49 protein-coding genes are annotated in these 49,202 nt (G+C 61.1%); 30 read left to right on the top strand and 19 right to left on the bottom strand.

What is annotated here, in order from left to right; translation table 11 throughout:
* Positions 1-100: 100 nt before the first annotated feature.
* Both P406_RS19935 and aptA read right to left on the bottom strand, forming a co-directional pair.
* Positions 101-1,582 (bottom strand): CoA-acylating methylmalonate-semialdehyde dehydrogenase, encoded by a 1,482-nt coding sequence (locus P406_RS19935; protein ID WP_046237132.1) that lies wholly within the window; start codon positions 1,580-1,582, stop codon positions 101-103.
* Positions 1,583-1,672: 90 nt separating this feature from the next.
* The gene (gene aptA, locus P406_RS19930; protein WP_003414655.1) at positions 1,673-3,019 is read right to left on the bottom strand and encodes an omega-aminotransferase AptA; all 1,347 of its coding nucleotides are present in this window, start codon (positions 3,017-3,019) and stop codon (positions 1,673-1,675) included.
* Between the two features lie 111 nt (positions 3,020-3,130).
* Between aptA and P406_RS19925 the strand changes: the two genes are divergently transcribed.
* The 7 genes from P406_RS19925 to P406_RS19895 all read left to right on the top strand — a co-directional run bounded on the left by P406_RS19925 (position 3,131) and on the right by P406_RS19895 (position 11,142).
* Complete coding sequence (locus tag P406_RS19925) at positions 3,131-4,051, top strand: LysR family transcriptional regulator (protein ID WP_003414652.1); 921 nt, start codon at positions 3,131-3,133, stop codon at positions 4,049-4,051.
* A gap of 186 nt (positions 4,052-4,237) precedes the next feature.
* Entirely contained in the window at positions 4,238-5,635 is a 1,398-nt protein-coding gene (locus P406_RS19920) for a uracil-xanthine permease family protein (protein WP_046237131.1), read from the top strand.
* A gap of 94 nt (positions 5,636-5,729) precedes the next feature.
* Positions 5,730-6,392 carry a TetR/AcrR family transcriptional regulator gene (locus P406_RS19915; RefSeq protein ID WP_003318629.1) on the top strand — a complete coding sequence of 221 codons (663 nt, stop codon included), beginning with the start codon at positions 5,730-5,732 and terminating at the stop codon, positions 6,390-6,392.
* 32 nt (positions 6,393-6,424) lie between these two features.
* The gene (locus P406_RS19910; RefSeq protein ID WP_003422231.1) at positions 6,425-7,018 is read left to right on the top strand and encodes an IMPACT family protein; all 594 of its coding nucleotides are present in this window, start codon (positions 6,425-6,427) and stop codon (positions 7,016-7,018) included.
* A 532-nt stretch (positions 7,019-7,550) separates the two neighbouring features.
* Positions 7,551-9,104 carry an ABC transporter ATP-binding protein gene (locus P406_RS19905; protein ID WP_046237130.1) on the top strand — a complete coding sequence of 518 codons (1,554 nt, stop codon included), beginning with the start codon at positions 7,551-7,553 and terminating at the stop codon, positions 9,102-9,104.
* An 11-nt stretch (positions 9,105-9,115) separates the two neighbouring features.
* Entirely contained in the window at positions 9,116-10,216 is a 1,101-nt protein-coding gene (locus P406_RS19900) for an ABC transporter permease (protein WP_004414954.1), read from the top strand.
* Positions 10,216-11,142 (top strand): ABC transporter permease, encoded by a 927-nt coding sequence (locus tag P406_RS19895; protein WP_003414641.1) that lies wholly within the window; start codon positions 10,216-10,218, stop codon positions 11,140-11,142. Before P406_RS19900 ends, P406_RS19895 begins: the two co-directional genes overlap by 1 nt.
* A 114-nt stretch (positions 11,143-11,256) precedes the next feature.
* Here P406_RS19895 and P406_RS19890 read toward each other — a convergent pair whose 3' ends face one another.
* The 4 genes from P406_RS19890 to P406_RS29050 are packed head-to-tail and all read right to left on the bottom strand — an operon-like array spanning position 11,257 to position 12,972.
* Positions 11,257-11,889: a BRCT domain-containing protein gene (locus P406_RS19890; RefSeq protein ID WP_046237129.1), complete on the bottom strand. Its 633-nt coding sequence runs from the start codon at positions 11,887-11,889 to the stop codon at positions 11,257-11,259.
* A complete protein-coding gene (locus tag P406_RS28130; protein ID WP_235810430.1) occupies positions 11,846-12,292 on the bottom strand; it encodes a hypothetical protein in 447 nt (148 codons plus the stop codon). Before P406_RS28130 ends, P406_RS19890 begins: the two co-directional genes overlap by 44 nt.
* Complete coding sequence (locus P406_RS29055; RefSeq protein ID WP_144431210.1) at positions 12,286-12,774, bottom strand: hypothetical protein; 489 nt, start codon at positions 12,772-12,774, stop codon at positions 12,286-12,288. Before P406_RS29055 ends, P406_RS28130 begins: the two co-directional genes overlap by 7 nt.
* Before the next feature lie 54 nt (positions 12,775-12,828).
* A complete protein-coding gene (locus P406_RS29050; protein WP_153222682.1) occupies positions 12,829-12,972 on the bottom strand; it encodes a hypothetical protein in 144 nt (47 codons plus the stop codon).
* A 170-nt stretch (positions 12,973-13,142) separates the two neighbouring features.
* Here P406_RS29050 and P406_RS19880 point away from each other — a divergent pair, with 170 nt between their 5' ends.
* Positions 13,143-13,832 carry an SDR family oxidoreductase gene (locus P406_RS19880; protein WP_046237127.1) on the top strand — a complete coding sequence of 230 codons (690 nt, stop codon included), beginning with the start codon at positions 13,143-13,145 and terminating at the stop codon, positions 13,830-13,832.
* Positions 13,833-13,955: 123 nt separating this feature from the next.
* Positions 13,956-15,311 carry an 8-oxoguanine deaminase gene (locus tag P406_RS19875; RefSeq protein ID WP_046237126.1) on the top strand — a complete coding sequence of 452 codons (1,356 nt, stop codon included), beginning with the start codon at positions 13,956-13,958 and terminating at the stop codon, positions 15,309-15,311.
* A gap of 104 nt (positions 15,312-15,415) precedes the next feature.
* Here the strand turns inward: P406_RS19875 and P406_RS19870 are convergent, their stop codons facing one another.
* On the bottom strand, positions 15,416-16,519 hold the full coding sequence (locus P406_RS19870; RefSeq protein ID WP_003414637.1) for a calcium:cation antiporter: 1,104 nt from the start codon (positions 16,517-16,519) through the stop codon (positions 15,416-15,418).
* Positions 16,520-16,783: 264 nt separating this feature from the next.
* Between P406_RS19870 and P406_RS19865 the strand changes: the two genes are divergently transcribed.
* The 7 genes from P406_RS19865 (at position 16,784) to P406_RS19835 (ending at position 23,905) form a co-directional block, all read left to right on the top strand.
* Complete coding sequence (locus P406_RS19865; RefSeq protein WP_046237125.1) at positions 16,784-17,704, top strand: Fe(3+) dicitrate ABC transporter substrate-binding protein FecB; 921 nt, start codon at positions 16,784-16,786, stop codon at positions 17,702-17,704.
* A complete protein-coding gene (gene fecC / locus P406_RS19860; protein ID WP_046237124.1) occupies positions 17,705-18,694 on the top strand; it encodes an iron-dicitrate ABC transporter permease FecC in 990 nt (329 codons plus the stop codon).
* Complete coding sequence (locus P406_RS19855; protein ID WP_046237123.1) at positions 18,691-19,659, top strand: iron chelate uptake ABC transporter family permease subunit; 969 nt, start codon at positions 18,691-18,693, stop codon at positions 19,657-19,659. The genes fecC and P406_RS19855 overlap by 4 nt, the downstream gene beginning before the upstream one ends.
* A 4-nt stretch (positions 19,660-19,663) precedes the next feature.
* The gene (gene fecE, locus P406_RS19850) at positions 19,664-20,455 is read left to right on the top strand and encodes a Fe(3+) dicitrate ABC transporter ATP-binding protein FecE (RefSeq protein WP_046237122.1); all 792 of its coding nucleotides are present in this window, start codon (positions 19,664-19,666) and stop codon (positions 20,453-20,455) included.
* A 273-nt stretch (positions 20,456-20,728) separates the two neighbouring features.
* Entirely contained in the window at positions 20,729-21,823 is a 1,095-nt protein-coding gene (locus P406_RS19845; protein ID WP_003347966.1) for a BMP family ABC transporter substrate-binding protein, read from the top strand.
* Positions 21,824-21,907: 84 nt separating this feature from the next.
* On the top strand, positions 21,908-22,873 hold the full coding sequence (locus tag P406_RS19840) for a 2-oxoglutarate and iron-dependent oxygenase domain-containing protein (RefSeq protein ID WP_046237121.1): 966 nt from the start codon (positions 21,908-21,910) through the stop codon (positions 22,871-22,873).
* A 78-nt stretch (positions 22,874-22,951) separates the two neighbouring features.
* Positions 22,952-23,905: an adenosine deaminase gene (locus tag P406_RS19835; RefSeq protein WP_046237120.1), complete on the top strand. Its 954-nt coding sequence runs from the start codon at positions 22,952-22,954 to the stop codon at positions 23,903-23,905.
* Positions 23,906-24,054: 149 nt separating this feature from the next.
* On the opposite strand, the gene P406_RS19830 is transcribed toward P406_RS19835, so the two are convergent.
* Together P406_RS19830 and vimR are read right to left on the bottom strand one after the other, a co-directional pair.
* The gene (locus P406_RS19830; RefSeq protein ID WP_003393423.1) at positions 24,055-24,747 is read right to left on the bottom strand and encodes an ArsR/SmtB family transcription factor; all 693 of its coding nucleotides are present in this window, start codon (positions 24,745-24,747) and stop codon (positions 24,055-24,057) included.
* 436 nt (positions 24,748-25,183) lie between these two features.
* On the bottom strand, positions 25,184-26,107 hold the full coding sequence (gene vimR, locus P406_RS19825) for a transcription regulator VimR (RefSeq protein WP_003414623.1): 924 nt from the start codon (positions 26,105-26,107) through the stop codon (positions 25,184-25,186).
* 116 nt (positions 26,108-26,223) lie between these two features.
* On the opposite strand from vimR, the gene P406_RS19820 reads away from it, so the two are divergent.
* Complete coding sequence (locus tag P406_RS19820) at positions 26,224-27,237, top strand: zinc-binding alcohol dehydrogenase family protein (RefSeq protein WP_046237119.1); 1,014 nt, start codon at positions 26,224-26,226, stop codon at positions 27,235-27,237.
* A 75-nt stretch (positions 27,238-27,312) separates the two neighbouring features.
* On the opposite strand, the gene P406_RS19815 is transcribed toward P406_RS19820, so the two are convergent.
* A complete protein-coding gene (locus P406_RS19815; protein ID WP_046237118.1) occupies positions 27,313-28,509 on the bottom strand; it encodes a multidrug effflux MFS transporter in 1,197 nt (398 codons plus the stop codon).
* A 137-nt stretch (positions 28,510-28,646) separates the two neighbouring features.
* On the bottom strand, positions 28,647-28,844 hold the full coding sequence (locus P406_RS19810; RefSeq protein WP_003414616.1) for a heavy-metal-associated domain-containing protein: 198 nt from the start codon (positions 28,842-28,844) through the stop codon (positions 28,647-28,649).
* A 170-nt stretch (positions 28,845-29,014) separates the two neighbouring features.
* On the opposite strand from P406_RS19810, the gene P406_RS19805 reads away from it, so the two are divergent.
* The 3 genes from P406_RS19805 (at position 29,015) to cueR (ending at position 32,058) form a co-directional block, all read left to right on the top strand.
* A complete protein-coding gene (locus P406_RS19805) occupies positions 29,015-29,395 on the top strand; it encodes a hypothetical protein (RefSeq protein WP_003318651.1) in 381 nt (126 codons plus the stop codon).
* Positions 29,396-29,464: 69 nt separating this feature from the next.
* Entirely contained in the window at positions 29,465-31,663 is a 2,199-nt protein-coding gene (locus P406_RS19800) for a heavy metal translocating P-type ATPase (protein ID WP_046237117.1), read from the top strand.
* A complete protein-coding gene (gene cueR / locus P406_RS19795; RefSeq protein ID WP_046237116.1) occupies positions 31,660-32,058 on the top strand; it encodes a Cu(I)-responsive transcriptional regulator in 399 nt (132 codons plus the stop codon). The genes P406_RS19800 and cueR overlap by 4 nt, the downstream gene beginning before the upstream one ends.
* 1,069 nt (positions 32,059-33,127) lie before the next feature.
* On the opposite strand, the gene P406_RS19790 is transcribed toward cueR, so the two are convergent.
* Both P406_RS19790 and P406_RS19785 read right to left on the bottom strand, forming a co-directional pair.
* Complete coding sequence (locus P406_RS19790; RefSeq protein ID WP_003414611.1) at positions 33,128-34,024, bottom strand: PA4780 family RIO1-like protein kinase; 897 nt, start codon at positions 34,022-34,024, stop codon at positions 33,128-33,130.
* A gap of 244 nt (positions 34,025-34,268) precedes the next feature.
* A complete protein-coding gene (locus P406_RS19785; protein ID WP_046237115.1) occupies positions 34,269-35,072 on the bottom strand; it encodes an AraC family transcriptional regulator in 804 nt (267 codons plus the stop codon).
* An 85-nt stretch (positions 35,073-35,157) separates the two neighbouring features.
* Here P406_RS19785 and P406_RS19780 point away from each other — a divergent pair, with 85 nt between their 5' ends.
* Positions 35,158-36,186 carry a bile acid:sodium symporter family protein gene (locus P406_RS19780; protein ID WP_046237114.1) on the top strand — a complete coding sequence of 343 codons (1,029 nt, stop codon included), beginning with the start codon at positions 35,158-35,160 and terminating at the stop codon, positions 36,184-36,186.
* 7 nt (positions 36,187-36,193) lie between these two features.
* On the opposite strand, the gene P406_RS19775 is transcribed toward P406_RS19780, so the two are convergent.
* From P406_RS19775 to P406_RS19765, 3 genes are all read right to left on the bottom strand, one after another.
* Entirely contained in the window at positions 36,194-37,591 is a 1,398-nt protein-coding gene (locus tag P406_RS19775; RefSeq protein ID WP_046237113.1) for a DUF726 domain-containing protein, read from the bottom strand.
* Positions 37,592-37,623: 32 nt separating this feature from the next.
* A complete protein-coding gene (locus P406_RS19770) occupies positions 37,624-37,902 on the bottom strand; it encodes a hypothetical protein (RefSeq protein WP_032702585.1) in 279 nt (92 codons plus the stop codon).
* A 185-nt stretch (positions 37,903-38,087) separates the two neighbouring features.
* Entirely contained in the window at positions 38,088-39,365 is a 1,278-nt protein-coding gene (locus tag P406_RS19765; RefSeq protein WP_046237112.1) for an acetyl-CoA C-acetyltransferase, read from the bottom strand.
* Positions 39,366-39,473: 108 nt separating this feature from the next.
* Between P406_RS19765 and P406_RS19760 the strand changes: the two genes are divergently transcribed.
* The 6 genes from P406_RS19760 (at position 39,474) to P406_RS19735 (ending at position 44,134) form a co-directional block, all read left to right on the top strand.
* Entirely contained in the window at positions 39,474-40,829 is a 1,356-nt protein-coding gene (locus P406_RS19760; RefSeq protein WP_046237111.1) for a 3-oxoacyl-ACP reductase, read from the top strand.
* Positions 40,830-40,859: 30 nt separating this feature from the next.
* Complete coding sequence (locus P406_RS19755; protein WP_046237110.1) at positions 40,860-41,717, top strand: MaoC family dehydratase; 858 nt, start codon at positions 40,860-40,862, stop codon at positions 41,715-41,717.
* A 122-nt stretch (positions 41,718-41,839) separates the two neighbouring features.
* Positions 41,840-42,145, top strand: coding sequence for a MazG-like family protein (locus tag P406_RS19750; RefSeq protein WP_046237109.1), 306 nt, complete (start codon positions 41,840-41,842; stop codon positions 42,143-42,145).
* A complete protein-coding gene (locus P406_RS19745; protein WP_003414598.1) occupies positions 42,142-42,891 on the top strand; it encodes a methyltransferase domain-containing protein in 750 nt (249 codons plus the stop codon). Before P406_RS19750 ends, P406_RS19745 begins: the two co-directional genes overlap by 4 nt.
* Positions 42,892-42,910: 19 nt before the next feature.
* Complete coding sequence (locus P406_RS19740; RefSeq protein ID WP_003393446.1) at positions 42,911-43,549, top strand: DUF4136 domain-containing protein; 639 nt, start codon at positions 42,911-42,913, stop codon at positions 43,547-43,549.
* A gap of 18 nt (positions 43,550-43,567) precedes the next feature.
* On the top strand, positions 43,568-44,134 hold the full coding sequence (locus P406_RS19735) for a DUF4136 domain-containing protein (RefSeq protein WP_004409557.1): 567 nt from the start codon (positions 43,568-43,570) through the stop codon (positions 44,132-44,134).
* A 41-nt stretch (positions 44,135-44,175) separates the two neighbouring features.
* On the opposite strand, the gene P406_RS19730 is transcribed toward P406_RS19735, so the two are convergent.
* From P406_RS19730 to P406_RS19720, 3 genes are read right to left on the bottom strand one after another with little or no spacing between them, the layout of a single operon-like run.
* Positions 44,176-44,766 carry an LON peptidase substrate-binding domain-containing protein gene (locus P406_RS19730; RefSeq protein ID WP_004409556.1) on the bottom strand — a complete coding sequence of 197 codons (591 nt, stop codon included), beginning with the start codon at positions 44,764-44,766 and terminating at the stop codon, positions 44,176-44,178.
* A 14-nt stretch (positions 44,767-44,780) separates the two neighbouring features.
* Positions 44,781-45,497 (bottom strand): LrgB family protein, encoded by a 717-nt coding sequence (locus P406_RS19725; protein WP_046237108.1) that lies wholly within the window; start codon positions 45,495-45,497, stop codon positions 44,781-44,783.
* Positions 45,494-45,856, bottom strand: a complete 363-nt coding sequence (locus P406_RS19720; RefSeq protein ID WP_046237107.1) for a CidA/LrgA family protein — start codon at positions 45,854-45,856, stop codon at positions 45,494-45,496. The genes P406_RS19725 and P406_RS19720 overlap by 4 nt, the downstream gene beginning before the upstream one ends.
* A gap of 190 nt (positions 45,857-46,046) precedes the next feature.
* Between P406_RS19720 and P406_RS19715 the strand changes: the two genes are divergently transcribed.
* The 3 genes from P406_RS19715 to P406_RS19705 all read left to right on the top strand — a co-directional run bounded on the left by P406_RS19715 (position 46,047) and on the right by P406_RS19705 (position 49,037).
* The gene (locus P406_RS19715; protein WP_046237106.1) at positions 46,047-46,502 is read left to right on the top strand and encodes a MaoC family dehydratase; all 456 of its coding nucleotides are present in this window, start codon (positions 46,047-46,049) and stop codon (positions 46,500-46,502) included.
* Positions 46,503-46,642: 140 nt separating this feature from the next.
* Complete coding sequence (locus tag P406_RS19710; RefSeq protein ID WP_046237105.1) at positions 46,643-48,370, top strand: C13 family peptidase; 1,728 nt, start codon at positions 46,643-46,645, stop codon at positions 48,368-48,370.
* Between the two features lie 25 nt (positions 48,371-48,395).
* Positions 48,396-49,037, top strand: coding sequence for a Rossmann-fold NAD(P)-binding domain-containing protein (locus P406_RS19705; protein ID WP_046237104.1), 642 nt, complete (start codon positions 48,396-48,398; stop codon positions 49,035-49,037).
* Positions 49,038-49,202: the final 165 nt, after the last annotated feature.

Below are 49,202 nucleotides of genomic sequence, written 5' to 3'. Positions count from 1 at the left end.
GAGGGCGTCAACCGTTAATTTCAAAAATCTTCGCCCTGCTTTGCGACGCCCCTGTAAACACGGGAGATCCTCTTTAAAGACGATCTCCCTCCCGCAGAATTTACAGGCTCGGAAAGGCAAATTGCGACGCTTCGTGGCTAGCACGTTGCGGCCAGCGCTGAGTAATGGCCTTGCGACGGGTATAGAAGCGCACACCATCGGGACCGTACGCATGCAGGTCGCCGAACAGGGAACGCTTCCAGCCACCAAAGCTGTGGTAAGCCACCGGTACTGGCAGCGGAACGTTGACCCCGACCATCCCCACTTCAATCTCGTCGCAGAACAGACGCGCCGCTTCGCCATCGCGGGTAAAGATGCAGGTGCCGTTGCCGTATTCGTGATCGTTGATCAGTTGCATGGCCTGCTCAAGACTGTCCACACGCACGATGCACAGCACCGGCCCGAAAATCTCTTCTTTATAGATACGCATCTCTGGCGTCACGCGATCGAACAGGCAGCCGCCCATGAAGAAGCCCTGTTCGTGCCCGGCAACCTGAAGATTGCGCCCGTCGACCACCAGGGTCGCGCCCGCTTGTACACCGTCCTCTATATAGCCGCCGACCTTGTCGCGATGCTGCCCGGTGACCAGTGGCCCCATGTCCAGGCCACAGGTCGTGCCCGCACCAATCTTCAGGCTCTGGATTTGCGGAACCAGTTTGGCCACCAATGCATCAGCGATCTGATCGCCGACGCACACCGCGACCGAAATCGCCATGCAACGCTCGCCGCAGGATCCGTAGGCAGCGCCCATCAAAGCACTCACGGCATTGTCCAGATCGGCATCCGGCATCAACACCGCATGATTCTTGGCGCCACCCAGCGCTTGAACGCGCTTGCCCCGCGCTGCGCCTTCCTTATAGATGTACTCGGCAATCGGCGTAGAACCGACGAAGCTCAGCGCCTTGACCTCCGGCGCTTCGACCGCGACCTTGTCACCGTGAACCACATTGAGCACACCCTTCGGCAGCCCCGCTTCATGCAGCAGCTCGGCAATCAACAATGTGGAGCTGGGATCGCGCTCCGACGGCTTGAGGATGAAGCAGTTACCGCACGCAATGGCCAGCGGGTACATCCACAGCGGCACCATCGCCGGGAAGTTGAACGGGGTGATACCGGCAACGATACCAAGCGGCTGAAAGTCAGACCAGGCATCGATGTTCGGCCCGACGTTACGGCTGTATTCCCCCTTGAGCACCTCAGGCGCAGCGCAGGCGTATTCGACGTTTTCAATGCCGCGTTTCAGCTCGCCCGCCGCATCTTCCAAGGTCTTGCCGTGTTCTTCACTGATCAATTGGGCAATGCGTGCCTCGTTCTGCTCAAGCAGCTGCTTGAAACGGAACATCACCTGAGCACGCTTGGCCGGTGGCGTATTGCGCCACGCCGGAAAGGCGGTTTTGGCCGAGTCGATTGCCCTCTGGACTGTTTCGCGATCGGCCAGCGCCACGGTGTGGATAACCTGCCCGGTCGACGGGTTGAACACATTGGCGCTACGACCTTCAGCAGAAACGAACTCGCCGTGGATCAGGTGTTGAATGCTGCTCATGGAAAACTCCGGATAAAGGCAGCGGGCGTGAGTCAGCTCACACCCGATGCGATAAAGGCACGTATATAAGAAGAGAGCCTGCCAGCGCGGTCAGTCGATCAGGTTCAGGGTTTCGCCGACGGCATCGAACAATCGATCCAGATCCTGCGCCTGGCTGTTGAAGGTCGGCCCGAATTGCAGGGTGTCACCGCCAAAGCGCACATAGAAACCTGCTTTCCACAGCTTCATACCCGCCTCGAAGGGCCGCACGATGGCATCGCCGTCACGCGGTGCGAGCTGGATGGCACCCGCCAGACCGTAATTGCGGATATCGACCACGTTTTTCGCGCCCTTGATACCGTGCAGCGCACGTTCAAAATGCGGTGCGACGGCTGCGGCCTGCTGCACCAGGTTCTCGCGTTGCAGCAGTTCAAGCGCCGCCAGCCCGGCCGCACACGCCACAGGGTGGGCGGAATAGGTATAGCCGTGAGGGAATTCGACGGCGTACTCCGGCGTCGGCTGGTTCATGAACGTTTGATAGATCTCGCTGCTGGCGATTACCGCGCCCATGGGGATAGCGCCATTGGTGATCTGCTTGGCGATGCACATCAGGTCAGGCGTGACACCGAAACTGTCGGCGCCAAACATCGAGCCCGTACGACCGAAGCCGGTGATGACTTCATCGAAGATCAGCAGGATATTGTGTTGATCACAAATCTCACGCAGGCGCTTGAGATAGCCTTGCGGCGGAACGATCACACCGGCCGAGCCCGACATGGGTTCGACGATCACTGCAGCGATGTTCGACGCATCATGCAACTCGATCAGCTTGAGCATCTCGTCAGCCAGCGCGATACCGCCCGCCTCGGGCATGCCCTTCGAGTACGCATTGCTGGCCAGCAGGGTGTGCGGCAAGTGGTCGACGTCCATCAACTGGCCGAACATCTTGCGGTTGCCATTCACTCCGCCCAGGCTGGTGCCCGCCACATTCACGCCGTGATAGCCGCGTGCCCGACCGATCATCTTGGTCTTGGTCGCCTGGCCTTTCAGCCGCCAGTAGGCGCGTACCATCTTCACCGCCGTATCCGCGCACTCGGAACCCGAGTTGGTATAGAAGACGTGGTTGAGATTGCCCGGCGTCAGGTCGGTAATCTGTTCTGCCAGCTGGAACGACAGGGGATGCCCGAACTGAAAGCCCGGTGAGTAATCCAGCACACCCAGTTGCCGGGACACGGCTTCCTGAATTTCCTTGCGAGTGTGCCCGGCGCCACATGTCCATAGACCTGAGAGTGCATCGTAGATCTTGCGTCCCTTGTCGTCTGTCAGATAGCTGCCATGCGCGGCCACGACCATGCGCGGGTCGCGCTGGAAATTCCGGTTCGCGGTGTAGGGCATCCAGTGAGCATCGAGCTTCAACTGACGGGTGACAGGCACATCGGACACTTCGAACATATTCATGGGAGCAAGCCTCGCAGGCGCTAAACGAACGGTCATTGCAGCCAAGGTGCCACGCGGCTAAAGTTCATAAAACCCGATTTTTACGATCTTTGGTTTGGTAAGCACTAAACAATGAATATCCGTCGTTCCGATCCCGTGTCGCAGGTCAGTGATTTTGATATCCGCTTGCTGCGCCTATTCAAAAGCGTTGTCGAGGCGGGTGGCTTTTCTGCGGCTGAAAGCGTGCTCGGCATTGGCCGATCAGCGATCAGCCAGCAGATGAGCGATCTGGAACAACGCCTCGGCCTGCGCCTGTGCCAGCGAGGCCGCGCCGGTTTTTCGCTGACCGACGAAGGGCGCGAGGTCTATCAGTCGTCGTTGCAACTGCTCAGCGCGCTGGAAAGTTTCAGGACAGAGGTCAACGGCCTGCACCAGAACCTGCGCGGCGAACTGAACATCGGCCTGACCGACAATCTGGTCACCCTGCCCCACATGCGCATCACCCATGCCCTGGCCCGGCTGAAAGAGCGCGGGCCGGGCGTGCACATCAACATCCGCATGATCGCCCCCGCCGAAGTCGAGCGCGGTGTACTCGACGGCGGCCTGCATGTCGGTGTCGTGCCGCAGGCCAGTGCCTTGCCGGGGCTTGAGTATCATCCGTTGTACAGCGAGCGTTCACTGCTCTATTGCGCGGTCGGGCATCCGCTGTTTTACGCCGACAATGCTACGCTGGATGACGCACGCCTCGCACAACAGGAAGCCATCGCTCCGACCTTTCGCCTGCCCAACGATGTTCAGGACCACTATCAGGCACTCACCTGCACGGCCAGCGCGTCCGACCGGGAGGGCATCGCCTTCCTGATTCTGACCGGCCGCTACATAGGCTACCTGCCCGATCATTACGCCAACGCCTGGGTGCAGGAAGGCAGGCTGCGCGCATTGAAACCGGATTCGAAGTTCTACGACCTCAACCTGGTGACCGTCACCCGCAAAGGCCGGCGCCCTCATTTGGTGCTGGAGAGCTTTCTGGAAACACTTGCCGCTACCCGATGACACATTTCTGCACGGTAACTGGCCGCTTCGACGACGCTGCAGCGCGGGTTGAAAGCGCTATCAAGCTGATATTTATTGAAATAACCGGACTCAAATAAAAATAACCTGAGCAACTGGACAGTTTTTTGCAGTGGTCCCGAACAATGACACGCCAGCACATGGCATTTCCCCGTCCGAGACCTCGCCATGCAGCCTGAAACACTCGACAACGATGATCTGATCTACGGCCTGAACGATCGCCCCAAACCCTGGACGGCCATTTTGGCAGCGTTCCAGCACGTTCTCGCCAGCTTCGTGGGGATCATCACTCCGCCCCTGATCATCGGCTCGACCCTCGGCCTGACCCAATACATGCCATACCTGATCAGCATGGCCTTGATGGTCTCGGGCACCGGTACGTTCATCCAGGCGCGCCGCCCGTTCGGTATCGGCGCGGGCATGATCTGTCTGCAAGGCACCAGCTTCGCGTTCCTGGGCGCCGTGTTGTCCGCAGGCTTTCTGGTCAAACAGCGCGGCGGCAGCCCGGAGGACATCATGGCGATGATCTTCGGCGTGTGCTTTTTCGGTGCGCTGGTGCAGATCGCGCTGAGTCGCTGCATTAGCCAGCTGCGAAGGGTCATCACGCCGCTGGTGACCGGTATTGTCATCACGTTGATTGGTGTGAGCCTGATCAAGGTGGGCGTGACAGACCTGGGCGGCGGCTTCAACGCGCCGGACTTCGGCGCCCCGGTGAATCTGGCGCTGGGCGCGTTCGTGCTGGCCGTGATCATTGTGCTCAATCGCTCGACTACGCCCTGGGTACGTTTGTCAGCCATCATTATCGGCCTGGCGGTGGGCAGTCTGGCCGCGTGGTTCAGCGGCAAACTGGTGCCGCAACCCCTTCACGACCTGCCATTGATCAGCGTTCCGATGCCCTTCCGCTTTGGCTTCAATTTCGACTGGAGCGCTTTCCTGCCTGTCGCGCTGATTTATCTGATCAGCAGCATCGAGACGGTCGGCGACCTGACCGCCAACTGCATGCTCGCGCGCCAGCCCATCAGCGGCCCGAGTTACCTGGCCCGCCTCAAGGGCGGCGTACTGGGTGATGGTGTGAGCTGCATGATAGCCGCGACCTTCAGCGCATTTCCCAATACCACCTTTGCGCAGAATAACGGCGTGATCCAGTTGACCGGCGTTGCCAGTCGCTACGTCGGGCTGTACATCGGTGCGGTGCTGTTCGTGCTCGGGCTGTTTCCGCACATTGGTGCCATCGTCCAGCAGATTCCAAAACCGGTGCTCGGCGGCGCAACGCTGGTCATGTTCGGCAGCGTCGCGGCGGCCGGTGTACGCATTCTGGCCCAGTCGCCGCTGGACCGACGCAGCATGCTGATCATTGCGACGTCATTGGGTGTCGGTCTGGGCATTGCGGCGCAGCCTGCGCTGCTGCATCAATTGCCGAAACTGGTGCAGAACCTGTTCGATTCGGCCATCACCAGCGGCGGTATCACGGCCATTGTCATGTGCCTGCTGATTCCGGAAAGCAAAGTCGCCGCCGTTCCGACCGCCGATGCGGCGGAACCCGAACCTGTGGAGCAACCACGATAACTTTGCATGCCGCGCCCGCACCGACGCTTGCGAGATGCTCGCCGGTGCGCTATCTGTTCATCCGTCGCGCCCTACGACCTGTCCGGAATTGCCCATGACCCTTGAAGTCCCCGCACACAGCGCTCACGTCACCAAGCCTGCAAGCCGTATTCGTCAGAAGAACGAAGAAGCGATCATTCAGGCGGCCGAAGATGAATTTGCCCGCCACGGTTTCAAGGGCACCAGCATGAACACCATCGCGATCAAGGCCGGGCTGCCAAAAGCCAATCTGCATTACTACTTCACCAACAAACTCGGCCTGTATGTCGCGGTGCTCAGCAACATCATCGATTTGTGGGACAGCACCTTCAACCACCTCAGCGTCGAAGACGACCCGGCAGAGGCGCTGGCCCGCTATATTCGCGCCAAGATGGAGTTCTCGCGCCGCCAGCCACAGGCCTCGCGGATCTTCGCCATGGAAATCATCAGCGGTGGCGAATGCATGAGCGAGTACTTCAGCCAGGATTACCGCCTGTGGTTCCAGGGCCGGGCCGCGGTCTTTCAAGCCTGGATCGACGCCGGCAAGATGGACCCCGTTGACCCGGTGCACCTGATCTTCCTGCTATGGGGCAGCACCCAGCACTATGCCGACTTCGCCTCGCAGATCTGTCGCGTCACCGGTCGCTCCCGACTGACGCGCCAGGACATGGATCAGGCCAGCAACAATCTCATTCGGATCATCCTCAAAGGTTGTGGGCTCACGCCGCCAGCCTTGTAGAATCGTCGCCTTGACGTCAGCTGGACACACGCATGCCTTTTACCCTGGTCGGCCCTTGCGAGTTTCGTGAAGAAATTCGCAAGAGCCGCTTCATCACCCTCGCCGCCCCCATCGCCAGCCCGGCCGACGCACAGGCGTTCATCGAGCAGCACAGTGACCTGAACGCCACTCATAATTGCTGGGCCTGGAAGCTCGGTGGTCAGTATCGCAGCAACGATGACGGCGAACCGGGCGGTACTGCAGGCAGGCCGATTCTGGCCGCCATCGAAGCGCAGGCGTTCGATCAGGTCGTGGTGCTGGTGATCCGCTGGTACGGCGGCATTCAACTGGGAACCGGCGGCCTGGCCCGCGCCTATGGCGGCGGTGCCAACAAATGTCTGCAGCAGGCCGAGCGTCTGCCGCTGATCCAGCGCGCCTCGTTCCACCTTGAATGCAGCTTCAGTGAGCTGGCGCTGGTCAAGCTGCGTCTCGGCGAATTGAACGGGCTGGTGGAAAGCGAAAACTTCATGGCCAACGGTGTACAGATGTCCATCGCCATCGGCCCCGAGCACACCGACACCCTGCAGCGCCAACTGGCCGATCTGAGTCGCGGCAGAATCCTTCTGCACGCAGCGCCGGAGCAATAGCCGGAGCTTTTGCGCAACATGTCACAATTGCCCACATCTACTGTGCATCCGGCTGTGGATAAGCTGAGCACACTCCATCGCGAGCCTTGCCGGGCTTGCGTTTCAGGCGAATGATCGTTTTTTGAGCAATTGCCGTACGTGGATCCATAAAGAGTGCAAAAACAGCCTGTTAGCGCTTCTTAGTGCCTTTGGATGTTAACCGCCGCCGTATTATTCTCACTCAACCCGCTTGCGCACAGTATCTGTGGAAGAACCTGTGGATAACAGGTGCAAGGGTCGCGCATTGGTTCAGCGCACCGCCCTCCATGTCCGCTGTACATTTTTTGCTCAAATCAAAGGGCCACATTGGCACGCGCCAGGCAAGCACGCCCCGAACTGGTGCTGAAACGAGCGCCGTCGATGGGCGAAGGCCGGTGACAGGGCCGAAAACTCCGTGCCTGGCCTTGATTCAGCGCACCGGACGCGAATCCTGACTCCTTGGCCAGGTTTTTGCTTTATCCACACGCGACCCACTTCTGCCTCAGAGCCTTTCATGTCAAACCACGCGATACCTGCGCGCCTGCAACTGCGCCACATCACCAAACGGTATCCCGGCTGCCTGGCCAACGACGCTGTCGACCTGACGATTCAGCCCGGAGAGATTCACGCCCTGCTGGGTGAAAACGGTGCAGGCAAAAGCACGCTGATGAAGATCATCTACGGCGTGACGCAGCCCGACGCCGGGACGATCATCTGGCAAGGCCAGGCGCAGACCATGCGCAATCCGGCACAGGCCAGAAGCCTGGGCATCGGCATGGTGTTCCAGCATTTTTCACTGTTCGAAACCCTCAGCGTCGCGCAAAACATCGCGCTGGCCATGGGCGCAGCGGCAGGCACGCCCAAACAACTGGAGCCGCGCATCCGCGAGGTCTCTCAACGCTACGGCATGGCGGTGGAACCCCAGCGGCTGGTCCACAGCCTGTCGATTGGCGAGCGGCAGAAAGTCGAGATCATTCGCTGCCTGATGCAGGACATTCGCCTGTTGATCCTCGACGAACCCACGTCAGTATTGACGCCCCAGGAAGCCGAGGAGCTGTTCGTGACCCTGCGGCATCTGGCCCGGGAAGGCTGCAGCATTCTGTTTATCAGTCACAAGCTGGGCGAGGTGCGCGCGCTGTGTCACAGCGCAACCGTGCTGCGCAACGGCAAGGTCTCCGGGCACTGCATACCCGCTGACTGCTCCGATCTGGAACTGGCGCGCTTGATGGTCGGTGATGCCGAAGGGCTGACCGCTCAGTATGAGAAAGTCAGCGGCGGCACAGCCTTTTTGCGCATCGACAAACTGTCCTGGCACAACCCGGACCCGTTCGGCTGCTCGCTCAAAGACCTCAGTCTGGAAGTACGCAGCGGCGAAATCGTCGGTATCGCAGGCGTAGCCGGGAATGGTCAGGATGAATTGCTGGCGCTGCTCAGCGGCGAACAAACCTTGCCCCACGCCCAGGCGGCAACCCTGCGTTTTGAGGATGCCCCGGTCGGCAACCTGCGCCCCGATGCGCGGCGCAAGCGTGGCCTGGCATTCGTCCCGGCCGAGCGCCTGGGACATGGCGCAGTGCCGGAACTCAGTCTCGCCGACAACGCGCTGCTTACCGCCTTCCAGCAAGGGCTGGTGAGCAATGGCCTGATCCAGCGCAGCAAGGTGCGCGCACTGGCTGACGAAATCATTCGGCGCTTTGCAGTCAAGACGCCGGATGCACAGGCCCCGGCGCGCAGTCTGTCGGGCGGCAATCTGCAGAAATTCATCCTCGGTCGGGAAATCCTGCAAAAGCCGAAACTGTTGATTGCCGCGCATCCCACCTGGGGCGTGGATGTCGGCGCTGCGGCGGCGATCCATCGGGCGCTGATTGCCTTGCGCGACGCGGGGGCCGCGATTCTGGTGATCTCCGAAGACCTGGACGAATTGTTCCAGATCAGCGACCGACTCGCCGCCCTGAGCGGCGGTCAGCTTTCCGACCTTATCCCTACTGAACAGACCAGCACCGTGCAAATCGGCGGCTGGATGGCGGGACAGTTCGATCATTCTCAAACCCAAGCCCACGTGCCTGGTTAACGGAGCAAAACATGCTGCTTTCTCTGGAACCGCGCGGCCAGCAATCGCGCGCGATGTTGTGGTGCTCCCCTTTACTGGCTGCGGTGCTGACCCTGGTCTGCGGTTCGCTGCTGTTCATCGGCCTGGGCCTGAACCCTGTAGTGACGCTGCACACCTTGCTGATCGCGCCGGTCAGCGACTGGTATGGCCTGTCGGAATTGATGGTCAAGACCCTGCCGATTCTGCTCTGCGCGCTGGGTCTGGCGGTCGCCTATCAGGCGCGCATCTGGAACATCGGTGCGGAAGGCCAGTTGCTGCTTGGCGCATTGGCGGGCAGTGCCGTGGCGGTGAATATCATCGAAATGGAGAGTCGTTGGGCGCTGGTCATGGTGTTGCTGGCCGGCACCCTCGCCGGTGCGGCCTGGGCGGGCGTGACCGCCTGGCTGCGCACGCACTTCAACGCCAATGAAATCCTCACCAGCATCATGCTCAATTACATCGCCCTCAACTTGCTGCTGTACTTCGTCCACGGGCCGCTCAAGGACCCGGCCGGCATGAACTTCCCGGAGTCAGCGACCTTTGGCGACGCCAGCCGTCTGCCACTGCTGATGGAGGATGGCCGCGCGCACATTGGCGTGTACTTCGCCCTGTTCGCGCTGGTCGCGGTGTGGGTGTTGCTGCAACGCAGTTTCGTCGGTTTTCAGATCAAGGTGCTGGGCCTGGACAAGCGTGCTGCCGGGTTTGTCGGCTTCCGTGAAAAACGCCTGGTCTGGCTGGCCCTGTTGATCAGTGGCGCGCTGGCCGGGCTGGCGGGCGTATCGGAAGTGACGGGGCCGATCGGCCAGTTGGTGCCGCAGGTCTCGCCAGGTTATGGCTATGCCGCGATCACCGTGGCCTTTCTCGGCCGCCTCAACCCCATCGGTATTCTGTTCTCCAGCCTGTTGATCGCCCTGCTGTATCTGGGTGGGGAAAGCGCGCAAATGACCTTGAACCTGCCGTTGGCAATCACGCAGTTGTTTCAGGGGATGATGCTGTTTTTCCTGCTGGCCTGTGATGTGCTGATTCTCTATCGCCCACGTCTGAAACTGCACTGGGCCAAGCGCCAGATGACACCCGTCACAGGAGCCGCATGATGGATATCGACCTGCTGAGCAATATTTTCTACGCCATGGTCCGTTGCGGAACGCCCCTGCTGCTGGTGGCGCTGGGCGAGCTGATTTGTGAAAAAAGCGGCGTCATCAACCTCGGTCAGGAAGGCATGATGCTGTTTGGCGCAGTGATCGGTTTCATCGTCGCCCTGAACACCGGCAACCTCTGGCTCGGCGTGCTGCTGGCGATGCTCGCCGGCATGCTGCTCTCGGCGCTGTTTGCCCTGGTGGCGCTGGTGTTCAACGCCAATCAGGTCGCGACCGGGCTGGCGCTGACCATCTTCGGCGTCGGCCTTTCCAGCTTCGTCGGGGCCGCCTGGGTCGGCAAACCGTTGAGCGGTTTCGAGCCGGTCGCCATCCCGCTGCTCAGCGACATTCCGCTGATCGGCCGTATGCTGTTTGCCCAGGACTTGCTGGTCTACCTGTCCTTCGCCTTGTTCGCACTGGTCGCCTGGGCCCTGCTGAAAAGCCGCGTCGGGCTGATCATTCAGGCCGTCGGCGAAAACCCCGATGCCGCCAGCGCCATGGGCTTGCCGGTGTTGCGCGTGCGCACCCTTGCGGTGCTGTTCGGCGGCGCGATGGCCGGGCTGGCCGGGGCTTATCTGTCACTGGCCTACACGCCGATGTGGGCAGAAAACATGAGCGCCGGGCGTGGCTGGATTGCCCTGGCACTGGTGGTTTTCGCCAGCTGGCGCGTCTGGCGCCTGCTGCTGGGTGCCTACCTGTTCGGTCTGGCCAGCATTCTGCACCTGGTCGCGCAGGGCATCGGCCTGGCCATCCCATCCAACCTGCTGGCGATGCTGCCGTATGTGGCCACCATCATCGTCCTCGTCCTGCTCTCCCGCGACGCCCTGCGCACCCGGCTGTATGCGCCGGTATCGCTGGGCCAGCCATGGCGGGCGGGGCATTGATAGGCGGATTTCAAAAGTGGCGAGGGGATTAGCTTCACTCGCCAAGGTCGTGCCGAACACGACAGATGATAGAAGAGCTAGACGTTGATTCAGCAGAGGCAACAGCGTGCAATGTTATCCAAACACGGCCTGTTGCCAATGTCCCTCGCTCACGATAGCAATAGGCACTCCCGCCTCCCTTAGCTCAACAGCCTTTTTGATCTTTAGACCGTAACTGCTATGTAGCCATTGGTCATTCCCCAGGCTTCCAACGATCAGAAAGCTGGTTTTTTTTGTGAGACCGCTACAAATCTGGCCGCCTCGCTCAAGGACGAGTTCTTCGCAATGCTTTCGGGGCCCATATGCCATTGTTCCGGTGAACATGAAAAGACGGTCGTTCCAGTCAAGCACCGGTGCCGGATTATTTAGCGGTAACGTGCCCGGGATTGAAAAACCATCAGAAGAGAGGCTCTGGCCTCCACTAAACTGCTTAAGCAGGCTGAATAGCTCTATGGACTCCTCTGCATCAAGCACGCCGTCACTCAGCATATTGTTCAGTCGGCGATACAGGAGATTGACGACAGGATCGTCAAGATGGGTGAGATTTCCCTCAACCCATTCTTTGAGAAAAACGGCCTCCGCTTGATTGATAGAGCCATCCGCACACAATCCTGCGCTTATTCCAATCAACGCATCCACGGATCGCCTGTCTATGCGTGCCTCGTTAAAAAAGCGACTGCTCTGAAACTCCTGATGCAAGTCGACCATTGATTTTTTCTCCTGATTTGTATGACTCAACAGCCTTGTTGACGTATTTCGACCGATTCGGCGTGAACGTCACGACAATTTTGGTCAATGAGCACACAAGCTGATATTTTTTTGTACGATCAATATCCAGGTCCTCGCCTCTCAGTCCCTGCCACTGGGCCAAGTACTTAAAAGATCCAGGCTTTTTACGTAATTTCATGTTGCTGGAAACTCCGCCTTTCCATGACAGAATCGGCAGCTCGTTTTCCAAACATCTTTTGGCCAAATCTGGCGACGTGATTGCGAGTTCACGTCCGTTTTCCCAGCACTGGATTATGCCCTCGTCCTCTGCATCCCATATCTGAGCATGCGTTAGCCCAACTCTTAGTGGCGTATCATTTTCACGAAAGATACGAGTCATGATCCGCACTCCTGCCGGTCACTGGGCGGAGGAAAATCTGTTCCGTATCGGAGATAGGCAATGACGGCACTCTGAGTCGTTTCCAGAATCCGATTATTCACAAGGCGTGATCGAGCGTCATTGAGGCAGTAGAGCGTTACCAGCGCATAGCCATCCTTCCCTTTGGAGGCGCTAGATATCTGTATCGCACGCAGATCAGTTTTCAGAGCTGCGTTCGAGTCACTGGTTGCAAGTGGGGTATTAAAGATAAGTGACCGGCTGGACAAACGGACTCCATCCTCGCTCAGCAGATGGTTGTAGCCTTTCACCCCAGCTTGGGCTTGAGGAAGAAGACTGTAGCCAAGCGCAGAAGCATGAACACGGTGCACTGCAAAGTGCCAACCACGCAGAAAATCTCCTTCATAGAAATCATCGTGAGATATCCACACGTGCCTGGTTTTCTTCGTTAACAGGCTAGAGCGATCTTTAGTTTTTGGTTTCGACATCAGCCTCTCCGTGGCTTGGATCATCCGTGCTTGTACCGGTGGAAACAGATGATGTCAATATGACTCTTCATGGCTGCGAACCAGACAGAGCAGCACCACTGCCCAGATAAATTCCTCAGCATAAAGCCAGTAGCAGAAAGATGTGACGCGAAGCGCCACGAGCTGTATGTCGATGCGGAACATCAGCACGATAGCCATAATCCCGACTATCGTGCCAATGCTCAGCGTCAGGGATCTACCTTGAACGTTTTCGGCTCGCGAAGATTCCAACAGGTCATGGGCAGGAGTACGCTGCAAGGTCGAAACTTTCGAGAGGCCTTGCTGGCACTGCCATGGAGTCTGTCTCTCAATCTGCCAAGGAATCATTCATGACCACTACCAAGAAAACCGCTCTGATCATCGGTGCTTCGCGTGGCCTGGGGCTCGGGCTGGTGCAGCGCTTGACCGAACAGGGCTGGCACGTCACCGCCACCGTACGTGATCCGCAAAATGCCGAAAACCTGAAAGCAGTCGAGGGCGTGCGCATCGAAGCGGTGGATCTGGACGAAACCGCCTCGCTTGAAGTGCTGATCCAGAAGCTGCGCGGTGAGGTGTTCGACGTGCTGTTCGTCAATGCCGGCATCAGCGGCGCGGCACACCAGAGCGCTGCGAAGTCGACCGCTGCTGAACTGGGGCAATTGTTCCTGACCAACGCTGTGGCACCGATTCGTCTGGCCGAGCGCTTCGTCGATCAAATTCGTCCCGGCACGGGCGTCCTGGCGTTCATGAGTTCGTGGCTGGGCAGCGTCACTTGCCCGGATGGCGCCAACCTTGCGCTGTACAAGGCCAGCAAAGCCGCGCTCAATTCGATGACCAATACCTTTGTCACCGAGCTGGGCGAGAACCGTCCTACCGTGCTGTCGATGCATCCGGGCTGGGTGAAGACCGACATGGGCGGCGAAAATGCCGCCATCGACGTCATGACCAGCACCACCGGGCTGGTCGAACAGCTCAATGCCTACGCCGGCAAAGGCGGCCATCACTTCATCGACTACCAGGGCAAGACGATTGCCTGGTAACCGGCCGCTCGACTAGAATCGCCGTCCTTCGCCGGGGCGCACCTGCCCCCGGCGACCCTGGATCAGCAGACAGGGCAACACTGAGCTGGCTAACCTGAACCTGTCTTTCAGAGGAGCCGGCCCATGCCCGCGATCCGTATCTGGTTGAAAAATCCCCTTGCCGTGTTCACCGCCAATGACCTGGACGCCCGTGGCGGTCTGGTGATCGAAGGCGGCGTCATCACTGAAGTGCTGGCCGCCGGGCAGCTCCCGTCAAAGCACTGCAATCAAACGTTCGATGCCCGTGAGCATGTGTTGCTGCCGGGGTTGATCAACACGCACCATCACTTCTATCAAACCCTCACGCGGGCCTGGGCACCAGTGGTCAATCAGCCGTTGTTCCCGTGGCTGAAAACCCTGTACCCGGTATGGGCGCGCCTGACACCGGACAAGCTCGCGGTCGCCAGCAAGGTGGCGCTGGCCGAGTTGTTGCTGTCCGGGTGTACGACCGCTGCCGACCACCACTATCTGTTTCCCGACGGGCTGGAACACGCTATCGATGTTCAGGTGCAGAGCGTTCGGGAGCTGGGCATGCGCGCGATGCTGACGCGCGGTTCGATGAGCCTGGGCGAAGCGGATGGAGGCTTGCCGCCGCAGCAAACCGTGCAGCAGGGCGAGGTGATTCTGGCCGACAGCCAGCGCTTGATCGAGACCTACCATCAGCGTGGCGACGGCGCACAGATTCAGATCGCCCTGGCGCCCTGCTCGCCGTTTTCGGTCACGCCGCAGATCATGGCCGAGAGTGCAGCCATGGCCGAAAAACTCGACGTGCGCCTGCACACCCATCTGGCCGAAACCCTCGACGAAGAAGACTTCTGCCTGCAACGCTTCGGCCTGCGCACCGTGGATTATCTGGACAGTGTCGGCTGGTTGGGACCACGTACCTGGCTCGCCCATGGCATCCACTTCAACCCCGACGAAATCGCTCGTCTCGGCGCAGCAGGTACGGGTGTCTGCCACTGCCCGAGCTCGAACATGCGCCTGGCCTCCGGTATTTGTCCGACCCTGGACCTGCTCGCTGCTGGCGCGCCGTTGGGGCTTGGGGTCGATGGCTCGGCGTCCAACGACGCATCGAACATGATCCTCGAAACCCGCCAGGCGCTTTATCTGCAACGCCTGCGCTACGGCGCCGAAAAAATCACCCCACAGCTCGTGCTGGGCTGGGCCACCAAGGGGTCGGCGCAATTGCTCGGACGCACTGACCTCGGTGAACTGGCGGTGGGCAAACAGGCTGATCTGGCGTTGTACAAGCTGGATGAACTGCGCTTTTCCGGCAGCCATGATCCGCTGTCAGCCCTGCTGCTGTGCGGCGCGGACCGTGCCGACCGGGTGGTGATTGCAGGGCAATGGCGAGTGATCGACGGCCAGGTCGAAGGGCTGGACATCAAGCAACTGATTGCCGATCACAGCCAGGCCGCGCGGGAATTGATTCACGGCTGAACGTGCGGAGCGATACTCTCGACTATCGTGCGACGCTCCGCGTCGGCATGCCGTTCAGGACGCTCTGCGTCCTCTTGCGACGCAGAGCGTGGGAGCGATAGGCCCTAAAGCCCCAGACACGAGAGCATGATGAACGTCGCGAACAGCACGAAGTGGGTCATGCCTTCGATGGCGTTGGTTTCGCCGTCGTTGAGGTTGATGGCGGACACCAGCAGGGTGATGAGGATCATCACGGTCTGCACCGGAGTCATGGCCATCTGGAAGGGCTGGCCGCTGTAAAGTGCCATGGCTTCCATGACCGGAACGGTCAGGATCACGGTCGACAGCGACGCACCCAGAGCGATGTTGACCACCGACTGCATGCGGTTGGCCAACGCGGCACGCAGGGCCGTGAGGATCTCGGGCGCGGCAGAGATGGCGGCGACCAGGATGGCAGTCATCACCGGCGGTGCACCGGTGCCTTCCAGGCCCAGGTCAACCGTCTTCGACATCACTTCGGCCAGCGCACCGATCACCACCACGCCGACAACCAGTGTGGCAATTGAGCGGGTCAGATTGACCGGCTCTGCGTGCTCCTCAGCCGGATTGGAGCCCTGGCTCTGACGCTTCTTCTTTTCCGGGTAGCTGTAGCTGAAAAAGTAACTGTGCGGCCCGACCTGCATGCGCAGGAACAGGGTGTAGAGCAGGATCATCGCGCCAATGGTAAACGCCGAATAGATCTTCCAGTCACCCTTGGGAATGAACTCGGGTACGACCATCGACACCCCCATCGCGGTGAGGATCATCACGCTGTAGGTGCGCGCCGAATCATCGTTGTACGACTGCTCGCCGTGCTTGATACCGCCCATCAGCGCCGCAAGACCGAGGATGCCGTTGATGTCGAGCATCACCGCCGAATAAATCGTATCGCGCACCAGCGTCGGCGACGGCTCGTTGCTCATCATGATCGCCAGGATCACCACTTCGACCGTCACCGCCGACAGCGTGAGGATCATCGTGCCGTAAGGATCGCCGACCTTTTCCGCCAGCATCTCGGCGTGATGCGCAACGCGCATCGAGGCGCAGATGATGAACGCGACCAGCGCCAGCCCCGACACCAGCGCAACCACCTGACCATTGCCTACCAGCACATGCTCCAGTGGATAAGCGACGAACATGGCAATGATTGCCAGCAACAGAAACTTTTCTTGCTTGAGCAATGCGCCCATTTTTATTCCCCAAACCTTGCGACATCGCCGCGGATGTACATGAAGGTGGCCAACAGTGAAGGCTGTCAGAGTAGCGTGTGTGACAAAAGGTTTCATAAAATAGCCCGAATGAGAACGGCACTCACGCGTAAATGACTTTTGATCCCGTCGCCGCGATGTGAAATAGTGCCCGCCGTTTTCAACAATAGTGCCCGCCGTTTTCTTCGCGGCCTTCAGGGCGCGCCTGTTTTTCATGATTCCGCTTTGTTAGAAAGGACCTTTGCCATGCGTGCTTTTCGACTTCCGCATCTGCTGGCTTGCGGCCTGCTGACCCTGATGGCGAGCGTCGCCCAGGCCGCGCCTATCGACATCGATGACGGCCAACACAAAGTCCACCTGCCTGACACCCCCAAGCGCGTGGTCGTACTGGAGTTTTCGTTTCTCGACGGGCTGGCTTCGGTCGGTGTCACACCCGTCGGCGCGGCGGACGATGGCGATGCCAACCGCGTGCTGCCCAAGGTGCGCAAGGCCGTCGGCGAATGGCAATCTGTAGGTCTGCGTTCGCAGCCCAATATAGAAGTGATCGCGCGGCTCAAGCCGGACCTGATCATTGCCGACCTCGGTCGCCATCAGGCGCTGTACAACGATCTGGCCAGCCTGGCGCCGACGCTGATGCTGCCGTCACGCGGTGAGGATTATCAGGGCAGCCTGAAGTCTGCCGAACTGATCGGCCTCGCGCTGGGCAAGGGGCCGCAGATGCAGGCGCGTATCGCGGAAAACCGCCAGCACCTGAAGACTATCGCCGAGCAGATTCCGGCCAACACCAACGTGCTGTTCGGCGTCGCCCGCGAAGACAGCTTCTCGGTACACGGCCCGCACTCTTACGCAGGCAGCGTGTTGCAGGCGATTGGTCTGAAAGTCCCGGAAGTACGCAAAAACGCCGCGCCCACCGAATTCGTCAGCCTCGAGCAACTGCTGGCCCTGGACCCGGGCTGGTTGCTGGTCGGCCATTATCGCCGTCCGAGCATCGTCGACAGCTGGAGCAAGCAGCCGCTGTGGCAGGTGCTGGGCGCGGTGCGTAATAAGCAGGTGGCTGAAGTGGATGGCGACAGCTGGGCGCGCAATCGCGGGATCATGGCCTCCGAGCAGATCGCCGACGATGCGCTTGCCGTGCTCAAGGGCGGCAAGGCCGTGCTGAACCCGTAAATGCGCCGCTGGCTGATGGCGGGCGTAATCATCGCAGCCTGCCTGGGATTGTTCTGGGTGTCGCTGTTCGCCCTGTCGTCGTTCAGCATTCGGCAGGTAGATGCCTGGAACGGACTGATCACACAGGGCCGCGAGGGTGGCAATATCGCTTACATCGTCGCGCAACTGCGCGTGCCTCGTGCCTTGTGCGCGGCATTGGTCGGTGCCTGCCTGGGCGTGGCCGGCGCGCTGATGCAGGGCATCACCCGCAACCGTCTGGCCTCCCCGTCATTGTTTGGCGTTACCGCAGGCGCAGCATTAGGGCTGGCGCTGTTTTCCACCGGTCTGGTCGCCCTGCCTTTCCCCGGTGGTGCGCTGCTGATGACCTGCCTTGGCGGTGCGCTGGCGTGGATCACCGTGTTCAGTCTTGGCGGTGCCTGGTCACCTGCCACGGCTCAAGGCCGATTGGTGCTGGCAGGCGTTGCCGTCGCAGCACTGTGCGCTGCATTGACCCGCCTCACGGTGATTCTTGTCGAGGCGCAGGCGCAAAGCGTGCTCAACTGGCTGGCAGGGTCGCTGGCCAATGTCGGCGCCGCGCAATTGCAACTGCTCTGGCCCTGTACGTTGATCGGCGTAGTGATTGCGATGGCCTGTGCGCCGCGCCTGAACCTGATCAACCTCGGCGAAGACGCCGCGCGTTCGCTGGGCGTGCGTATCGGCGCGTTGCGCCTGCTGGTATTCGTGGTCAGCCTGCTGCTGGTCGGCGCCAGTGTCTGTGCGGTCGGGCCGATCGGCTTTGTCGGCCTGATCGCGCCGAACATCGCTCGCCAGTGGCTGGGCAATGACTACCGCTGGCTGATCCCGATCAGCGCCGGCCTGGGCGCGGCCATCGTGCTGGCCTCGGACCTGATCAGCCGTGCCGTGGCCTTCCCCGTGGAAACACCGGCCGGGGTGGTGACGGCATTGATCGGCGCGCCGTTCTTTCTGTTTCTGGCGAGGCGTGCGCTATGAACCACCCGCGCGCAAGACTGTTGCTGCTGATGACCCTGCTGGCACTCGCCCTGCTGCTAAGCCTCAGCGCTGGCACCGTGTGGCTGACACCCGGCGCCGTGTTCGATCACCTGATTGCCCACGACAGCAAGGACTTCGAGGTCTGGAATCACCGCCTGCCACGTGGCTTGATCGCGATCATGACCGGCTGCGCGTTCGGCCTGGCTGGCGCCATCGTGCAAGGCGTGATTCGCAACCCGCTGGCCTCGCCGGAAATCCTCGGCGTCACCCAAGGTGCCGGGCTGGCGCTGACCATTGCGATTATCGGCCTGCCGCAGTTACCGGTGTCGGCGCTGCCGTTTGTGGCGTGTCTGGGCGGGGCGGCGGGTGCGCTGCTGCTGGCGTTGTACAACACCGGCGTGCAGTTTTCCGGCGTGCGTTTCGCGTTGTCCGGGGTCGCGATTGCAGTGACGCTGTCGAGCATCACCGAGTTCCTGATTCTGTCCAACCCGCTGGACATCAACACCGCCCTACTGGCGCTGACCGGCAGTTTGTGGAGCCGCAACTGGCACCACGTGTTGCTGGCCACGCCGCTTCTGCTGCTGATCCCGCTCAGCCTGCTGCTGGCCAAACCGCTGAACCTGATCGGCCTGGGTGACGAGGCCGCGCAGAGCCTGGGCACCGGCCTCACGCGTACGCGTTGGCTGGCGATGGGCAGTGCCGTGCTGTTGACCAGCCTGGGGGTGGGCATTATCGGCCCGGTGAGCTTCGTCGGTCTGGTCGCACCACACATGGCCCGCCGTCTGGTCGGCGGTCATCATCAGTACCTGCTGCCCGCCTCGATGGTGCTGGGTGCGTTATTGCTGGTGCTCGCCGATACGCTAGGCCGCACGCTGATCGCGCCCAGCGAAATTCCGGCCGGGATTCTCACGGCAGTGATCGGCGCTCCGTATTTCCTCTGGCTGCTGGCCCGATTCAAAGGTTGATCCCATGACTATTCTGAAGGCGCAGCACCTCGACATCGGCTACGGCGCGACGCGCATCGTGCAAGACCTGTCGTTCAGCCCGCCGCCTGCGCAGGTCACTGCGCTGATCGGCCCCAATGGTTGCGGCAAATCCACCCTGCTCAAGGCCTTCGCCCGAATTCTCACCCCGCAATCGGGCAGTCTCAGTCTGGACGGCACAGCCTACGGCAAGCTGTCGGCCAACGAGCTGGCGCGCAAGGTGGCTTTTCTGCCGCAAGTGCTGCCAATTCCAGAAGGCGTCAGCGTACGCCAGTTGGTGGCGTACGGTCGCAGTCCGCACAACAGCCTGTGGGGACGCCTGAGTGGCGCCGATCAGCACAGTGTCGATCAAGCCTTGCAGCGCATGGAACTGGACACGCTGGCCGAGCGCCCGCTGGCCGACCTGTCCGGCGGGCAACGACAACGCGCCTGGCTGGCGATGATCCTTGCGCAGGACGCGGCCATCGTCCTGCTCGACGAGCCGACCACCTATCTGGACATCAGCCACCAGGTCGAATTGCTGGACCTGATGCGCGAACTGAGTGCCGAAGGCAAGACGGTGATTACCGTGCTGCACGACATCAATCAGGCCTGCCGCTACGCCGACCATCTGGCGGTCATGCAGGGCGGACGCATGGTGACCTGCGGCGCGCCGAGCGATGTGCTGACGGCCGAGCTGGTCTGCCAGGTGTTCGATGTACAAGTGCAGATCATGCGCGAACCCGTGGCAGGCACGCCGATGTGCATCGTCGAGCGCAGCACGCGCTGCACCAGTTAGCGGCGTAACCCGCCGCGTCTGCACCTTCCCGCTGCACTCTGGCTATACACAAAACTGCTCTTGATTCTGGCCGAAGGCCGTAGGAGCGACCGGGGCGGCGATCCGCATTGTTCGCGAAAGGGTCGGCATATTCTCCGATCGCGGACAAGTCCGCTCCTACACACGCACTATTGCTACAGGGTGAAGCAAGCCCGCATCGTAAGTTGTCCTGTTGGTCAGTTAATTGCATTGCTCGGGTAGGCATTCCAACAAGACCGCAAGGAGCTAGACCCGATGCACCTGACCAACCCACGTCGTCCCCTGAAAAAACTGCTGTGCGCCGTCGCCGCCGTTGTCGGCCTCGGCTCCAGCCTGCTCGCCTCGGCAGCCGATCCGCTGAAAGTCGGCTTCGTCTACATCGGCCCTATCGGCGACCACGGCTGGACCTATCAGCATGAACAGGGCCGTCAGGCGATGGTCAAGGCGCTGGGTGACAAGGTCACCAGCAGCTACGTGGAAAACGTGCCGGAAGGTGCAGACGCCGAGCGGGTTATCCGTAACATGGCCAAGGGCGGTTACGACCTGATCTTCAGTACCTCGTTCGGCTACATGAACCCCACGCTGAAAGTCGCCAAGCAGTTCCCCAAGGTGAAGTTCGAGCACGCGACAGGCTACAAGCAGGACAAGAACATGGGCACTTATCTAGCCCGTACCTATGAAGGTCGCTACGTGAGCGGTTACATCGCGGCGAAGATGACCAAGACCAAGAAGATCGGTTATGTCGCCTCCTTCCCGATTCCTGAAGTGCTGCGCGACATCGACGCCATCCAGCTGGCGCTGAACAAGTACAACCCGGGCACCGAGATCAAGGTGGTGTGGGTCAACTCCTGGTTCGATCCGGGCAAGGAAGCCGATGCGGCCAACGCGTTGATCGATCAGGGCGTGGACGTGGTATTCCAGCACACTGATAGTCCTGCGCCGATCCAGACCGCCGAGCGTCGTGGCGTGTACGCCGTCGGCTATGCCTCGGACATGGCTCACTTCGGACCAAAAGCAGTGTTGACCTCCATCGTCAACAACTGGGGCCCGCACTATATCCAGGCGGCCGAAGGCGCCATCGCGGGCACCTGGAAACCACAGGATTACTGGGGCGGCCTGAAGGAAGGAACGGTCGAGTTGCCGATCAGCGACGTGGTGCCTGCTGACGTGAAGGCCGAAGCGCAGAAGATCATTGCCAGCATCGAAAGCGGCGAATTCCACCCGTTCACCGGCCCGATCAAGGACCAGAACGGCACCGTGAAAATTGCTGACGGTGTGGTCGCGACCAACGCCGAGCTGGCATCGATGAATTACTACGTCGAAGGCATCAAGGCCGAGCTGCCGAAGTAATCCGGCCGCCGACTGCCTGACCATCGTGCCTGCTGCGCCAGGCACGATCATCGACACCCGACACTTCCCTTTCAGGATCGGTTAATGGACCAGCTTCCCGTCATCGACATCGCCCCGCTCTACAGCACGGACACTCAAGCCTGGCAGGATGTCGCCCGACAGATCGACAGCGCCTGTCGGGAATGGGGTTTCTTTTACATCAAGGGCCACCCGATCAGCGCGCAACGCATCGAGCAAGTGCAATCGGCAGCGAAGGATTTCTTTGCCCGGCCGGCAGCTGAAAAGCTCCTGATCGACATCACCCAAAGCACGCACCATCGCGGCTACGGCGCCATCGCCACCGAACAACTGGACCCCAGCCTGCCGAGCGACCTCAAGGAAACCTTCGACATGGGCCTGCACCTGGATGCCCGTCATCCCGACGTGCTGGCGGGTAAACCGCTGCGTGGGCCAAACCGGCATCCGGACATTCCCGGCTGGGAAGCCCTGATGGAACAACACTATCTGGACATGCAGGCGCTGGCGCAAACCCTGCTGCGCGCCATGACCCTGGCACTGGGCATCGAGCGCGATTTCTTCGATCAGCGCTTCAAGGACCCGGTCAGCGTACTGCGCATGATTCATTACCCGCCGCGTGATACGGCGACCTCGGCCGAGCAACAAGGCGCAGGCGCGCATACCGATTATGGCTGCATCACCTTGCTGTATCAGGACATGGCGGGCGGCTTGCAGGTGCGTGATGTGCGTGGCGAATGGATCGACGCGCCACCGCTCGACGGCACCTTCGTGGTCAATCTGGGCGACATGATGGCGCGCTGGAGCAACGATCGTTATCTGTCCACGCCGCACCGGGTCATCAGCCCGCTCGGGGTTGATCGCTACTCCATGCCGTTCTTCGCCGAACCGCACCCCGACACGCGCATCGAATGCCTGCCCGGCTGCCAAAGCGACGGTCATCCGGCCCGCTATCCGGTGACCACCTGCGCCGAATTTCTGCTGTCGCGCTTCGCGGATACCTACGCTTATCGCCGCGAACAGGAGGCAAGTTGAACGTTCGGTCAGGTTTTACCCTGCGCAGCGACGTGCATCTGTAGAATGCCCGGGATCTGCACCTGATGAGAAAAGAATATGTACGACTGGTTGAACGCCCTGCCCAAGGCAGAACTGCACTTGCACCTCGAAGGCTCGCTGGAACCCGAGTTGCTGTTCGCCCTGGCCGAGCGCAACAGGATTGCCCTGCCGTGGGATGACGTCGAAACCCTGCGCAAGGCGTATGCCTTCAACAACCTGCAGGAATTCCTCGATCTGTATTACCGGGGCGCGGACGTATTGCGCACCGAGCAGGACTTCTACGATCTGACCTGGGCTTACCTGCTGCGCTGCAAGGCACAGAACGTTGTCCACACCGAACCGTTCTTCGATCCGCAGACCCACACCGACCGTGGCATCCCGTTCGAAGTGGTGCTGGCCGGGATTACCGGGGCGCTGAAAGACGGCAAGTCGAAGCTGGGTGTCGACAGCGGCCTGATCCTGAGCTTCCTGCGTCACCTGTCCCAGGAAGAAGCCGAAAAAACCCTCGATCAGGCGCTGCCGTTCCGTGATGCGTTCGTCGCCGTGGGCCTCGACAGCTCGGAGATGGGCCACCCGCCGAGCAAGTTTCAGCGTGTGTTCGATCGCGCGCGCAACGAGGGCTTCCTGACCGTGGCCCACGCCGGGGAAGAAGGTCCGCCGGAATACATCTGGGAAGCACTGGACCTGCTGAAGATCGAGCGCATCGACCACGGTGTGCGCGCCATCGAAGATGAGCGGCTGATGCAGCGCATCATCGACGAACAGATCCCGCTGACCGTCTGCCCGCTGTCCAACACCAAGCTCTGCGTGTTCGACGACATGGCCCAGCACAACATCCTCGACATGCTCGAGCGCGGCGTGAAGGTCACCGTCAATTCAGACGACCCGGCTTACTTCGGTGGCTACGTGACCGAGAACTTCCACGCGCTGTACACCCACCTGGGCATGACCGAAGATCAGGCCAAACGCCTGGCGCAAAACAGCCTGGATGCACGACTGGTCAAGCCCTAAAGAGGGATTGAGCAGCTACTGACGCTCCGCGCCGCAGAGGACGCAGAGCGTCCGGAACTGCATGCCAACGCGGAGCATTGGCACGATAGGGGTGGCGCGGGCATAACCATCGTTCCTCACGCTCCGCGTGGGAATGCCTGTCGCTCCCGTCAGGCCGCCGCCGCGATCTTGCTGATTTCCCGCTGCCCACTGGATGAGACCTGCAAGGTGCTGGACTCTTCAGTGGTGCGCAGCCAGCCCATCTGAATGAACAGCTGCAACAACCCCGCCCCCAGCGCGCCACCCAGATGCGGGTTGCGATCGTTCCATTTCGGACAGACACACACCGTTTCACGCTTGCGTTGCGCCAGTGCGGGTATGTAGATGCCGCGCTCGGCAAATCTGGCCACGCCCTTGCTGGTGACCTCGACGCGCTTTTCCTGCTGCTCTATCCAGCCGGCTTCCAGCAGGCGCTGATAAAGCTCGGCAGCCATTTCGCCACCCAGATGATCGGAGCAGATTCTTGCGCGGCGCAGCGGCAAAGGCGGCGTAGGCTGGGCAAAGCGACGATTGATCTGTTCAGCACTGGCCAGCGAAGCACAGGCCAAGGCCTCGACCGCCGCCCCCACTTCCGGCGCAGCGAGGCGAAAGAAGCGCTTGCGGCCGCGGACCTCCTGTTTCAACAGACCGCCACTGGTCAGCCGCGCCAGATGGGCGCCGGCTGAAGAAGTCGAGAGTCCCGCCAGGATTGCCAATTCATCGGCAGGGCGAGCAGTACCATCCATCAGTGCCCAGATCATTGCGCTGCGCTTGGGGTCGGCCAGCAAGGTTGCGATCTGGCTGATGCAAGGTCCGTATTCCATGTGTTCACTCCCTGTTGAAACATTCATCTATGGTGATGACTGGGTGAAAGCAATCACGCCTCGATAGAGTTGAACGTGGCTCTTATATGTCATGACAAGTATAAACTCTATGCCCTGCGCCCCCGCGGGGTGAAAAACGCCTCTTACACACCGTGGATGCATCACGACGCAAAAAATCGCCCAACTGTGGCGCGTTCCCTGAACACCAAGTTGTTCCCACAGCTACGCCGCAACCCCTCTATCCAAGGGGTTTGCAGCGACACTTCAAAAGGGGATTAAAAAGACAAGCGTAATGGCTATGACAAAAATGCCAAATCCACTCAACAACAGTCAGTTTCAACTTTGTTCCAGCAGCGAAACTTCGCGTTATTGAACGGCCTTCGAAAATTATATTTTCCGACACTTCCGAAGGCCATTTCCTACTAGAACGCGGCGATTAAAACACGCTTGCGGACGACAGACTTACAGCATGTTGCTTACACCGTAACCTGAGCATTTCCAGTAACAGAATGACAGGCTTGCTGAGTTGCGCCCGATGCGCGCACAACAGGTTCAATGGCGCCCGCTCCCCGATCAGGTCAGGCATCAACACTTTCAGGTGCCCGGCCCGCACATCTGCGGCCACGTCCAGCCAGGATTTGTACGCCACACCTTCGCCCGCAACCGCCCAGCGGCGCACGACGTCGGCATCGTCGCTGAACCGGTTGCCGCTGACCGTCAGACTGATTTCGCGCTTGCCGTCGTTCAGCGTCCAGCGGTCATGAACACGATCACCGAGCATGAACAGCAGGCAGTTATGCTGCGCCAGTTGCTCGACCTGATGCGGCTCGCCATGACGCTGCAGGTAACTCGGCGCCGCACACAATACCCGGCGGTTGTCAGGCAACACCGGCAGGGCGACCAGGCTGGAATCTTCCGGCTCGCCGTAGCGTAGCGCCACGTCGACAGGCTGGCGGAACAGATCGGCAATACGATCACCCAGCAGCAGACGCACAGTCAGTTGCGGGTGCTGCTGTTGAAATTCGTCGAGCCACGGCAACAGCACGTTGCGCCCCAGATCCGAAGGTGCCGAAAGTTGCAGCACGCCCTCGCAACGGTCCTGGCTGCTGGCCAGCAAGCGCCGCCCCTCCTCGAGGCTGCCCAGTGCTGCACGCGCGTATTCCAGAAACCCCTCGCCTTCGGCAGTCAGGCGCAGGCTGCGCGTCGAACGGGCCAGCAAGCGCGTCCCCAGCTGCCGTTCGATACGCTTGAGCGCCGCGCTGGCAACTGCCGCAGACATGTCCATGACCCGCGCTGCGGCAGAAAGGCTGCCCAGATCCGCCGCACGTACGAACAACTGCAAGTCATCAAAACGCAGCATCAAGGCCTCGTATTATCAAAATAAAATTGAAAGAGCCTGCCGTTTTAGCGGGTTTTATCTTTACTGGAAATAGCCAATGATTCTATTCATCATTTTCTTTCGGAGAGGCACCTGACATGAAAGCCATTGCGTACTACCAGTCCCTGCCCATCAGCGACGTAAAATCATTGCAGGATATCGAGCTGCCCGAGCCGACTGCTGGCGCTCGCGATCTGCTGGTCGAGGTCAAGGCCATCTCCGTCAACCCGGTGGACACCAAGATCCGCCAGAACGTCCAGCCTGAGGACGGTGCAGGCAAGGTGCTCGGCTGGGACGTGGCGGGTGTGGTGAAGGCCGTCGGCAGCCAGGTCACCCTGTTCAAGCCGGGCGACAAGGTGTTCTACGCAGGTTCCCTGACCCGGCCGGGTGCCAACAGCGAGCTGCACGTGGTGGATGAACGCATCGTTGGCCACATGCCCAAGAGCCTGAGCTTCGCCCATGCGGCGGCGCTGCCGCTGACAGCCATCACCGCCTGGGAACTGCTGTTCGAGCGACTGCAGATCCCGCAGCAGAAAGGTGAAGGCGCACACAGCCTGCTGATCGTCGGCGCCGCCGGTGGCGTGGGTTCGATCCTCACCCAACTGGCGCGCAAACTGACATCGCTGAAAGTCATCGGCACCGCCTCGCGGCCCGAGACCGAAAGCTGGGTCAACGAACTGGGGGCACACCATGTGCTGGATCACAGCAAGCCGCTGAGCGAAGAACTCAAACGCATCGACCTGAAACACGTGACCCATGTGGCCAGCCTGACCCAGACCGAGCAGCATCTGGATCAGCTCGTCGAGGCGCTCAAGCCTCAAGGCAAGCTGGCGCTGATCGACGATCCCAAGTCGCTGGATGTGTCGAAGCTCAAGCGCAAGAGCCTGTCGCTGCATTGGGAGTTCATGTACACGCGGTCGATGTTCGAAACCGAGGACATGATCGAGCAGCACAATCTGCTCAACCGGGTTGCCGAGCTGATCGACGCCGGAACGTTGAAAACCACCTTCGGTGAGCACTTCGGTACCATCAACGCCGAAAACCTGCGCCGCGCTCATGCCCTGCTGGAAAGTGGCAAGGTCAAGGGCAAGATCGTACTGGAAGGTTTCTGAGTCGCAGAGGCCTGCGCCTTACGAAGTCGATGACGTCAGTCACGCCCGGCGCGACTGACATCATCGCTTTGGCGATCAGGCGGTCTGGAGCGATGCGTCGCGCCGGGCCTGCGCACGGCGCGTCAGCACCGAGAGCCCCACGGTCAGCACGCCGCACAGGCTGATGACCAGCGCCATCGGCGTGGCCGTGCCGTCATGCAGCACGCCCACCAGACTGGCGGCGACGGCGGCCACGCTGAATTGCAGACAACCCAGCAACGCCGAAGCACTGCCCGCGCGCGCCCACTGGCCATTCATGGCGCAGGCCGACGCATTGGGGATGATGCACCCCAGGCTTGCCACACAGATGAACAGCGGCACCAGCAGCGGCCAAAGCGCCTCGGTGCGCAGCAAGCTGATCGCCAGCAACACCAGCCCCGCAGCCAGATAGATCCAGACCGTGCGCGACAGCAAAAACGCCGGACCGGTCTTGCGCAGAATACGCGCGTTGATCTGCGCCGCCAGAATGAAGCCCGCCGCATTCATCCCGAACAACCAGCCGTAGTGCTCGGCAGGTACGCCATACAATTTGATGAACACAAACGGCGAGCCTGCGACGTAGGCGAACATCCCGGCCATGGCGATGCCGCCGGTCAGCGCATGACCGATGAACACACCATCCTTGAACAGATTGATGTACTGCCCAGGCGCGCCGCTCAACGGCTGGCGCGGTGTAGTGGCCGGCATGCTTTCCGGCAACCCCAGTGCAACCGCCGCCAGACAGGCACCGCTGAACAGGGCGAGGCTGACGAAGATCGATTGCCAGCCAAAGGTGCTGACCAGCACGCCGCCCAGCATCGGAGCCAGTATCGGTGCCAGACCCATGACCAGCATCAATTGCGAGAAGACCTTGGCCGACTCGACGGCGTTGCACTTGTCGCTGACGATGGCTCGTGACAAGACCATCCCGGCACAGCCGCCCAGCGCCTGCACGAAGCGTGCACCAATCAGCCATTCAAGACTCGGCGCAAAGGTACAGGCGACCGAGGCGAGCATGAACAGGGTCACGCCGACCAGCAGCGGAATGCGCCGACCGAACCGGTCAGCCACCGGGCCATAGGCCAGTTGTCCCAGGGAAAGCCCCAGAAAGTAGGCCGCCAGGGTCAGTTGTACGTGTTTTTCATCGGTCCCGAAATACGAGGCCATGGCTGGAAAGCCAGGAAGATAGAAGTCGATGGCCAGAGGGCCGAAGGCGCTCAATGAGCCAAGGATAAGGATCGTTCGTAGATTCATCGGGTGTCCATTAACGGATGCAGAGCAGCGGTCTAGTTTAACCGGCTTACCTTGCAGAGAACGACGGACGGGGAAATTAATTCAAAACTTTTCAATATTTACAGACCGGGAGACCGCATCGATCTCCCGGGCCTTGATCATGCCGGCTGCGCCTGATAACCCTCTTCGCTGATCAAACTGACAATCCGCTCGGGCGACAGGCTGCTTTGCACCTTGACCTGCTTGCTGGCCAGTTCGACCTGAACATCGGCACTCGGGTCGTCATTCTTGATTGCCTCGGTCACTGCGCGAACACAATGCCCGCAGGTCATGCCTTGAACGTTGAATAACTGCATGGTGTCACTCCTTCAGTGATGAACAGCGAGCATCTTCAACCTTGTCATCATGGCAAGGTCAAGTTTCTGCCATTGCTGCCGGGCTGGCATTCGGCGTAATCGTGAGCCAAGCTGGGATATCGACACCTATACCGTCACCGTCAGCCACATTTACATCAGGAGTATCAGCGATGCGCTGGTCAGCAGTCAGCCTCTTCAGCATTCTCGGTTTCCTGGCTATCACACCTGCCACTCAGGCAGCTCAGGACTACGGCATCCTGATCATTTCCCGAGAGCGCCTGGAAGTCGCGACTTCCTGCGAGATCGGCATCTACGTGCAGGACCGTCTGGCCGGGAGGCTGTATCAGGAGGACTCGGTGTCCTTCAACCTGCCTGCCGGTGAAGTCTCGGTGCGGCTGAGCACTCTGCGCGGCAATGTCGTGGGCTGTGAGCCCGGCATGGAAGCGCCGCGCAGCACCAAGATCCAGTTGCGCGCGGGGGATATTCTCAAGTACCGCATCGCCGCCGACCTGAACGGAATGTACCTCAAGAAAGCTGACCTCAACTATTGATTCGCGCTTGACCTTGCCCGTATGGCAAGGTTGATCCTTGCAGGTAGCCAGCCTCAGGGAGTGATTCACATGCCAGACACCACCACCTTCGACCTGCCGATCAGCGGCATGACCTGCGCCAGTTGCGCAGGTCGGGTCGAGCGTGCCCTGGCCAAAGTGCCGGGGGTCAACAGCGTGACGGTCAACCTGGCCAATGAACGCGCCCATGTAGACACCGCAGCGCACACCGATCCGCAAACCCTGATCGACGCCGTCAGCCGTGCCGGTTATGGCGCCACGCTGAGCCAGGATCGTCACGCCGAAGCCGACCAGAAAGCCCGTCACCTGCACCACGAGCGCTGGGCCTTGCTGCTGGCCATCGTGCTGGCGCTGCCGTTGATCCTGCCGATGTTGTTGTCACCGCTGGGCGTGCACTGGATGCTGCCTGCGTGGGTGCAATTTGCACTGGCGACGCCGGTGCAGTTCATCCTTGGCGCACGCTTTTATGTGGCCGCCTGGAAAGCCGTGCGCGCAGGTGCCGGCAATATGGACCTGCTGGTCGCGATCGGTACCAGCGCCGGCTACGGCCTGAGCGTCTATCAATGGCTGCACGCTGCGCCCGGAACGACGCCGCACCTGTATTTCGAAGCATCGGCGGTGGTGATCGCACTGGTGCTGTTGGGCAAATACCTGGAAAGCCGCGCCAAGCGCCAGACCGCCAGTGCCATCCGCGCCCTTGAAGCACTGCGCCCGGAGCGCGCCCTGCGGGTGGTCGACGGCCTTGAACAGGACGTGGCGATCAGCGCGCTGCAGCTCGATGATCGGGTGCTAGTCAAACCCGGCGAACGTTTTCCGGTGGACGGCGAAGTGGTCGAAGGCCGCAGCCATGCCGACGAAGCGCTGATCACCGGTGAAAGCCTGCCGGTGGTCAAGCAACCGGGCGACAAGGTCACCGGTGGGGCAATCAATGGCGAAGGCCAGTTGCTGATCAGGACCACGGCGCTGGGCGCGGAAACGGTGCTGGCGCGCATCATTCGTCTGGTCGAAGACGCACAGGCAGGCAAGGCTCCAATCCAGAAACTGGTGGATAAAGTCAGCCAGGTGTTCGTGCCCACAGTGTTGGTGATTGCCTTATTCACACTGGCCGGCTGGCTGCTGGTCGGTGCCTCGCTTGAAGTTGCGCTGATCAATGCCGTCGCCGTACTGGTGATCGCCTGCCCTTGCTCTCTGGGCCTGGCGACTCCGACAGCGATCATGGCCGGGACCGGCGTGGCAGCGCGTTACGGCATTCTGATCAAGGACGCCGAGGCATTGGAGCGGGCTCACGAGGTTGATGCAGTGGTGTTCGACAAGACCGGCACGCTGACTTCCGGCACGCCGCGTATCACCAACATGAGCGCGGTGCTGGGCAATGAAGAACACCTCTTGCAACTGGCGGGCGCACTGCAACGCGGCAGTGAACACCCCTTGGCCCGAGCGGTGCTGGATGTCTGTCATGAATGGCAACTCACGCCTGATGCCGCGCAAAACAGCCGCGTCCTGAGCGGTCGGGGCATCGCTGGCACCGTTGAAGGCCTTGAACTGGCGCTGGGCAATCGACGTTTGCTGGAGGAAAGCGGCCTGCCAATGGGCGATCTGGCCGAGTCCGCGCGCATCTGGGAAGCCGAGGGGCGCACGCTGTCGTGGCTGATCGAGCAGGCTCCGGAGCCGAAGGTGATCGGTATGTTTGCCTTTGGTGACACGCTCAAGCCCGGAACCGATCAGGCGATCAAAGCGCTGAATGCGCGGGGCATCAGCAGCCATCTGCTGACCGGCGATAACCGTGGCAGTGCTCAGGTGGTTGCCAGGGCACTGGGAATAAACGACGTGCATGCCGAAGTATTGCCTGCTGACAAGGCGGCCACTGTCACTCAACTGAAAAGCCACCATGTGGTGGCGATGGTCGGTGACGGCATCAACGACGCGCCGGCGCTGGCGGCGGCGGATGTCGGTATCGCGATGGGCGGCGGGACCGATGTCGCCATGCATGCAGCGGGTATCACCCTGATGCGCGGCGACCCGCGACTGGTTCCGGCGGCACTGGACATCAGCCGAAGGACCTACGCGAAAATCCGCCAGAACCTGTTCTGGGCGTTCGTCTACAACCTGATCGGCATTCCCCTCGCGGCGCTGGGCTATCTCAATCCGGTATTGGCGGGCGCGGCCATGGCGCTGTCGAGTGTCAGCGTGGTGAGCAACGCGCTGCTGCTGAAAACCTGGAAACCCCGCGACCTGGAGGACGCACCATGAATATCGGTCAGGCGGCGAAAAGCAGTGGCTTGAGCGCGAAAATGATCCGCTATTACGAGTCCATCGGCCTGCTGCAGGCAGCGCATCGCAGCGACAGCGGCTATCGCCTGTACAGCGCGGACGATCTGCACACGCTGGCGTTCATCAAGCGCTCAAGGGATCTGGGGTTTTCGCTGGAAGAGGTCGGCAAACTACTGACCCTCTGGCAGGACCGCCAGCGAGCCAGCGCCGACGTCAAGGCACTGGCCCGTCAGCATATCGCCGAGCTGAACCGCAAAATCGACGAACTGGCGAGCCTGCGCGACACGCTTCAGGAACTGGTGGAACACTGCCAAGGCGACGACCGCCCCGACTGCCCGATCCTCAAGGACCTGGCGTCAGGCGGGTGTTGCTAGCCACTTCCACAAGGGTCTCACCGCATCCACTCGATGGAGCGCCTGTACGCGCTCCGTGGGAGCAAGCTTGCTCGCGAAAGGGCCGGTACAGGCTCCGAAAACAGTGCGTCTGATCAATCGCCTTCGCGAGCAAGTTGGCCCCCACAAGGGGCTTACTGCATGCAATCGGCGGAGCGCCTGCCACACGCACTCACTGTGGGAGCGAGCTTGCTCGCGAAAGGGCCGGTACAGGCTCCGAAAACAGCGCGTCTGATCAATCGCATTCGCGAGCAAGCTCGCTCCCACAAGGGTCTTACTGCATTCAATCGACGGAGCGCCTGCCACACGCACTCCCTGTGGGAGCGAGCTTGCTCGCGAAAGGGCCGGTACAGGCTCCGAAAACAGCGCGTCTGATCCATCGCATTCGCGAGCGAGCTCGCTCCCATAGTGGTCTTACTTACTGAATCACTCGACGGAGCGCCTGACACACGCACTCACTGTGGGGGCGAGCTTGCTCGCGAAAGGGCCCGTAAATGCTCAGAAAACAGCGCGCCTGATACATCGTCTTCGCGAGCAAGCTCGCTCCCACAAGGGTCTTACTGCATTCAATCGGCGGAGCGCCTGCGACACGCACTCACTGTGGGAGCCAACTTGCTCGCGAAAGGGCCGGTACAGGCTCCGAAAACAGCGCGTCTGATCCATCGCGTTCGCGAGCGAGCTCCCACAGCGGTCTTACTTACTGCATCACTCGACGGAGCGCCTGCCAAACGCACTCACTGTGGGAGCGAGCTTGCTCGCGAAAGGGCCGGTACAGGCTCCGAAAACAGCGCGCCTGATCAATCGCCTTCGCGAGCGAGCTCGCTCCCAGAAGGGCCTTACTGCATTCAATCGGCGGAGCGCCTGCCACACGCACTCACTGTGAGAGCGAGCTTGCTCGCGAAAGGGCCGGTACAGGCTCCGAAAACAGCGCGTCTGATCCATCGCATTCGCGAGCGAGCTCGCTCCCACAGTGGTCTTGCTTACTGCATCACTCGGCGGAGCGCCTGCCACACGCACTCACTGTGGGAGCGAGCTTGCTCGCGAAAGGGCCTTACTGCATCCACGGCGGTGGGGGTTCTTCGGTGGATTTGCTCGGCGGCGCGTCGTCTGCCGCGCGAGCTGCCTGGCGGCGGGCTTCGTCGAGGCGGGCGGCTTCGATTTCGCGCAGTACGCCGCCTACATCGGCTTCGTCCTCCGGCTCATCGAATTCACCGGTCAGCACCGTGGTAGGCGACAAGGTGCCTGCTTCGTAATACGACCACATTTCCTTGGCGTACTTGGTTTTTCTGAGCTCCGGCGCGAAGCGGCCGAAGTACAGCGCCATGTTGCCGACGTCGCGCTCCAGCATGCTGAACGCGTGGTTGTTGCCCGCGGCATCGACCGCTTGCGGCAAGTCGATGATGACCGGACCGGAAGGCGCCAGCAGCACGTTGAACTCGGACAGGTCACCGTGCACCAGACCGGCACACAGCATCAGCACGATCTGCTCGATCAGGAACGCGTGATACTCGCGCGCCTGATCCGGCTCCAGCACGACGTCGTTCAGACGCGGCGCTGCATCGCCATACTCGTCAGCCACCAGTTCCATGAGCAGCACGCCTTCCAGGAAGTCGTACGGCTTGGGTACACGGACACCTGCGCCAGCCAGACGAAACAGCGCAGCCACTTCGGCATTCTGCCAGGCGTCTTCGGTTTCCTTGCGCCCGAACTTCGAGCCCTTGGCCATGGCGCGGGCCTGACGACTGTTGCGTACCTTGCGACCTTCCTGATACTCGGCCGCCTGACGGAAACTGCGTTTGTTAGCCTCCTTGTAAACCTTGGCACACCGCAGCTCATTGCCGCAACGCACCACATAAACAGCTGCCTCTTTACCACTCATGAGCGGGCGCAGCACCTCGTCGACCAGACCGTCTTCGATCAGGGGTTCAATGCGTTTAGGAGTTTTCATCAGCTTTTATTGTGGGTCCTTTGTTGCCAGATACGCGATTGTTGCCGTTATACGGCAATCCTCCGCCAGCGAGTAGGGGTAACCCCCTGTGGATTGAAAGGTTTTTTAAGAAAAAACCACGCAATCCCCCGGTTTAAAGCACCTTTCGTGCCGTACAGCCGGTGAAAGATATTCCGGGACAAAACATGTAAAAACAGAAAAAACAGCGCTGGATGCACTCGTTAGTGCACAAGGCATCCAGGCCTTACTTGAACAAGTCACCGGGGGTATGGCCGAACAAACCCTTGAACGCGGCGATGAACGCCGACGTCGAGTCATAACCGCAGGCCAGCGCGGTATGCGTCACACTAGCGCCCTCTTCCAGTGCAGACAGCGAAGACAGCAGCCGTGCCCGCTGCCGCCAGCCGCGAAAGCTCAATCCGGTTTCGCGCTGAAACATTCGCATCAGGGTTTTCTCGGAGGTCCCGAGACGGGCAGCCCAGTCATGCAGAGTGATCAACCTACCCGGCTCCTCGATCAACTCGTTGCACAGCCCCAGCAAACGCGGATGACGCGGCAACGGCAGTGAAAAGCCGACTTCGGGCAGTTGCGCCAGCTGATCCAGCAGGACCTGCACCAGCCGCGCCTCATGACTGTCCTGCTCGGGATAATCCACGGGCAATAGGCAGAAGCTCTTGATCAGCTCGCGGGCCAGTGGCGTGACTTCAAGCACCCGGCAGCGCGGCGGTGCCCACCGCGAATCTGCCGTGCGAATGTACAGGCTGCGCATTTCGGCACGCATGGAGGTCACGACCTCATGCTCAAGCCCGGCAGGCACCCAGACGCCCCACTGCGGCGGCGCAAAGAAACTGCCCTCGGCGGTATGCACACCCAGAACCCCGCTGATCGCATAGGAAAACTGCACCCAGTCGTGGCAATGGGGCGGCGTCCACGAACCGGCGCTGAGGCTTTCGGCACGGGCATACAGCGGGCGCGGCAGGCCGGACAATTCCGGTATCCGCCGTTCGCCCGTGGGCTGCTGCTGATTGATCTGTCCGTTACTCGGCATCTTATGGCCTTATGTCGCAAGACGGCTATGGAGCAACAGAGTAGCCTGCACGCATCTCTGTTTACAAAAGTTCTACGGGCCCCGCATGCAATCACTCAAACACTTCAAACGCGTCGCCACCGACTGGTTCCTCTGGGGCATGGTTCTGGCGACGGTGCTCGCCTACTTCTTTCCGCGTTTCGGCGCTACCGGCGGCAACATGCACGCTGAATACGTCATCAAGGTCGGCGTGTTCGTGGTGTTCTTTCTGCATGGCGTGAACCTGTCCAGCGAGCAGATCAAGAAAGGCCTGACCAACTGGCGCCTGCACGTGATGATCCAGGTTTTCACGTTCGTGGTGTTCCCGCTGATCTGGCTGGCGTGCAACAAGCTGCTGGGCTCACAGGTGCCGGCGCTGCTGATGCTGGGCTTCCTTTACCTGTGTGCCCTGCCCTCGACCATTTCCTCCTCGGTGGCGCTGACCGGCAGCGCAGGCGGCAATGTCCCGGCAGCGATTCTCAACGCCAGCATGTCCAGTGTCATCGGGATTTTCATCACTCCGTGGCTGGTCAGCCTGGTGGTCGGCACCGGCGCTGGCGGGATCGATCTGGGCGATACGCTGCTCGACCTGTGCGCCATGCTCCTGCTGCCACTGGTGCTTGGCCAGCTAATGCGGCCGTTGCTGGGCAAGTTCTTCGCCCGTCACAAGAAATACACCAACCTGATCGACAAGCTGGTGATTCTGCTGCTGGTGTATGCGGCGTTCTGCAACTCGATGATCTCCGGCATGTGGCAAAGCCAGGGCAATAGCGTGATCCTGACGGCGTTCATCGGCACCGCGCTGCTGCTGGCGGTGATCCTGTTGATGACGACCCGCACGGCGCGGGTGCTCAAGTTCGATCATGCCGACAAGGTCGCGGCGGTGTTCTGCGCCACCAAGAAGTCCCTCGCTGCGGGCGCGCCGATGGCCGCACTGATTTTCGGCAGCAATCCGGGGCTTGGCCTGATTCTGTTGCCGATCATGATCTACCACCCGATGCAACTGATCGTGTGCTCGATCATCGCCGAGAGCTACGCCAGTCGCCATCGCCAGCAGCTTTCGGCCGCCGCGCTGGAAGAAGCTCGCGCCGCGTGAATGCGTCTTACATCAGCGCGTCATCATCCAGCGTGACGCGCGCGTAGAAGACGATCGCCACCGTTGGGATCAGTGCGGAATAACCCGGCCGCAGCGCAGTGCCGAAGTGCGTCAGCAAGCGTTGCACCGGGGCCTGGCGAATTGCACCGAGCAAGCCCTTGACCGCGCCGGGCGCCTCGTCGGGCTGCGCGGTCTTGAAAAACGCTGCCACGGTCAGGCGCTCGGCCAGTGCATCGACATGCGCGGCATAGATGTCCCAGCTCATCGCGCGGACACTGGCGCGCGGCATCTGCACCAGCGGGTGCGCGCTGTTGAACGCATGGCGAAAGAACGTTTTGAGCAGCAGCTCTTCCACTTCGACCACCGTCGCGCACTGGTGCAGCGCATCGCCCAGACCGTATTGGCGCGCCAGCATGCCCAGCACTCGCGTATAGGGCACGCCACGACGCCGGGCGGCATTGATCAGAAAATGCCCGGCGACCAGCTGGAATTCGCGCACGAAGGCGTAAGTGCGGTCCGCTTCAGTGGCCTTGAGGCGCGTCCAGCGGCTGCTGCGCAAATGCTTGATGGCCGCCTCCAGCACGTAGTCCGGCGAACGGGCCAGAACGCTGTGCAGCCAGACGTCCTGCAGGACCGGGTCGCGGGTCATTGTCGGTAGCACCGTAATGCCGGTTTCCAGCCCTTCACAGCCACTGAAGCGAGTGGCAATCAATACTTCCTGCAAGCGCTGCCAGTAATGGTGATGGCGATAACCCTGCATGCGCACGTTCTCAAAGTGCTCGACCGGCGTGCGCCCCAGGCTCTTCTCGCCCAGATTCAGCAACAGCACATGATCTTCCGTGGAATACGCATTGATCAGCCGTCCGCTGATTCTCTGCTTGAGCAGCTCGGCCTCGGCAGCATCGATACGCACGGCAGCGGCCATCAGCAATACATCGCCCACCACCAGCCCGTGCTCGGGCGTCTGCTGCAGCTCCTTGAGCGCGCTGACCAGCAGCCGGCCGCCCAGTGAATGGCCGATCAGGTTGACTTGCTTGACGTCGGGATGATGCTCGAACAGGTAGCGATCCAGTTGCGCCAACAGCACCTTGCCCATGTCGCGGGCACGGTTACGGATACGCGCAAAGTGAACGACACGGTCTCCCGCCAGCGCCGCCGCGCCCGCGAGCGGGTGCACACGGGCAGCCGCCATCAGCAAGCCACGGGAACGGTTGTCCATCTGAGTGAAATGGCTGGATGGCCAGAACGCCAGAATGTTCACACTCTGGCGCAAGGCGCCGGGGATGCTGTTGGCCAACAGGCGTCGGTCATCCAGATCATGCCCTGACGAATAGCCGTGAATGAAGACGTTGGCGACCTCGCCCGAGGTCTTGGGCAGGGTCAGAAACTTGAAGTGATTTTCCACGTTGTCCTGTCACACATGGGCGGATTGCACGCTCAATTTCTGGCGATGAAGCGCTTGGCGATCATTACGATCAGTCGCAGGCAGAACATGATACCGGTCACCGCGATGACCCATTTGGCCACCAGCAGGAAATAAACCTCTATTTCATCGGAGACCAGCCCCACCAGCAAGCCCATCCCGCCGATCAGCAAACCGATCAGCATCAGCCCGATATAAGGCCTCAGCCAGCGAGTCCGCGCGCCTTTGTCAAACAGATAGAACACGGTGCCGATCAGAATCAGAAGTACCGATACGCCAATGATGAACCCCATGCCTTACCTCAACGTTACAGGCCAATAATGCTGATTGATCATCCCGCGTACGGGCGTGACGCAGAGCGTCACGACATGCACTCCCACGCTGGAGCGCGAGGAACGATAGTCGTCAGATAGATCGCGATCGTGCCCATGCTCTGCGTAAGTCAGTTGTGGATTATGCCCATGACCCCAGCATTTGCCTAACGCTCCAGAATTGCCGTCACGCCCTGGCCGCCTGCGGCACAGATGGAAATCAATCCACGTCCGCTGCCTGCCGCATCCAGCAGCTTGGCCAGGTTGGCGACGATGCGGCCTCCGGTCGCCGCAAACGGGTGACCGGCAGCCAGTGAGCTGCCCTTGACGTTCAGTTTGCTGCGATCAATCGACCCCAGCGGCGCGTCCAGCCCCAGACGGGTTCTGCAGTAGTCGGCGTCTTCCCAGGCCTTGAGGGTGCACAGCACCTGCGCGGCGAAGGCTTCGTGGATTTCGTAGTAATCGAAGTCCTGAAGGGTCAGGCCATTGCGGGCCAGCAGACGCGGAACGGCGTAGACCGGTGCCATCAGTAGCCCTTCTGCGCCGTTGACGAAATCCACCGCTGCGGCCTCGCCATCGCGCCAGTAGGCCAGCACCGGCAGGCCCCGCTCGCGAGCCCATTCCTCGCTGGCCAGCAACACCACCGACGCGCCATCGGTCAGCGGTGTCGAATTGCCCGCCGACAAGGTGCCCTTGGCGCTGCGCTCGAACGCGGGCTTGAGGCTGGCCAGCTTTTCAAGCGTCAGGTCCGGACGCAGGTTGTTGTCACGGATCAGCCCCAGATACGGCGTCATCAAATCATCCTGCCAGCCCTCGGCGTAGGCTGCCGCCATTTTCAGATGGCTCTCGAGCGCCAGTTGATCCTGCGGCCCGCGCTCGATGCCCCAGGTCTGCGCCATCAGCTCGCAATGCTGGCCCATCGACAAGCGCGTGCGTGGCTCGCCGTTACGCGGCAGCTCCGGCTTGAGGTGGTGCGGACGCAACTGCATCAGGGCCTTGAGCTTGTCACCGGGCGTCTTGCTGCGGTTTACCTGCAGCAGGATCTTGCGCAGCCCCTCGTTGACGCCGATCGGCGCATCGGACGTTGTGTCCACGCCGCCGGCAATGCCGCACTCGATCTGCCCCAGAGCGATCTTGTTGGCCACCAGCAACGCCGCTTCCAGCCCCGTACCGCACGCTTGCTGAATGTCGTAGGCCGGGGTCTGTGCCGAGAGCCGCGAGCCGAGCACGCATTCGCGGGTCAGGTTGAAGTCTCTGGAGTGTTTGAGCACCGCGCCCGTCACCACCTCGCCCATGCGCAGCCCGTGCAGATTGAAGCGCTCGATCAGCCCTTCCAGAGCAGCCGTGAGCATGTCCTGATTGCTGGCCGTGGCATAAGGGCCATTGGAGCGTGCGAACGGAATGCGGTTACCGCCGACGATGGCGACCCGACGAGGATGCGTCATGGAAAACTCCCTTTCTTCAAGCGAATGAATGAGCCGTGTCGATCGCAAGAACAAACGTCATGCCACCGTGGTCCATTCCTTTGAACCCCGACTTCAGGAGAGTGTTCCATGCCGTCAGATCGCTATATTGATTTCGCCAACTCCGACATGGGTCGGCGCCTGGTGAAGGCCGTCGGTCTGCCCGCCCCCACTCACCTGGAGCGCTGGCAGGCCGGACGTCTGCGCCCCGTCGAAGGGACCTTGCTGATCAGCGCAGGACCGCTGGGCGATCAGGTCCGCCAGTTCGCCAGCCGTCTGACCGACTCGCTGTACAGTTTCGGCAGCGACATGCCCGGCGCCACGACGTGGGTGTCCAACCAGGGCCCGCGCCTGAAAGCGGTGGTTTTCGACGCCAGCCAGATCCTGCGCACCGAGCAGCTCAGGCAGTTGCGGGATTTCTTTCAGCCGCTGCTGCGCAATCTTGATCACTGCGCGCATGTGGTCATCCTCGGCAAATCCCCCGAGACACTCGCTGATCCGCTGGCGGCCAGCACTCAACAGGCCATCGAAGGCTTCAGCCGCTCACTGGCCAAGGAAGTGCGCAATGGCGCAACGGTCAAGTTGCTGCAGGTGGATGACGACGCGCAGGATCAACTGGAGGGTGCCCTGCGCTTCTTCCTCACGCCCAAGGCAGCGTTCATCTCTGGCCAGTTCGTTCATCTGAGTGCCTGCCCGAGCAAGGTGCAGGACTGGACCCGCCCGCTGGCCGGGCGCAAGGCAGTGGTGACGGGCGCGGCACGCGGCATAGGCGCGTCAATCGCCGAAACGCTGACCCGTGATGGCGCGCAGGTCATTCTGCTGGATGTACCGCAGACCAAAAACGAGCTGGAAGCACTGGCCTCGCGGCTTGGAGGCCAGGCTCTGGCACTGGATATCTGCTCGGCGGATGCCCCGGCACAGTTGCTCGAACACCTGCCCGATGGCGTCGACATACTGGTGCACAACGCCGGCATCACGCGTGACAAGACGCTGGTCAACATGCCGGAAGATTTCTGGGACTCGGTACTGGCGGTCAACCTCAATGCGCCGCAAGTGCTGACTCAGGTGCTGCTCGATGCGGGAGCCTTGAAGGATAACGCGCGAATCGTGCTCATGGCCTCGATCAGCGGTATCGCCGGTAATTGCGGGCAAACCAACTACACCACCAGCAAGGCCGGTCTGATCGGTTTTGCACGGGCCATGGCCCCCGGGCTCAAGTCACGCGGCATCAGCATCAACGCCGTCGCGCCGGGCTTCATCGAAACCAAAATGACCGCGCACATGCCGTTCACCCTGCGTGAAGCCGGGCGGCGCATGAGTTCGCTGGGTCAGGGCGGTTCGCCCCAGGACGTTGCCGAAGCAGTGGCGTGGTTCAGCCAGCCGGGCAGCGGCGCGGTGAGCGGTCAGGTTCTACGTGTATGTGGTCAAAACGTGATCGGGGCTTAAGCACCCGCATCGAATTCAAGGAGATGGATGATGACGGCTCACTGGCGCTACCTCAATTCCCTGCAGCCCCTGTCCAACCTGTTCATCCAGGCAGCGCTCAGGCGCAAGGTCACCGGGATGCAGCTACCCGATCTGGGCTTGCGCAGCTGGATCGCGGTCGATACCGATAAGCTCGAGGCATACCGCAAGGTCTGCGGATTCGAAGAGAGCAGCCTGCTGCCTCCGACCTATCCGCACGTGCTGGCATTTCCGTTGCAAATGCAATTGATGACCTCCGAAGACTTTCCGTTTCCGCTGCTGGGGTTGATTCACCTGGCCAATCGCACCCGTACGCATCGTCCACTGGGCGGGGTGAGCCAGTTGTACATCAGTGTTCAGGCCACTGATCTGCGCCCGCACGCCAAGGGTGCAACGTTCACCCTGGTCACTCAGGCCGAAGACGGCATGGGGCTGTTGTGGGAAGAGGAAAGCACCCTGCTGTGCACCGCCGTGCACCTGGAAGACAGCCCGGTGAGCTATGCCGAAGCCGCGCCGCTGCCGCTCAGCGAGCTGCAAGGCTGGCGGGCAACGGCGCAGATAGGCCGCGAGTACGCCAAGGTGTCGGGCGACTACAACCCGATCCACCTCAGCGCCCCCAGCGCCAGGCTGTTCGGTTTCCCTCGCGCCATTGCCCACGGCATGTGGCTCAAGGCCCGTGCGCTCGCGGCGCTGGGCGAGCATTTGCCGGCCTCGAATGTCGAGATCAGCGTGCAGTTCCAGAAGCCTGTACGCCTGCCTGCCGACGTGACGCTGTCGGCCAGTGCCGCCGGCTCGCAGGGCCAGTTCCGTGTCGAAGGCCAGGAGGGCATCGTGCATATGGTCGGTAGCTGGCAGCCTGTCAGCGAGTGACGCACAGCCGGGATGAACACCTCTGACGGGAGCCCTGCTCCCATCGACGGCTGAACAAACCTCAACGCCCACTTGCCTGGCGACCCGTTCCCCCTGAAGCTATGCGTCTTCAGGAGAGCACGATGAACCTCGACGAGTTGACCCAACGCCTGCACCGCATCCGCGACCAGAACGACTGGAGGCAATTCCATAGCCCGAAAAACCTGGCCATGGCTGCCAGTGTGGAGATGGCCGAGCTGGTGGAAATATTCCAGTGGCTGCGCGAAGACCAGTCCCGCGAGCTGCCTGCCGACCAGTTGGAGCACGCCGGCCAGGAAGTCGGCGACATCGTCCTCTACCTGTTGCTGCTGTGCAGCGAACTGGGGCTGGACATGGACACGGTGGTGCGTAACAAGCTGGCTGACAGCGAGCGGAGATTTGCCAAGTGAGTGATCGGCATTTCGACCAGCTGGCGACCCGCTTTGCGGAAAAGATCTATGGCGGTGCCAAGGGGGCCATTCGTCTGGCGGTGCTGCAGGCCGATCTGACCGAAACCCTGCCCGCACGACCGCTCCGCGTACTGGATATCGGCGCCGGGCTGGGCCACATGTCACTGTGGCTGGCCGAACAGGGTCATCAGGTGACCCTCGCCGAACCCGCCGAGCCGATGCTCGAAGGCGCACGGCAGCGCTTCGCCGATGCCGGACAGACGGCAACCTTCATTCAGGCTCCGTGGCAGGCGCTGCCGGGTTTACTGAGCGACACTTATGATCTGGTGCTGTGCCACGCGGTGCTGGAGTGGCTGGCCGAGCCGCACAGCATCCTCCCGGTGCTGCGCCAATTGACCAAGGACGACGGCTGGTTGTCGCTGGCGTTTTACAACCGCGATGCCTTGATCTATCGCAACCTGCTGAAGGGCCACTTCCGCAAGATGCGCAAAAATGACATGGCCGGGGAAAAACAGAGCCTGACGCCCCAGCAACCGCTCGACCCTCGGGAACTGGCGACGCAACTTGAAGGCCTGTGGCAAGTCGAAACCCGTAGCGGGGTGCGGGTATTTCACGATTACATGCCGGTTGAATTCCAGGCTCGGGCCGAGCTGACGGATCTGCTGGAAATGGAACTGGCGCACCGGCGTCACCCAGCCTTTGCCGGGCTGGGTCGATACCTTCACTGGATGTGCCGTCCGGTCTGACATCACTGCGGAGCCCACCATGAAACACCGTTCTGCCTTGTTTGCCGTGCTGCTGGGAACCGCTCTGCTCGGGATCAGCGCCTGCCAGAGCGACAACCCGTATGTCGCCAGCTCTCTGCCCATGCCTCCCGCTCCTGCGCAGGCGGCAAAGACGCTGGACATGAGCGCCTATCCTGCGCCGCCGCGTGACTATGGGCGTTATCGATCCTGGGGCTGGCTCAACGGCCAGCTGCCGCCCGGAACGGCGTGGGTGGATTCGGCGCAGGTGGTCGAAGCCGTGAGCAACGGCCTGGACCAGCGTGGCTTGCGACCGGCTCGCGGCAATCAGCCGGCCGACCTGTACGTCACGACCACGACCCGCCAGGAAACCCGGCTGCGTCAGGTGCGTGAAGATTACGATCCCTACTATGGGGGCGGCATGGGCTATGGCCGCTACGATGGCTACCGGCCCGGTTATGGCGGCTACGCCAGTGTGCCGGTGGTGCGCACCTATCAGGAAAAGGTCATGGTGGTGCAGATCAACCTGATCGACGCGCGCAGCGGCCAGCCGGTATGGAGCGCCAGCGCCGATGCGCGCGCCAGCAATAATCTGGCCGACCGCAGCAGTGCGTTGCGTCAGGCCGTGCAACAGGCTCTGGCGGCCTACCCGCCTTCGTAACCCTTTCGGAGAACTGCCATGTTTCGCCGTATCGTTCTGCTGACCTGTGCCGTGTTGCTGACGGCCTGTCAGAGCAACTCGATCAATCGCGACTTCGATACCCAGCGGGATTTCGGCGGCTATCGCAGCTGGAGCTGGAAAGAGCCCGCCGTTCAGTATCAGCCCGACAATGATCCACGGCTCAAGAGCGACCTGACCGAGCAACGCCTTCGCCAGTCGATCGGCGAGCAGCTGGATCAGCGTGGATTGCGCATGGCCGCAACTGGCGCCCGGCCGGATTTGAAAGTGCAGGCCTGGCTGATTGTCGAAAACCGTCAGCAGACGGTCAGCACCAACTACGGCGGCGGCTGGAGCCCCTGGGGTGGCTATGGCTACTGGAACGGGCCGATGAACACCGAAACCCGCAGCGTCGATTACAAGGTCGGCACCGTGCAGATCGATATGTTCGACGGCAAGGACGGCAAACTGGTCTGGCGTGGCAGCACCGAGCGCATCCTCAACGACAACGCCGGCAGCCCGTCCGAACGCGATCAGGCCATGCGCACCACCGTGGCGAAAATTCTGGAGCAGTATCCACCACGCTAAGCCCGCCTGAAGTGTTGCGCAATGGACAGCTCGAGCGAGGTTCAGGCCTGCAGATCGCCCTGCATTTCATCGAGCAATTCCTGAATCGCGTCGAGGCGCTCTTCGGGATCGTCGATTTCCAGCAGCTCCACTTTGTCTTTTTCGGTGAACGGCAGCAGATAGGCAAGCTGGTTGGACAACGCGTATTGCCCACCGGCTGACACGCCCATGTTCAGGGAAGCCACCATCGGGTGCTCGGCCAGCGCTTCGAGCAGGGCCACGAGATCGGCGTCTTCCTCCTGCAGCGGGCGCTCCACGGGCTCATCCAGCCACTCGACGTCAGCCACCAGCAGTTGATCGCGCTGAACCTCAGCGGCGACAACCCGGAAGCGACGCCCGCCGACGACACGAATGCCCAGCAAGCCGTTCTCCTGCTGCTGAAAATCGGTAACCAGCGCTTCGCAGCCGATCATCGAGTAGCCGCCCGGCACTGAGCCGACTTCACTTCCCTCGGTGATACACACCACACCGAACCCTTCCCCCTGCTTCATGCAGCGGCCGATCATATCCAGGTAACGGGCTTCAAACAGCTGCAGATCAAGCACGCACCCCGGAAACAGCACAGCGTTCAGCGGAAACAATGGCAGCGTCATAGAAAAGCCTCCTTTTAAATGGCCAGCGACATTGCCAGCGGCAGGAACAATGCCGTTGCAACGCCCATCAGACTCATTGCCAACGCAGCAAAAGCCCCCGATTCTTCCCCCTCCTGCAATGCCACGGATGTGCCTACCGCATGCGCGGTAAGCCCCAGCGCCATGCCTCGGGCAGCAGGATTATCCACCCCGATCAGTGACAACAGACCGGGGCCGAAAATTGCACCGAATACACCAGTAATCAACACAAAAACCGCCGCCAGTGCGGCAACCCCGCCGATCTGCTCGGCGACCAGCATGGCGATGGGCGATGTCACTGATTTGGGTGCCATGGTCATCAGAATCATGTGGTCGGCACCAAACAGCACTCCGAAGCCCACGCACAAACCGGTGGCAAACACCCCGCCGACTACCAGCGTAGTCAAGACCGGCCAGAACAACTGGCGGATGCGCCGCATATTCAAGTAGAGCGGGACCGCCAGCGCGACGGTTGCAGGCCCCAGCAGCGTGCCCAGAACCTCGGTGCTTTTGCGGTACTCGGTGTATTCAAGGTCGCAGAACAGCACAACCCCGATCACCACCACCATCGAGACCAGCACGGGCTGCAGGAACAGCCAGCGGGTTCTTTCATAGGCTGCCATCGCCAGTTGATAGGCGCCCAGAGTTATCGCGATGCCGAAAAGCGGGTGGTGAATCACCGACAGCCATGCACCGTGCCAGTCAAGATTCATGGCAACTCCCGGCGCTGGGCCTGACGCTTGATCAGTGCCTGCATCAGCCAGCCGACAAAGACCACGGAAATCATCAGCGACAGGGTCAGCGTGCCGAAGATCGCCCAGAAGTCCTCGGCAATGGCCGACGCGTACACCATCACCCCGACCGCAGGCGGCACCAGCAGCAACGGCAGATAGCGCAGCAGACTGCTGGCCGCCATGCTGATCGGCTCGCTGACTTCACCGCGCCACATCAAATACGCCATAAGCAGCACAAGGCCGATGATCGGCCCCGGCAAAATCGACAGAAACAGATGGTTGAGCGCGGTCCCCAGCAATTGGAACAGCACCAGCCATGTCAAACCCCTTAACAGCATGAGGACTCCAGCAGATAAACGAACCCGGCGAACGATCGGCGTCATTATAAACACGCTGCGCCAGAGGTCATGAGTGGGTATTCGCATTGGCGCAGTTGCTTGACCGGCCAGCCAGCCTCTGCTGATCTGATATTCGCCCGCAGGCATGAGCTATGCGGGCGATACCGCCTCATCAGACAAGGAGAGCAGCATGCCTTCTGTACCCGTCACAGAACTCAAGCAGTACATCGGCAAGGACGCAGGCTATTCAGACTGGCTGACCATCGACCAGCAGCGTATCAACCTGTTCGCCGACGCCACAGGAGATTTCCAGTTCATCCATGTCGACCCGGTCAAGGCGGCGCAGACGCCGTTCGGCGCGACCATCGCACACGGCTTTCTGTCGTTGTCGCTGATCCCCCAGCTCATGGAAGGCATCATGGTATTGCCCGAAGGCTTGAAGATGGCGGTCAATTACGGGATGGACAGTGTGCGCTTCGTTCAACCGGTGACGGTCAACTCGCGAGTACGTCTCAAGGTCCAATTGACCGACGTGAGCGAGAAAAAACCCGGCCAGTGGTTGCTCAAGGCAACGGCCACGCTGGAGATAGAAGGTCAGGAAAAACCCGCTTTTGTGGCCGAACCTTTAACGTTGTGTTTCGTGTAAAGCGTTTAAAACATGAAACAGTCGTAACAGACTGTTTCATCCCGTTGACTCGCTGCGGCATACTCCCCTGCGGTCGTGACCCATAACATCTGCTCAAGCGGAGCCGGGCTCGCCCCTGAATCATTCTTCCGGGATCTCACATGCGCGCGCTCGCTCCATTGGCTTTGACACTCTTGATCGCAGGCTGCGGTGATGGCGAATCAATTTTGCCACCCGACGGTCGCCTGCCCGACGGCGGACGCTACCGGGGCGATCTGGTCAACGGCGTCCTGCAGGGCCAAGGGCGCATCGATTACCCCAACGGCAGTTGGTACGCAGGTCAGTTCGAAAACGGCTTGCGGCAAGGCCAGGGCGAATGGCACTCCAGTACCGGCGACGTCTACAAGGGCGGCTTCGAGCAAGGTCTGTTCAATGGCCAGGGCCGACTGACCACCCGCGCTGGCGCGAGCTATGTCGGCAGCTTCAAACTTGGCATGCGTGACGGCGAAGGCACCCAGAAAGACAAGGGCGTGCTTTACCGTGGCCAGTTCAAGGCCGGCGTGTACGACGGCCCCGGTCGCCTGGAACTGGAAGACGGCAGCCAGCATCAGGGCATGTTCGCCAATGGCAAGGCCAATGGTGAGGGTTCGCGCAGTGACGCCAGTGGCAACCAATACAGCGGCAACTTCATCGACGGTCAGTTGCAGGGCACCGGCAGCTTCACCAGCACTGACGGCGATCAGTACGTCGGCAATTTCCGCAACAGTCAGCTGGACGGCAAAGGTCGCTACGAAAACAGCGACGGCGACGTCTGGAGCGGCGAGTTCAAGGAAGGCGCGCTGACCGGCAAAGGCGAGTTGATCGGCTCTGACGGCAGCCGCTATCAGGGTGATTTCGACAACTGGCGCTTCATGGGTCAGGGCCAGTTGCTCCTGGCCGATGGCAGCCGCTACATCGGCCAGTTCGCCGATGACACTTACCACGGCGACGGCGTGCTGACTTCCGCCGACGGCAAAGAGCAGCGTGGCATCTGGGCCAACGGCGAGCGAATCCGTGATGCCAAAGGCAAATTGCTGCCGGACCCACTTGAAGCCGGGCTGCTGGTCCAGGGTTCGCTGCTGGACAAGGCACTGGCGGCAGTGCCAGCGTCGACACCGGCCACCGAGCTGTACACGCTGGTCGTGGGTGGCGACGGCAAGCAGAGCGTGTTCATGCGCGAGGCGGACTACGTGAGCAATCTGCTCAAGTCGCGTTTTGGTGCCATCGGACAAGTCAGCCTGGTCAATCATCGCGATCACATGGATGACCGGCCGATGGCGACGCGTGAAACCATCACCCGCGCGGTGCAGACACTCGCCCAGCGCACCGGCCCGGAAGACCTGGTGTTCATTTACCTGACCAGCCACGGCACTCAGGATCATGAACTGGTGCTCGACCAGCCGCGCCTGTCGCTGGCAGACCTGCCCGCCGACGCGTTGGCAGCGGCCCTCGCGCCACTGAAGAACCGTGACAAGGTCGTGGTGATTTCAGCCTGTTATTCCGGCGGGTTCATTCCCGACCTGAAAGATGAACGCACGCTGATCATGACCGCCTCGCGCGCCGACCGCGTCTCGTTCGGCTGCTCGGAAGAAGCGGACTTCACTTATTTTGGCGATGCACTATTTGCCAAGGCATTGGTCGAAACCGATGACCTGCAGCACGCTTTCAACGAAGCGAAGGCCTATGTTGCGCAACGTGAGACCGAAGACAACTTCGAAGCCTCCGAACCGCAGATATGGGCACCCAAAGGAGTCCTGGCGCGCTGGCAGCAGTTGCGCAAGAGCCAGGCCGAACGCGCGTTGAGCACGGCGTTGAACCGCACGGAAGCGAAGACTTCGACTAGCCGCTAGGCTTAGCAGTATCAAGGAGAACGATATGTACCTGACGCCGCAACACATCCTGCTCGCAGGAGCCACGGGCCTTACAGGCGAGCATTTGCTGGACAGGCTGCTCAGCGAGCCGACCGTCAGCCGCGTATTGGCGCCGACCCGCAAGCCGCTGGCCGAGCACTCGCATCTGGAGAACCCGGTCGGCGAACTGGCGACGCTGCTGCCAACGCTGTCTGGCCGGGTGGATATCGCATTCTGCTGCCTGGGCACAACGATCAAACAAGCGGGTTCGCAGGACGCCTTCAAGGCGGTTGATCTGGACATGGTCACAGCGTTCGCCAGCCGCGCCCGCGAACTCGGTGCTCGCCACTTGCTGGTGATCAGCGCAGTCGGCGCAGATCCGCAGTCCAGTACCTTTTACAACCGTGTCAAAGGCGAAATGGAACTGGCGCTTCGTGCGCAAGACTGGCCACAACTGACCATCGCCCGCCCTTCCCTGCTGGTGGGCAGCCGTCCTGAAACCCGCTGGGTCGAGCAACTGGCGGCGCCCATCGCCAAACTGATCCCCGGCAAATACGGCGCCATCGAAGCCTGCCACCTGGCCCGCGCCCTGTGGCGACTGGCGCTGGAAGAGCAGAACGGCGAACGAATCGTCGAATCGGATGAGCTGCGCAAGCTGGGCAAGTAGGTGATGATCGCCGGAGCACAGCCAAGATCATCGCCGCCATGCTCCGCGCTCAGCGTAATACACAGTCTTCGTGGGAGCGAGCTTGCTCGCGAAGAGGCCGGTGAGATCGGAAGAGCGTCGTGTAGGGAAAGAGTGTAGATCTCGGTGGTCGCCGTATCATTAAAA

Source organism: Pseudomonas syringae pv. coryli str. NCPPB 4273 (assembly GCF_000972175.1).
Classification (GTDB): Bacteria; Pseudomonadota; Gammaproteobacteria; order Pseudomonadales; family Pseudomonadaceae; genus Aquipseudomonas; species Aquipseudomonas syringae.
The sequence above is the reverse complement of the archived record's forward strand: the minus strand, read 5'-3'. Positions and strand labels throughout refer to the sequence as shown.

Bases quoted from the DNA above. Each gene is read 5' to 3' on its own strand.
- P406_RS19875 (WP_046237126.1), top strand. From the start codon at position 13,956: ATGCCCGCGATCCGTATCTGGTTGAAAAATCCCCTTGCCGTGTTCACC.
- P406_RS19725 (WP_046237108.1), bottom strand. From the start codon at position 45,497: ATGAATCTTGACTGGCACGGTGCATGGCTGTCGGTGATTCACCACCCG.
- P406_RS19810 (WP_003414616.1), bottom strand. From the start codon at position 28,844: ATGCAGTTATTCAACGTTCAAGGCATGACCTGCGGGCATTGTGTTCGC.
- P406_RS19735 (WP_004409557.1), top strand. From the start codon at position 43,568: ATGTTTCGCCGTATCGTTCTGCTGACCTGTGCCGTGTTGCTGACGGCC.
- P406_RS19765 (WP_046237112.1), bottom strand. From the start codon at position 39,365: ATGACGCATCCTCGTCGGGTCGCCATCGTCGGCGGTAACCGCATTCCG.
- P406_RS19865 (WP_046237125.1), top strand. From the start codon at position 16,784: ATGCGTGCTTTTCGACTTCCGCATCTGCTGGCTTGCGGCCTGCTGACC.
- P406_RS19900 (WP_004414954.1), top strand. From the start codon at position 9,116: ATGCTGCTTTCTCTGGAACCGCGCGGCCAGCAATCGCGCGCGATGTTG.
- P406_RS19830 (WP_003393423.1), bottom strand. From the start codon at position 24,747: ATGGAATACGGACCTTGCATCAGCCAGATCGCAACCTTGCTGGCCGAC.
- fecE (WP_046237122.1), top strand. From the start codon at position 19,664: ATGACTATTCTGAAGGCGCAGCACCTCGACATCGGCTACGGCGCGACG.
- P406_RS19785 (WP_046237115.1), bottom strand. From the start codon at position 35,072: ATGCCGAGTAACGGACAGATCAATCAGCAGCAGCCCACGGGCGAACGG.
- vimR (WP_003414623.1), bottom strand. From the start codon at position 26,107: ATGCTGCGTTTTGATGACTTGCAGTTGTTCGTACGTGCGGCGGATCTG.
- P406_RS19820 (WP_046237119.1), top strand. From the start codon at position 26,224: ATGAAAGCCATTGCGTACTACCAGTCCCTGCCCATCAGCGACGTAAAA.
- P406_RS19760 (WP_046237111.1), top strand. From the start codon at position 39,474: ATGCCGTCAGATCGCTATATTGATTTCGCCAACTCCGACATGGGTCGG.
- P406_RS19935 (WP_046237132.1), bottom strand. From the start codon at position 1,582: ATGAGCAGCATTCAACACCTGATCCACGGCGAGTTCGTTTCTGCTGAA.
- P406_RS19845 (WP_003347966.1), top strand. From the start codon at position 20,729: ATGCACCTGACCAACCCACGTCGTCCCCTGAAAAAACTGCTGTGCGCC.
- P406_RS19815 (WP_046237118.1), bottom strand. From the start codon at position 28,509: ATGAATCTACGAACGATCCTTATCCTTGGCTCATTGAGCGCCTTCGGC.
- P406_RS19890 (WP_046237129.1), bottom strand. From the start codon at position 11,889: ATGGTCGACTTGCATCAGGAGTTTCAGAGCAGTCGCTTTTTTAACGAG.
- P406_RS19880 (WP_046237127.1), top strand. From the start codon at position 13,143: ATGACCACTACCAAGAAAACCGCTCTGATCATCGGTGCTTCGCGTGGC.
- cueR (WP_046237116.1), top strand. From the start codon at position 31,660: ATGAATATCGGTCAGGCGGCGAAAAGCAGTGGCTTGAGCGCGAAAATG.
- P406_RS19915 (WP_003318629.1), top strand. From the start codon at position 5,730: ATGACCCTTGAAGTCCCCGCACACAGCGCTCACGTCACCAAGCCTGCA.
- P406_RS19855 (WP_046237123.1), top strand. From the start codon at position 18,691: ATGAACCACCCGCGCGCAAGACTGTTGCTGCTGATGACCCTGCTGGCA.
- P406_RS19755 (WP_046237110.1), top strand. From the start codon at position 40,860: ATGACGGCTCACTGGCGCTACCTCAATTCCCTGCAGCCCCTGTCCAAC.
- P406_RS29055 (WP_144431210.1), bottom strand. From the start codon at position 12,774: ATGTCGAAACCAAAAACTAAAGATCGCTCTAGCCTGTTAACGAAGAAA.
- P406_RS19720 (WP_046237107.1), bottom strand. From the start codon at position 45,856: ATGCTGTTAAGGGGTTTGACATGGCTGGTGCTGTTCCAATTGCTGGGG.
- P406_RS19715 (WP_046237106.1), top strand. From the start codon at position 46,047: ATGCCTTCTGTACCCGTCACAGAACTCAAGCAGTACATCGGCAAGGAC.
- fecC (WP_046237124.1), top strand. From the start codon at position 17,705: ATGCGCCGCTGGCTGATGGCGGGCGTAATCATCGCAGCCTGCCTGGGA.
- P406_RS19800 (WP_046237117.1), top strand. From the start codon at position 29,465: ATGCCAGACACCACCACCTTCGACCTGCCGATCAGCGGCATGACCTGC.
- P406_RS19740 (WP_003393446.1), top strand. From the start codon at position 42,911: ATGAAACACCGTTCTGCCTTGTTTGCCGTGCTGCTGGGAACCGCTCTG.
- P406_RS19840 (WP_046237121.1), top strand. From the start codon at position 21,908: ATGGACCAGCTTCCCGTCATCGACATCGCCCCGCTCTACAGCACGGAC.
- P406_RS19870 (WP_003414637.1), bottom strand. From the start codon at position 16,519: ATGGGCGCATTGCTCAAGCAAGAAAAGTTTCTGTTGCTGGCAATCATT.
- P406_RS19910 (WP_003422231.1), top strand. From the start codon at position 6,425: ATGCCTTTTACCCTGGTCGGCCCTTGCGAGTTTCGTGAAGAAATTCGC.
- aptA (WP_003414655.1), bottom strand. From the start codon at position 3,019: ATGAATATGTTCGAAGTGTCCGATGTGCCTGTCACCCGTCAGTTGAAG.
- P406_RS19905 (WP_046237130.1), top strand. From the start codon at position 7,551: ATGTCAAACCACGCGATACCTGCGCGCCTGCAACTGCGCCACATCACC.
- P406_RS19920 (WP_046237131.1), top strand. From the start codon at position 4,238: ATGCAGCCTGAAACACTCGACAACGATGATCTGATCTACGGCCTGAAC.
- P406_RS19780 (WP_046237114.1), top strand. From the start codon at position 35,158: ATGCAATCACTCAAACACTTCAAACGCGTCGCCACCGACTGGTTCCTC.
- P406_RS19770 (WP_032702585.1), bottom strand. From the start codon at position 37,902: ATGGGGTTCATCATTGGCGTATCGGTACTTCTGATTCTGATCGGCACC.
- P406_RS19925 (WP_003414652.1), top strand. From the start codon at position 3,131: ATGAATATCCGTCGTTCCGATCCCGTGTCGCAGGTCAGTGATTTTGAT.
- P406_RS19730 (WP_004409556.1), bottom strand. From the start codon at position 44,766: ATGACGCTGCCATTGTTTCCGCTGAACGCTGTGCTGTTTCCGGGGTGC.
- P406_RS19895 (WP_003414641.1), top strand. From the start codon at position 10,216: ATGGATATCGACCTGCTGAGCAATATTTTCTACGCCATGGTCCGTTGC.
- P406_RS19710 (WP_046237105.1), top strand. From the start codon at position 46,643: ATGCGCGCGCTCGCTCCATTGGCTTTGACACTCTTGATCGCAGGCTGC.
- P406_RS19805 (WP_003318651.1), top strand. From the start codon at position 29,015: ATGCGCTGGTCAGCAGTCAGCCTCTTCAGCATTCTCGGTTTCCTGGCT.
- P406_RS19790 (WP_003414611.1), bottom strand. From the start codon at position 34,024: ATGAAAACTCCTAAACGCATTGAACCCCTGATCGAAGACGGTCTGGTC.
- P406_RS19750 (WP_046237109.1), top strand. From the start codon at position 41,840: ATGAACCTCGACGAGTTGACCCAACGCCTGCACCGCATCCGCGACCAG.
- P406_RS29050 (WP_153222682.1), bottom strand. From the start codon at position 12,972: ATGGCTATCGTGCTGATGTTCCGCATCGACATACAGCTCGTGGCGCTT.
- P406_RS19705 (WP_046237104.1), top strand. From the start codon at position 48,396: ATGTACCTGACGCCGCAACACATCCTGCTCGCAGGAGCCACGGGCCTT.
- P406_RS19835 (WP_046237120.1), top strand. From the start codon at position 22,952: ATGTACGACTGGTTGAACGCCCTGCCCAAGGCAGAACTGCACTTGCAC.